The following is a 57671-nucleotide window of genomic DNA, read 5'->3' on the forward strand; positions in this document are numbered from 1 at the left end:
CAGGGCGCTTTTATAGAGCCCTATCACTCCGTTCAATTGTCCATGTTCCTGATAAAATCTTGCTTTCAAAACAGGATTATTGATTGTTCTAAGCTCTTTTTCAGCTAATGAGAGATAGGACAGGCCCCGTTTGTAATTTCCGATGGTGGCAGATATGTTTGAAATATTAATATAACAAAGAATGATACCTTCTTTGTATTTTTTTTCTTCAGCTACATTTAAATAATCTTTATTAAGACGGACAAGGCTTTCGTAATCTCCCTGAATACGTAATGATTCCGTTTTTTTTAAGCAATATGCTGTCAAAACGTTTTTGGAGAGAAAGCCCCTTCCTGTCCATAGACCAGTCCTGTGCTTAAGATGGCACAGCACAGCCATGGTAATAGAAAAATAGTATATAATTTGAATACTCTGTTTAATTTATTTGAGGGAGGGAACATGTTTAATTCGTTTTAAATAAGGTAATTATTGTTAAATTTTTAATCATTTGCTAATTATTAATCAATTTTTGGTTGTGAGTAATCCGATCATTTGAAATTTCAGTATTGCATTACAAATAGTATTCCAATCCCACTATATCTCTTTTTTTTAAAACAAAATTCTATATCATGACTGTTAAAATACAGAATTAAGCTGATTGACGTTATAGCAAAAGAAAAGATTACCCCTGTGGATAATCTCTTTATATACTGAAGTTTCTAACAGTTATTTTATTTTCCTGAATTCAAGGTTAGAAAAATTGGCTCCGGAAAGTTTAAAGCCCATAATCTGTTTATTTTTATCATATTGAAAATCAAGTTGCCCAAAAATGGATTTTGAAGAATAGAACGTTGTTGGATTCAATGGATATAATGGTATTTTTGGATTAATCGGGTGCATTGCTACCAATTTATTATCTTCAATAACAAGCTGATAGATGGTATTAAATTCTTCGTTCCGGTAAAAGCCTGTAAATTGGTGTAAATCTATTTTATCTGTATTTTCAGGATTTAAATCCACCTTTTTTCCTTTGAACTCGAAATCCCCAATGCCCAATATGGCTGTATTTTTCTGAAAAGTAATACGCCCTGTAGGGATAAAGGGGATAGTAAATTGATTATCTCCAACAATGGTTAAAGGAGTGGCATCATTTTCCAGATATAGCTTATTTTCTTTCGTAAATATTTTAAGGTAATTGCCGGGATTTATTTCATATGTTCCTTCAAAAGTTTTTAATTCTGCCTGGGTATAGGTCTTTTTCTTAGGGGAAGGTGGAAGAGTCTGTTTATCTCCAAAAAACAGATCAACTAGTTTGTAGGTGATGGATAACCCGTCTAAGACACTCCTGTTTCCTGCCAGTACAATAGAAAAACGGCATGCCGGAATGTGTAGGATGTAAGATCTGTAACCGGCTGTACCTCCTCCATGGAATACAATATCAAGTCCTTTATATTTTGCCGTTTGCAATCCTAGCCCATACTCTACTCTTTCTCCGGTATTCAATATTGTATTTTTCTGCATTTCGTTATATAACTCGCGGCTGCCAACTAATGGCTTTTGAAAATTACGGGCCCACTTGCATAGATCATCCAGTGTAGTAAAAATATTGGAAGAGCCATATTCCATCTGACCTAGGGGAGATTTGGAAAAGACAGTTCCGTTTTCCTTGTAGGATTCTGCCTTATTGGGAACGATTTTTTCAGGATCATTTACCGCCATACTATGGTTCATTTGTAACGGAATGAAAATATACTCCCTAAGTATTTCATTGAAGTCTTTTTTATAAATACGCTGAAGAATTTCTGCCAAAAGCATAAAACCTGTATTATTATACCAATACCGGTCCCCGGGACGGAAAGCAAAGTTTTTAATATTCAACATCGTTTTTACCGCTTCATTATGGGTAACCCGGAATTCATCTCCAAATCCCTGAATTCTCTTGATCACTGAAAAATCCGGCAATCCATGAGTATGGCTGGCCAGCTGTCTGATAGTAATTTTATAAGGCAGGCTCTTTAATTCCGGCAAATACGTTCTTACATCATCATCCAGGGAAAGTTTTCCTTCCTTTTCAGCCAGCAAAATAATAAATGCGGTAAATTGTTTGGATACGGAAGCGATATCAAATGCTGTGGAATCCGTTACCGGAATTTTGTATTCGAGATTGGCTAATCCATACGTTTTTTTGTAAATTATTTTTTCATCTTTAATGATTCCTATTGCCATTCCCGGAGCATCTGCCCTTGCATAGCTATCGATTAATGAGTCGGCCTTTTTAAGGAGTTCCTTTTGACGGTCCTGCCCTGAATATAATGCTGAACTCAGCAGCCAGAAAATACATACTATCCGTTTGATTTGTGGTTTCATCTGTTTAATTTTAATGAGGTACAAATCTGGAATTTTAAAACGATTTAAACATCCGACTACAGAAAGTCGGACCCTTTTTTAGCTTATAAATCAGTTCGACTTAAAGTCGGACCTTATTTAACCTATTGATTTTCTGTAATCTGTAGGAGTCATTTGAGTTTCTTTTTTAAAGGCGGTATAAAATGATGATTTGGAATTAAATCCTACCTGATAGAGCACTTCAAGTACTGTTAACTGTGGCTGGGTTCCAAGAAGTTCTTTGGCTTCGTTGACTCTAAACTCATTGATAAAGTCAAAAAAATGCCTGCCTGTATGTTGATTTATTAATGAAGACAATTGTTTTTCAGGCATATTCATCTGGTATGCCAGCTTCTGCAAAGTAAGTTTATCATCAAGGTAAGGCTTCTCAGCCTCCATAAACTGCACTAGGGTTTTCAGCTGTGCCGGCTCTTCCTTAGGCTTATCCCCGGGCTGTACAGGAACAAGTTCCTTATTGATTCCCGTCAGAAGGTTAGGACGATATAAAGCATTCAATACAAACCAGCTGATGATAAACAAAACAAACAGAGAACTGAATGTATATAAATAAAGAAAAACCCTTTCATTATCCTTTACCATTCCCCTTATCAGTACAAAGAAGTTCCCGATCAAAAAAAGGATAGTAGTCTGCATCAGCCATCTGTAGGTAAGATTATAATCACCGGAATAGTTTTCCTGATACTGTTTCCGGAAAGTTCTCAGTGTTACAAATACCGCAATGATATAATAATAGTATTGAATGATCGAAATTATGTCAAATACCCGGTCATTTTGTTCTGTAATCCCATTGCCGGCAAACCAGCAAAAAAAGAATACAAAAGGAACTGCATGTAAAAGATGCTTTTTGCTGAGGGTAAAATTATAGTAGCATGCCGCATTAACATATAAATAATATAAAGGCATTTGCAACAAAATACTGGCCAGCTTGAATGCCTTAATCATTCTGTTATCCGGTGGCGTAAGAAAAAAACCTGAAAGATCTATAACAGAAACCAGCAAAAAGGCAGCAAACAAATAATCAGGCAGTTTTCTTCCTGACTTTGCCGTAATCAGAAAAACACTTAAAAGCAAAAACAGGAAGAATATAATTTTGCCTACGTCATGGATGAGGGTCATATCTTCTAATTTCATATCGCAAAAAACAACAAATAATAGGGGCTGATTGGTTCAATATACTCACTTATAAAGTTACTGTTTTCCTGCATTAAAAATCGACCGGTTACTATTTATTTTTAATGTGCCCTATGGTCTCTCCTCATTTCGTCGTATCAGGCAAATTATTATACAAATCGGCTTTGGGAAAGGCACGATCAATTATAAAGTATTGTTTTTGGCTCATTTAATATGCTCATAACCTGTTATTCAGCAGGCTGCTGACCGGTGTTTTCAAGTTTCTTCCTGTAATTTTTGGGTGTTAACCCTGCTTTTACCCTAAATAGATATGAAAAGTGGGAAAAATTTTGAAAGCCTAATTCAAAAGCAATCTCTTTAATGGATTTATCTGAACTATGTAATAAATTTTTGGCTTCGAGAATAATTCTTTCTTTGATGAACTCAAGAGGAGAAATCTGGTATTGTTTTCTGCAGATAACGCCAAGATAATTAGGGGTAATGCATAGCTCTTCAGCATAAAAAGATACATTTTTCTGGGTTTTATAGTATTTGTCTACCAGCATATGAAAGCGAAATGCCAAATTATCCGGTGTACTGAGTGCCTTATGCCCGTAAGCATGCTCTACCCAGAGATTAATAATAAGGGCCAGAAGACGTACCCTTGCATTAATAAGTTCCGGGAAAACAACATCGGCAGCAATTTCTTTCCTGATTGCATTAAACTCCAGGCTGAACCGATGATAGGTTTCATCATCCGGCTGAATCATTTCATACTTGCTATAGGAAGAAAATGTAAATTTAAGTGTAGGAGAGAATGTCTTCAGTATTGCATCATTAATGATGAGCCTTCTTCCAACAGTATCCGGAGACAGGTTCCATTTATATTCTCTCTTAGGAAGATGTATGAATAATTGCCGGGCCTTCAGGTCATATTGATTCAGTCCCGTAATACATTTTCCGCCATCACATTGATCCAGCAAGATAATGGTAAAGCAGTTCTCCGGGAAAAAATTTAATGATGCGGCATTGATTTCATCCTGAAAAACAACATCTATTCCCTTATTAAAGACCTCTTCTACCGAATTTTTATTAATCAGTTCTTTATCTATTATCATTTTATTCTTTTTTCAACACAAGGCGGATTATCATATACTAATTTATGAAAATACACCATATCTTGTTTTCTTCTGTCTGGCAATATATTTTTATAACCCGCCAGCAGCGTGCAAAGATACACCCTCTTCCCGATTCTGAAATATCAGGAATTGTGACAGAATTATCATCTTTTCACACAATTGGATCCGTTATTTTATATTTTAAGGCTTATATAAATTCTATCTAATCTCTTTTATTCCTGACTTTTAAGGTGTATAGCTCAGTTTTTAAGACTTATTTTTCATTATTGGGTTTTTTGGCGTTTCGGGAAAACAATAAGTATATTTGTATAAGGTTCTTTTTTTCTTATTACCATGTTGACAGACAAATTCGGAAGGCAAATTAATTATCTCAGGCTGGCTATTGTAGACCGCTGTAATCTCCGCTGTACGTATTGTATGCCGGAAGAGGGTCTTACATGGATTAAACAGAATGAGTTAATGACCGATGAGGAAATGGTGCGCCTATGCTCTGTTTTCACATCACTGGGCATTGATAAAATAAGAATAACGGGAGGTGAACCTTTTGTAAGGAAAAACAGCATTGAACTTATTGAAAAAATATCACAACTGGAAGGGCTTACCGATATCAGTCTAACAACAAACGGCCTCCTTACGGAACCATATATTCCGCAGCTTAAAAAATGCGGAATACGATCTGTCAACCTTAGCCTTGATACACTAGATGAAGAAAGGTTCTTTACAATAACCCGCAGGAAAGGCTTTGATAAAGTAATGAAAACACTGGACTCTTTACTAAGGCATGGTATCAGGGTTAAAATCAATGCGGTAGTGATGGAAAAACAGAATATTGAAGATATTATCCCATTGGTATTGCTGACTCGGGAACTTCCTGTAGATGTCCGTTTTATAGAAGAAATGCCTTTTAATGGAAACAAGGATATGGCAGCTTCTCTAAGCTGGAATCATCAGAAAATTTACACCTATATCATAGAACATTTTCCTGATCTTATAAAAACGGAAGATCCTAAAAGTTCCACATCATATCATTATAAAAGTTCCGGGGTTTACAGGTGAAGTTGGAATTATTGCGGCCTACACCCGTTCATTCTGTGGAGACTGTAACAGGATCAGAATTACTCCTACCGGGCTGCTCAGAAACTGTTTATACGAGGGAGGAGGTATTAATCTGAAAGATGAACTGCGATTGGGGAAAACCGATGAAGAACTTAAGAATATTATTATCAGCAGCATACAACAAAAACCCAGGGACGGATGGGAAGCGGAAAAACAAACGATGAACGCTTCTCAAATTCATCAGTCTATGGCGACAATAGGAGGATAACTATGGAAATGATTACCGTACAACAGGCAGAAGATATTGTACTTTCCCAGGTTCAGGATTTTGGAAAGGAAAATATTTCCTATGACCGTGCATCAGGAAGGGTACTTGCAGAAGATATTCTTGCAGACAGAGACCTTCCTCCTTTTGACAGACCCACTGTAGATGGCATTGCCATCCACTATGATTCTTATGAAAAAGGAAACCGCTCTTTTATTGTACACGCAATACAATCTGCAGGAGAGCCTTCAATATCAATCCAATCAAAAGATGAATGTATAGAAATAATGACGGGTGCAGCGCTGGATCCTTCGGTAGATACAGTGATCCGCTATGAAGATATTTCCATTATTGACGGGGTCGCTTATCTTGATGTTGATATTAAAAAGGGGCAGAATGTCCATTTGAAAGCAAAAGATAAAAAGATGGGCGAAACTCTTGTCAGGTCCGGTCAGTTGATTACTCCTTCCATTATCGGAATTGCTGCTTCTGCCGGGAAGACGGTTTTATCCGTAAAAAGGCTTCCGAAAGTAGTTATTATTACAACAGGAGATGAGATGGTGTCCCCGGAATCTGATCCCAGCTCTTTTCAGCTGAGACGCTCCAACGGAATCACCATGCAGTCTGTTTTAGAAAAATATAAGATTAAAGCAGATATGATCCATCTTAATGATGATTATGAACAAATTAAAAGAGAACTTTCCCGCTGTCTGGATGAATATGATGTGTTACTCATGAGCGGTGGCGTTTCAATGGGGAAATTTGATTATTTACCTGAAATTTGCGATGAATTGGGAGTACAAAAACTCTTTCACAAAATCAAACAGAGACCCGGAAAACCCTTCTGGTTTGGTAAAAATAAAAATCGGAAGCTTGTTTTCGCATTCCCGGGCAATCCGGTTTCTGTATTTATGTGCCTTCACCGGTATTTTATTCCCTGGCTGGAAAAAACGCTGAATATTTCCGGAAGCTCTCCACAATTTGCCATTTTACAAGACGATATTGATTTTCCTGTTCCGCTTCAATATTTTGCACAGGTAAAGCTTAATGTGAATGAATCGGGACAGCTAACTGCTGAACCTGTCAGTACAAATGGTTCCGGAGACTTTTCCAACCTTGCCATCACCCATGCTTTTATGGAGCTTCCTTTGGAACAAAGTACCTTCAGAAAAGGCGAAGTGTACAAAATATGGAAGTATAATTTTTGAAAAGCTTTAATTGTACACTATAGATTTAAAAGAAAAATATGTCAGACTTTACCCATCTTAATAAAAGCGGACAACCTGCCATTGTAGATGTAGGCAATAAAACTGTGACCAACAGAAAGGCAGTAGCCCGGGCAATTATTGCATTACCTGAAAATGTCCTAAAGGCTTTGCAGCAAGACAATTTCAAAACCAAAAAAGGATCTGTTTTCCAGATTGCAATTATTGCCGGAATTATGGGCGCTAAAAAAACGAGTGAACTGATCCCTCTTTGCCACCCCATCGGACTTGATAACTGCAATCTACAAATAGAGCTGAATGATAACAACGAAATTGTGATCGAATGTACAGCAAGTATTGAGGCCAAGACCGGCGTGGAAATGGAGGCCCTTACCGGAGTCTCAGTAGCAGCATTAACCATTTATGACATGTGTAAGGCATTGAGCCATGACATCGTGATCAAAGAAATTACCCTAATAGAAAAATCCGGCGGAAAAAATGATTTCAAAAGAATATAATATCGTCCCTCCTGTAAAAGGGCTTGTTTTAGCCGGGGGAAAAAGTACAAGAATGGGACAGGCTATGGACCTGCTTACCTGGCATGGAAAAGAGCAGCGCTATTTCGCAGCAGACTTACTGGCTCCGTTTTGTGATGAGGTATTTATTTCATGCAGGCAAGATCAACTTGAAAATTTCGATCCGGATTACCAGCCGCTTACAGATACTTTCCTGAATATAGGGCCTTTTGGCGGAATTCTTTCTGCACTTCGTGCCCATCGGGATACCGCATGGCTGGTGGTAGCCTGTGACCTGCCTTTGTTAGATCAAAAATCATTAGAATTGCTGGTAAAATCCCGGGATCCGGAGAAAGTTGCCACTACCTATCAAAGTCCTTTTGACGGATTACCGGAACCACTAATTACCATCTGGGAACCTAAAAGCTACCCTCTCCTGTTAAATTTTCTGGGGATGGGAAATACCTGCCCAAGAAAGGTATTAATAAACAGTGATACTCATATTTTGCAACCTATCAATCCGGAAACATTGATGAATGTGAATACTCCTGAAGAAGCAGAGAAAGCGCATGAAATCTTAAAAAATAATACCTGAAAAATATTTATACCGTACAATTGAAGTTTCCTGAAATATGCATGTGTCACGGCTAAAATAAAAAGTTATGAATAATTCATTTGATCGCTATCAATGTCAGATTGCCTTACCGGGATTTGGTATATCATCCCAGGAGTTGCTTAGTAATGCCAAAGTCCTGATCGTAGGAATGGGTGGTCTTGGCTGTCCGGCCGCTCAATACCTTACGTCTTGTGGTGTGGGAACTATAGGTATTGCGGATAATGATATTGTATCTGTAAGTAATTTACACCGCCAGATATTGTATACTCAGGATGATATAGGATTGCCTAAGGTGGATGTAGCTGCAAAGAGACTGCAATTGCAGAATCCTTCCGTTTCTGTTATCTCTTACCGGCTGAGGGTTTCTTCTTCCAATATTATGGAACTGATCTCAGCCTATGATCTGGTGATTGAAGGAACCGATAATTTTGAAACAAAATGCCTTCTCAGCGACGCCTGTGTACTGGCCGGAAAACCTTTGGTATATGGAGCTATCTACCAACACGAAGGACAGGTAAGCATCTGGAACGTATTGCAAAAAGACGGCACCTATTCCCCTCATTACCGTGATGTTTTTCCTGAGGCCGAGCAATCGCAGGTTCCTAATTGCAGAGAAGCCGGGGTAATTCCTACCCTGGCAGGAATAGTAGGCTGTATGCAGGCCAACGAAGCAATAAAGTACTTAACCCGGTCAGAAGATATATTAGCAGGAAAATTATGGATGATCAATCTGTTAAGTGGCAAAACACAAATTATTAAACTCAGAAACAAAACTACTGAAATCACCAGTTTACCGCAATCGGTTCCCTGCATTACCTTCGAAGATTTGATGGAGCATCAGACCCGTTTTGAGGTTATCGATGTTCGTACCGGAAATGAACACCGGGAATTTAATATCGGAGGGGAGAATATTCTTTTGGATGAATTACAGGATCATTTTCAGCGGCTTTCCCATATTTCCCTGCCTATTGTTTTCTATTGCCAATCAGGGAAACGAAGTGCTGAAGCTGTTCAGCTTATTCAGAAGAATTTTCCTGAAAAGGAAGTGTTTTCCCTACAAGGCGGTTTAAACAAGATCCGAAAATAAAAACGAAATTATGTTGGAGCTGTCAGTCAATAATATTCTGATTAACTTTTTGTGAAACTGCAATATGTTCTCCTGCAATTTCACGGATGGTTTCATCAATCATTATACACATACTGTTAAGAGCAAGATCATTAGCCTCTGTTCCGAACGGCTCCTCAATTTCATCTGCAATTGCTTCAAAGGCTACAAATGTATAGGCTACAAAAACAACAATAAGCGGTGTAAACCACGCTAATGAATCTACCAGGCCAAAGGGTAACAAAAAACAGTAAATATAAACGGTGCGATGCAATAAAACCCTGTAGCTATAAGGAATCGGAGTAGAAACAATACGCTCGCAGCCTCCTACAATATCTGAAAGTTTATCAAAGTTTTCATCCAACCGTGCCTGCTGAATAGAGTCTATAATTCCTTCATCTTTCCTCTTTTGTACCCACTCCGCCATTAGCCTCATGATAACGGCAGGTTTATATTTTGATTCCATCACTATTGCCAATTGATCTTCTTTAAGATTATGCTGCAGATCATCGTAAGGATCTGTTCCTCTGAGCTGATGTTTCAATGCAAAGATAAAGGCACTTAACAGCTCTACAAAGTCATGAACAGCAAGATTATTTTCATTCTGCTTTTTCAATGTAAGGGCCTGGCGTGTCAATGATCGTGCTGTATTCAGTAGGGCTCCCCATAGCTTACGTCCTTCCCAGAACCTTTCATAGCTTGCATTATTCCGGAATCCGAGGAACAGGGCAAGCACAAAACCGAATAGTGTTAATGGTGCAGGATTAAGAGGAATTTTAAAAGAAAAAATGATCCCGTGAAAGTAAACCACTACCAGGGACAAAATAAAAAGTATAAAAAGACGGGGCAGTAATCCCGGTAAAACGGAACCATGCCAGACAAAAAGCATTTTAAACCAATGTTCTTTTTTCCTGATAATCATACAGTATCTGTAAAGCCTTTGTTTAGAATTAATTTTTAATATGTCCTACACTCAATGATGCCAGCTGGTAGGAACTTCTTGCAGGCTTTTTTTCTCCCTCAGTAATGAGCCTGAGTGGGCCTTTTGATTCCGGTAACGGGTTTCCGTCCATCTTATAGGCAATAATGACATTTTTATCTGCAATGGAAGCATCCAGTTCGGCCAATGAAAATAATACCTGGTACCCGTCTGTACATTTTGCAAGCACATATTTTGCAAGGTTTTCACCATGCAGCTCCTTTCCTGAAGGAACTCCGGCCTTTGCCAGTATATCCTGTAACGAAACCCCTGCATATGTATGAGTTTTTCCTTCTTTATCCCGTAATGAGGCTTCTTTCTCCGGCATTTTTGATAAATCGGATACTGTAAGTTCTAAAGGTTGAGATACCTCTCCGCCCACTTTGAGTTTAAATCCTGACTGGCACCACATCCATCCTGAAACCAACAGGAATGCCACAGGTAACATTTTCTTCATATTATTATCTATATCGGATTATCAAGTGTTATGGTCTTTGAACCGCTCCCCGGTAGAGCATTTCATCTACTTTTTTATACACTTCAGGGTCGTGTTTCTTTATTTTGATTTTTACGTATTTAGAGGCCGGCATATTGCTTTCTTTCACAACATTGTTCACGGATACCAATACATTTGTCTCCGGGAAATAGGTTACGGTACTTTTTTCAGGGATCTGATAGGAAACAATAATAAACAAAGGCGCTACTCTTTCAATACCGTCATCGTAATTATAAAGGTCTACCCTGTCTCCAGCCTTAAAGCCTGCTTTATCAATATCATTCTGGTTCATAAATATAACGCGGCGTTCATTTTTAATTCCCCGATACCGGTCATCCAGTCCGTAAATAGTTGTATTAAACTGGTCGTGGGTACGTGTGGTAGCCATCATATATTCATCGGGGGCGAGAGTATTATGCGGTATTTCCGTTAATGTAAACGGGGCCCGCCCTCCCAGGTTTTTTGCAAAGCTTTGTTCATCCCTTGCCGCATTGGGAAGGTAGAATCCTCCTTTTTTCCTTGCCCGGATATTGTAATCTTCAAATCCCGGAATGCATTGTTCAATATCATCTCTCACTGCATCATAGCTGTCATGATACCGTTGCCAGTTTACTACAGATCTTTCTCCCAATGTTGCCATAGCCATACGGCATACAATCTGGGTTTCATTGATCAGATTGTCTGAAACGGCGTCCAGCATGCCTCTTGAGCTCTGAACAACTCCCATTGAGTTTTCAGTGGTGATAATCTGTAATTCTCCATTGACAATATCTTTATCACTTCGTCCGTAGGTAGGGAGAATCAATGCCTCTTTACCATGGACGAGGTGTCCTCTGTTCAGCTTGGTGGATACACAAATCAACAGGTTTAGCTTTCTCATAGCATTGGCGGTATATGTGGTATCGGGAGTTGCTGAGATAAAATTTCCTCCCATACAAAACATTACTTTTATTTTTTCTTCATGGATTGCTTTTATGGCCCGTACTACATCATATCCATGTTTACGGGGCATCTTAAATCCATAGAATTTTTCCAGACGGTCGAGCTGTTCATCAGTAGGTTTTTCGTCGATCATCATTGTTCTGTTTCCCTGTACATTACTGTGTCCCCGTACAGGGCAGACTCCTGCTCCCGGAATACCGATGCTTCCTTTCAGTAAAAGAATATTAAGGATTTCCCGGATCATATCTACTCCGTTAGGCTGCTGAGTAAGCCCCATTCCCCAACTGATAATAATCCGTTTTTTGAACGCCAGTATTTCTGCAGCTTTTACCAGATCTTCCCTGGAGACTCCTGAAAGGGCTGCCAGTTCATCTAATTGGTAATGATCGAATTGCTTCAGGAAGTCTTCATACCCTACTGTTTTTTCCTTGATAAAACCTTCATCGAAGACTTTACCCGGATTATTTTTTTCAAATTCTATGAGTAATAGTTCAAGGGCTTTCAACAATGCCATATCACCATTAATCTTTACAGGCAGGTAAAGGTCTGCAAGCTGCACGCCTCCTCTAAGGACAGCTTTTACACTCTGCGGATTAATAAATCCCATCAAACCGGCTTCCGGTAATGGATTGATGGCAATAATCTTGGCGCCGTTCTTTTTTCCTTTGGCTAAAGCGCTCATCATCCTTGGAGCATTGGTCCCTGGATTTTGTCCAATGATCACGATCACTTCAGCTTCATGAAAGTCTTCAAGAGTTACGGTACCTTTTCCTATTCCTATAGTAGGCCGTAATGCAGATCCGGAAGTTTCGTGGCACATATTGGAACAGTCAGGCATATTGTTCGTTCCAAATTCTTTTGCAAACAGCTGATACACAAATGAAGCTTCATTACTTGTTCGTCCTGAAGTATAGAAAGCGGCTTCATCCGGTGATTCAAGGGCATTTAAATGCTCTGCAATCTTTTTAAAAGCATTCTCCCAGCTGATCGGTTCGTAATGGGTAGCTCCGGGTGCCAGATACATGGGATCGGTTAACCTTCCCATCTTGCCTATCTGATAATCATCCAGTTTGGCAAGGTCGTATACCGAATTTTGTTTAAAAAACTCAGGTGTTACTCTTTTGGTTGTTGCTTCTTCAGCAAGTGCCTTTGCGCCATTCTCACAATATTCTCCAAGCACGGAGCGTTCATCATCGGGATCAGGCCATGCGCAGCTCGGGCAGTCAAAGCCATCCATCTGATTCATTTTGAATAGTGCCCTCATCCCCCTGACCGGAGTTTTTTCTTCAAACAGATCACTAAAAGCGGCCATTACAGCCGGTACTCCTGCTGCAGCTTTTTCCACATGGGTCAGCTTTAGGTCAAGTAAAGTAAAGGGATTTTCAGCGTTGGGTTCCCTTCTGATTGCTTCTTCTATTTCTTTCTTTTTGTTATAGTCTTCCATGCCCTTGGATTTTTATTGTGTGATTAACATGTAAGGTTCGGATTCGGATAGTTGTCACTCTGATCTTCTTCCATGGTATTATCAATACATACGAAGTCTTTTTCTACCAGAAGTTTTACTGATCCGGTTTGCCCGTCGAATCCTACCGTATCTGTAGATACCAATGCATTAACCATAGTCTCAGGTATCTTCATTACGATTTTGTTTTCAATAAATGCAGCGGATAATGCTTCATCCTGTGTCTTTTCAATCATATAGATAAACGGTCTGTCTACAAACTGAGTAAAGCTGGAGACCATGCCTTTTTCACCTAATTCCGAAACTTCAGACTGTGTTAAACGAAACCTGACTGAATTATCTTTTATTCTAATTTTCATCTCTTTATTTTTTTACAGACACACGGTTCATTCGTGGTTCATAAGGTTTTATTTTATAATTTCGTGGCAGTTACTTTTATGATATATATTCACCCGGTTATCCCGAAGAAAGCCCAGTAAGGTTATATCAAATTCTTTTGCAAGGTCAATGGCAAGGCTGGATGGAGCTCCAATAGCTGCTACAAAAGAGATTCCTGCCATAGCAGCCTTCTGAATAAGTTCAAAGCTCGCTCTTCCGCTCAATACTAAAATTTTATCCTGAAGAGGAAGCTGCCCGGTCATCAGGCTATGTCCGATAAGCTTATCCAATGCATTGTGTCTTCCGACATCTTCCCTCAAGGCCAATAAATTACCATGTATATCAAAAATTCCTGATGCATGGATTCCTCCTGTAGCACTGAAATTATTTTGAAAAGACTGCAGCTTTCCTGATAGCTGGTATAAAGTATCCAACGTTACTGCACACGGCTGTTTTTGAAGGTCCTGAAAAGAGCTGACAGTCCTTATGGACTCAATAGAACCTTTTCCACACACCCCGCAGCTGGACGTTGTATAAAAATTGCGATCGGCCTTCATCAGCTGGGGAATAAAATCTTCTGTAAGATGTACGACCATTATATTTTCACGGTTTCTGGAACATTCTGCCTCCGGATGTTCTGCTTTTTGAATCTGATGATAGCCGGAAATTATTCCTTCAGTAAACAGAAAACCTATTGCCAGTTCAGTATCATTACCCGGTGTCCTCATGGTTACAGATATGTTTTTACTTTCTTTTTGTTCCTTACAGCCATAAGAAATCCGTATTTCGAGGGGCTCTTCTATTGAAATATCATCCGTACAGGCATAACTGTCATGATCTTTCGCCCTGATAATATCTATCCGGCGTACAGATGTAGTTTCTGATGTGTTGGTTTTCATATCTGAGAACTGGTATAGTAAATATACAAAAATTACTTCTTCAAATTAAGGATGTGCAGAAACCCATTCTTCGCCATCTTCAAAAAATTTCTTTTTTCCAGATCGGAACTTTTTTCTTTTATCGTATCAATTACATAATGGCATGCATCAAAAACAGCATCCCTGTGCCCTGCATTCACTACAATAATAACCGCAGCATCGCCAGGAAATAAAATACCAATACGATGATGAACAACAATATTACGCACAGAAAACAGTGAAATAGCCTGCTGTATTATTTTCCGGATCTCTTTTACCGCCATTGGCCGGTAGCATTCATATTCCAACCGGGTAACCGGCTTATTTCCGGTTATATTACGGACTGTTCCTATAAATGTTGCCACTCCTCCACTTTCCAGGTCCCGGGCGGCAGCAAGGCAATCTGTGATATTTAAGATATCTTCCGTTATTTTTATATCAATCATTTTCTATTTTTTACTAAGAGATGTAAACCATTCTGTTACCCACCACTTACGGGAGGAATTATAGCTATTTCGTCCGTTTCTGTGATCATCTGATCTTCTTCCGCATATTCTTCATTCACTGCTATAAAATAAGATCTAAGCTTTTTGAGTTCCGGGAATTCTTCTTCCAGGATACTTTTTTAATTGTTGTACGGTTATAGCATCTTTTATTGTTATTTCTTGTTGTGATGTGCCGAAGATGTCCTTCGTTATTCCAAACGCTAATATTTTAAGTTTCATTTCTTTAACGGGTCTACCAATATTTAATTAAAACATTAATTCCTGCCACCAGAACCAGGACAGCAGTCATTCTCTTGATAATCACAGGATTCCATTTCAGGGACATTCTGGAGCCAATCTGCCCGCCGATGAAAACAGCCAGACATAAGCTTAAAATCCTGAAATAGTCTATATCTACAGACAACTTTGATAATTGCCCTGCAATTCCGGATATTGAATTGACGAGAATAAAAACACTGGAAGTTGCTGCAACCTTCCGTGCTGTATCCCACTTCAGCAAATTGAGCAAAGGAGAAAGAAAAAATTCCCCCTCCGATTCCTACCAGTCCTGATAAAAATCCAATTCCTCCCCCTAAAAAACTGTTTCTAAAAAGAGATGAAGGACCAGAATCCTTTACGGAATAATCTTCATTTGCTGTTTCTGTTTTTATCCATAGCAACAGAGCTGCTATCACCAGGGTAATTCCCAGAACCAGGAAAAAAGTTTCCTGGCTTATTTTCAATATCGCTCCCAGATAAGCCATTGGCACACTTACAAGGGTAATAGGAATGACTTTCTTCCAGCCTATCTGTTTATTTTTAATATAAATATAAACTCCTCCTATCACTACAATTATATTACAGATAAGTGCCGTAAGGCGTATTTCCTGATAGGGAAGATTATACATAGCCAGTACGGCAAGGTAACTGGAACCTCCTCCAAAACCTACCGATGAATAAACAAAAGCTATTATTAAAAAGAACAAAAAGATCTCCCAATGCATGCTGTCTCTATTGAAGATTAATTTTATACAATAATACTTCATTTTACCAGATTTTTGATAAGATATATGTAAAAGTAATTAATATGATTTGTGAAAAAAATGTCTTAAATTGTTTATCTGAAGAATAAGACAATGCAGAGGTATGATCATTTACTAAATTTGACTCACCGGAAATAATCAACATGGCAACAAACAATACTGAAAAAAACATGAATTCTCAAAATGTTACGGATTATCCGAACAATAATACTTACTTCCTGGTCTGGAATTTCAGACAAAATGCAGCTCCTGATACGGTTAAATCTGTTTTTCAGAGGATCTGTGCATTAGTGGCTAATCTGAATAACTCTGCCCTTGACCGGTTTCCCGATTCCAAAGCCAGCTGTGTATTGGGTATAGGTTATGAGGCATGGTTACAGCTTGAGCTTCCTGTTCCACTTCCTAAAGAATTTAAACGATTTGAGGAAATAAAAGGTAGTAAACATACTGCGGTAAGCACACGGGGCGACCTGCATTTCCATATCCGTGCAGATGTGAAAAGCCTTGCATATGATATGGCATCTGCTATTTCCGGCCTCATAAAAGAAGTTGCGGATTGTGTTATTGAAGTTCAGGGATTCCGGTATTGGGATAGCCGGTCTATTCTGGGGTTTGTAGACGGAACGGAAAATCCACACGGAAAAGACCGTGATTATTTTGCCATTATCGGAGATTCTGATCCTCAATACCAGGGTGGAAGTTATCTTTTTGTTCAAAAATATATTCATAACCTGGACGCCTGGAAAGCATTGCCTGTTGAGGAACAGGAAAAAGTAATCGGCAGATCCAAGGAGCAGGATATAGAAATGAGTGATGATGTAAAACCCTCCAATTCCCATATTGCTCTGGCCAATGTAGGGGATGACTTTAAGGTCGTAAGGGACAATATGCCTTTCGGAAGTGTTTCTTCTAATGAAATGGGAACTTATTTTATTTGTTATGCAAGCACTTTCAGTACGGTAGAAAAGATGCTGACCAATATGTTTATCGGAAGCCCACCGGGAAATTATGACCGCATCCTCGATTTCAGTACGGCCCGGACAGGAACCTTATTCTTTGTTCCTTCTGCAGATATGCTGGATGCTTTTTCATCATAACAGGTGTAACTTAAATGATAAAATACTTATTCATCTTCGAACAGATCTAGACTCTATGGGTTAGCTGATTGAAAAAACAGTATTTTAAATAAAAAACAGCCTTCAGATGCTGAAGGCTGTTTTTTATGATTCAGATTTTACGGTTCTATCCGGTATAATAAAAAACCAATATCAATATCAGGAATGCCACCGTTATACTAATAGCTTTTATGATAAAATCCTTACGGCGGATTTCCGGATCAAAACGTAGTGACTTCTCGTCCAGGTAAAAATCCCTGTATACTCTGGGGTCAATATTCAACTCAGGACGGAACAGTCGTACTCCTTTAAGAAAATGTCCCATTAAAGCATATTTATTTTTAAGAGGAATGCTATTAAAATTAACAAATCTCTTTCTGATTTTCTGATCTTTACCTTTAATGAAAACACATAGATTCATTTTAAAAGAACTGGACTTTCCGATACCGGAAGACACCGACAGTATATCCTGCTTATATCCTTCCGCATTAAATGCCAGATCTTCATATTTAATTTCAAAAATGGTAGTATCCTCTCTGTTAAGAAAAGAAATTCCCTTGTCATTGACGAGGATATTATAGATTCGCTGATCTTTCAACCCCACGGTTTCATAGATTAAAAAGCCGGTTAATGATCCTGTAATGATAAAAAGAAAAAAGAATATAATAATGGAAGAAACAGGTCCGGTAATCATCGCAGTGATCAAACCAACCAGCAGACCCACTCCTGCACCGGTCAGTATAATAATAATTATCCACCGCAGCAGGGGGAATAATCTGTCACCATATATTTCGGACTTCATTTCAGGAAAAGTCTCATTCATATTTTGAGCTATTATAACATTTTCAGGAAATACCGCTTCTAATTTATTATTAAAAATTCATATTGCATACATTCATTGCTTAAAATCCCTGTTTCATTTCTCATTTCCTCAGTTCATCACTTTCTTATTGATGAGATCAGCGGTTACAATAGTTTTGTTTCATCCGAAAACAAAAAGTATACTTTATGTTTATGAACAGAAAAAATGTTTTTTTCAAAGCGTTTGCAACGGTAATCCTATACAATGATGCGGAGGTATCTTCAACTGTAAGCCTATTTTTTATATAAATCTTATTCTGAATGCATTAAACCCCATATTTTATTCATACGGTATAAAATTTGTATTTAAAAACCTAACAACAAAGGTATGGATGAAGTAAAAACTGAACTATTAAATCCGATCACAGATAAATATTTGATCGATGAGTATTTCAATTTAATTGTAAAGAAAGAATTGGATACGGATATTGATTTTGCCTTTGAATATATTATCACCCAAAATATTGTTTCAAAAAAATTAATCCTTGTCAAAACATTTTCGGATTTTATATTGGATAATCCACAGCTTTATATTTTATTAAGTTCTTTAATCTATAAAATCAACACCCGTTCTTTATCAAAAAATCAGATTATAACCGAGCTGGAAAACCTCAGGAAAAATCATTAAGCTTACCATATAAACTAAATCTCTCAAAATTTTGAGAGATTTAGTTTATTTTAAAGATCCAAAGGTGAATCCGAAAATGTTTACACCTGCTCTTTAATATGTTTTGCTACTATTTCTTCAAGATCATCCAGGTTAAAAGGCTTTGACACATAATCATCCGCCTGGGCTTCTGCTGCCAAAGCAACGATATCATTATTGGCCGTTACATAAATTACCGGAATATGTCTGAATTCTGCACTGCTTTTAAGAAGTTTTGTGGCTTCCACCCCTCCGATTTTCGGAATCCAGTTATCCATTAAGATAACATCAGGATTATATTCTGCCACTTTCTCCAGAATATCATGTGATGTTTCTGAGATTTTAACATCATATCCATTTTCCTCAAATATGATGGTAACTACTTCTAAAATAGCCGCATCATCGTCAAAAATTAAAATTTTCTTTTTGCTCATATTATTTAGATTACTTTATTCAGATAATAATTGATTGATATAACCCGCCAAATTACCGGGTTTTATAATGAGGTCATAATCAATTTCTTCTATAGCATGTTTAGGCATATACTCCACTTCAGCTGTTTCAGGATCCTGAATCCATACATAGCCATTATATTTCTTAACGTAGCCAAGTCCTTCCACCCCATCAGCATTGGCTCCCGATAAAAGGATTCCAAGCATATTTTCCTTATAAACCTCCGCTGCAGACCTGAAAGTGACATCTATTGAAGGACGGGAATAATTCATTTTTTCTGAACTGTCCAATGACATATTTCTTTTATTCTCAAACAGCAAATGATAATCTGCAGGAACAATATAAATGGCATGCTCCCGGACTTCGGTTTTATCTTCCACTTCTACCACAGGAATTTGGGTAAACTGCTGCAGTAAAGCCCGCAACACATCACCTGACTGGGCTTTGCGGTGAATAACCAGCACAATCGGGATATGTACAGTATCATTTAAATTTTTGATCATCTCAATGATAACCTGCAGACTTCCTGCAGATCCTCCGATAACGATTAATTCTATGTCCTTTAATAACCTCATAGTGTATCTTATTAATGATGATCAACCTTTTTCCAGATTTTCTGACCGTCAACCTGATGATAATTTTTATCAATCGTAGAAAACCTGAGTGTTTCCTTGGCTCCCAAGGCGAGAAATCCCAAATTTTCCAGACTGTTGTCAAAAAGGCGAAATACTCTTTCCTGCAATTCTCTGTCAAAATAAATCAGAACATTCCTGCAGATAATCAGTTGAAAACTGTTAAAAGAACTGTCTGATACCAGGTTATGAGTGGATAAAATAAGTTTTTCTTGTAAGCTCTTGTCAAATTTTACGCTATCATAATTAGCTGTATAATAATCCGAGAAATCTTTTATTCCTCCTGACAGTCTATAATTTTCAGAATACAATTTCATCTGCTGTAGTGGAAAAACACCGGATCTGGCGGCTTCCAGTACAGAAGGGTTCAAGTCAGTACCATAAATAAGGGATTTATGATAAAGCCCGGCCTCTTTCAGCAGAATGGCTATGGAATAGGCTTCTTCGCCTGTTGAGCAACCTGCCACCCAAACCCTGATCAGAGGATAGGTACCAAGCTGTGGTAAAATTTTCTCTCTCAAAGCTTTAAAAAAAGAGGGATCCCTGAACATTTCTGTAACATTCACCGTAACTTCTTCCACAAAAACGTTTTTAAATATTCGGGATCATTCATGATGGTATATCTGAGTTCCGCGAAACTGGTAAATCTGTCTAACAGGCATATCCGGTTTACCCTTCTTTTAAACGAGGCCCTGCTATAGCCAGAAAAATCATAGCCATACATCTCATAGACATCACTGATCAGATATTCTACTTCCTGATCTTTTATGATACTTGGTTCCAGCATCTATGAAAATTTTTCTATTGTCGTTATTAAAAGATCCACATCAATTGGCTTGGAGACATACTCATCAGCGCCTACCTCCATACATTTCTGACGGTCTTCCGGCATAGCCTGGGCAGTAACAGCAATAACCGGAATATTCGTTATTTCCGGCGTATTCCGTATTATCCTGACTGCTTCATAACCATCTATTCCCGGCATCATCATATCCATCAGAACAACGGAAAAGTGATGACCGGAACCCAGGATATCAAATGCTTCCTGGGCCGTTGTACAGGTTTCAACTGCATATCCACGGGCTTTCAGGGTGAGTTTCAATGCAAATATATTACGTGGATCATCGTCCACAATTAAAATTTTCTTCTTCATCAGAACTTTATCTGTTTAACTTTCATATAACCAAACGCGAAGCAAGGATAATAACTGATCAATATCTACAGGTTTTGAAATGTAATCTGAAGCTCCCGCCGTAATACATTTTTCACGTTCTCCGATCATCGATTTGGCGGTAATGGCTATAATCGGCAACCTTTTGAATTGCGGCATTTTCCGGATTTCCTTTATAGTTTCATAGCCATCCATTTCCGGCATCATCATATCCATTAAAATGACATCCACATCAGGATTCTGCTGAATCTGTTCCAGAGCATGCTTTCCATCCATTGCAACAATCACTTCCACTTTATACTTTTCAAGGGCTTTTGTTAATGAAAAAATATTTCGGACATCATCGTCGGTTATAAGTACTTTTTTCCCGCTCAAAACCTCCGTTAAGGACCCCAGGACTTTGCCTGTAGTATTTTCAGAAGCATTATTTTTTTCTTCCACCAAATGTAAGAATAAACCTACTTCATCTAAAATTCTTTGATACGAATGTGCTGTTTTTACAACAATAGAATCTGCATACTGTTTTATTTTCAGTTCTTCTTCCCTCGATAGATTATTTTCTGTAAAGATAATGATCGGAAGATTTTCCAGCCCGTCATAGCTTTTTTATTGATTCTATCACATGATATTCATCTCCTTTTGAGCTTCCGATATCAAGAATAACACAGTCGATAATATCGGAAGTAAGTGCCTTTACACTGTCTTCTACATTATGCTCTACAGATAAGGAAATATTAAAATTGCTCAGGAAATAGGATAATGCGCTGGCATGTTTGGCATTTTCTTCAACAATCAGGACTTTCTGAGGACCTTTCTTCAGTGCTTCTTCAATTTTCCCGAATACATCCGTCATTTTATCCAGGGCAACCGGCTTATTGATAAAATCTACAGCACCTTTCATAAGACTTTCTTTTTTAAGGTGCAGAACAGACATCATGTGTACCGGGATAGCCTTGGTATCAGGATCCGATTTCAATTCGTCCATTACTTCCCAGCCATCCTTTACAGGCAGCTGAACATCTAACAAGATCGCATGCGGACGATATTTCCGGGCTGCTGACAATGCATGGTCCCCTCTTACAACAACAATTCCTTTATAATTCTGTAAATGGGCATATTTTAACAAGGCTTTTGCGAAATTGACATCATCTTCTATAATCAGAATGATCTTGTCTCCGTCCCTGATCTTGTCTCTGTCATCTGCTACATCCTCCGGAATTTCCAATGTATTCAATGGAAGTGATCCGGTTTCGCCCTCATCCAGAATATGCTGAATTTCTTCAACGTCTTCCCGTATTATTTCCACCAGGTTCTGATCTGTTTCAGGCTGAACCACTTCGGCAACCGCATGTACAGGAATGATGAAACTGAACTCACTCCCTTTGTTCAGTTCACTTTTCAGAACGAGCTCACCCCCGAGAAGTCTTGCTATTTCACGGCTAATAGAGAGCCCCAAACCGGTACCTCCGAATTTTCTTTTGGTAGACCCGTCAGCCTGCTGGAATGCCTCAAAGATAATCTGTTGCTTATCTTCTGCAATTCCCACCCCGGTGTCTTTTACTGAAAATACAATAAAATCAGGTTTTTCTGAATGCTTCCTGATGTGTAACCCAATGCTTCCCTGCGTGGTAAATTTTAAGGCATTGGACAATAAATTCCTTAATACCTGATCAATGCGAAGACGGTCGCTTTCAATAACTTTCTGAACATCCTGGTCGATCTGGATATTAAACTGAAGAGCTTTCTCCTGAAATACCGGATTGAAAAGGCTCTTCAGATCTTTTACTATTTCTTCAATAACCACATCCTGGTATTCCAGGGTCATTTTACCGGATTCTATTTTTGCCAGATCAAGAATTTCATCAATCAATGTTAATAAACTTGTTCCGGAGCTTTGGATTACCCTTGCAGATTCCACCTGATCTTCGTTGAGATTCTCATCAGGGTTTTCTACCATCAGCCGTGATAAAAGAAGAATTGAATTCAAAGGAGTACGCAATTCATGGGACATATTGGCCAGGAATTCAGATTTGTATTTTGTACTTAAGGCCAGTTCTTCTACTTTTTTCTGAATTTCATTGTTGCGTTCTGCAATCAAATGATTTTTTTCTTCCAATAGTCTTGAACGCTCTTCCAGTTCAGCATTAGCCTGCATCAGTTCTTCCTGCTGCACTTTTAATTCTTCTTCAGAAGCCTGAAGTTTTTGCGTTTGTGCTTCCAATTCCGTATTCAGGTTTTCGAGTTCAGAATGCTGTACCTGCAGTTCTTCAGACTGAGCCTGGGTTTCTTCCAATAATTGCTGTTCTTTTTCTCTTCCTTTGGCAGCACTTAAAGCAATTCCTATATTGATGCAGCATTCTTCAAAATAGTTGACCCTGTCCTCATCAAAGTTAGATGTTGAACCCAGTTCCAGAACTCCGATCACTTGTCCGTCCGCAAAAACAGGAATTAATATTATCCCGTAAATCTTAATAGTGCTGCTGGCGAAGGTGACTACAAAATCATCTTCATGAAGGTTATTGTAAACCTGGGTTTTAGCATTAATGAAGGCCTGTCCTACCATTCCTTCTCCCGGCTCAAAGGCTTTTTTCATATTAGCTTCCAGCCCGAATGCCTTATTAAGCTTTAATATTCCTTCATCATACAGGTATAGTGAGCCATTGATACAATTTCCGTATTCTATTAATTGTCTTAAAGCTTTATCTGAAACCTCCTTTACAGATTTATTTCCTACAAGCGATTCATTCAGTAGGGCAAGACCTTTCTGACGCCAGTCACTTTTATTAATTCTATCAAAAGAGATCTTGAGAGATTCTGTCATATGGTTCAGGGATTCTACAAGGCCTCCGAGATCATCCTGTTCATTATCCACTGCCCTTTCACTGTAATCACCATTAGCTACCCTGTTTGCAATTTTTTGAATAGCACTTACCCTGCGGGTCATTTCCTGATCTTTTTCCTTGAGCATTTTCTCCAGCTTATCTCTGCGGATAAGGTCTGCCCGCATTTTGATATAAAAGAAAACAGTCACTACTATTGCTGCCAACGCTGAAAAAATTATAAAAAGAACAGTAGTGTTGGAAGAACGGTTCAGTTCTCTGTTTTTAATTTCAACCTGGTTTTCTTCGTATTGTACAAAATCACTTACAATTTTCCGGCACTGATCCATGTAGCTCTTACCAATAACGATTTGCTGCTGGGTCATTACAATTCCTTTACGTCTGTTCTCAACCAGATATTTCAGATTTTCCATCACCTGATTAACTGCTGTTTTTAAGCCTGCAAGCCTTTCCAGTTGATTCCGGTCTTCCAGACCTAATGATTCTGCACGCACCAGTGCCCTGGGATATTCTCTTAAACCGCGTTTGTATGGCTCAAGGAAGTCTTCCCTACCGGTCAGCTGATATCCCCGGTTGCCTGTTTCCGCATCCAGTAAGGCGACCAATACATCTTTAACGGCTATTACGGAACGCCTGCTTTTAGAAAGACTGTCCCGGTGATTTATCTGGTTCCGGATACTCCAATAGGAAGCTATTGAGCTGGTTATTAAAATCAAAAGTGAAAGTCCTACTCCAAATTGAAGGTTTCTTATAATTTTTTTCGGCATAAAAATTAATTTAAAGGTAATGTGAAATAGAAGGAGGAACCTTCATTTACTTTACTGGAAACTCCTACACTTCCATGATGCTGCTTGATAATTTCAGAACAGATAAATAGTCCAATCCCCATTCCCTGAAACTGCAGCGAAGATTCTTCCACACGATAGAATTTTTTGAACACGGCTTCCTGCTTAAAATCAGGAATCCCAATTCCAAAATCAGTTACATTGACTCTTACTTCCTGAGCTTCATCATCTACAAAGGTGGTAACAATTACCTGGTTGTTATTGGGAGAGTATTTAATAGCATTTGTCAGAAAGTTAATCAACACCTGCTCTATACGGATCTCATCCAAAGGAATTACAATATCCGGCCTGGTCCCGTGGCGTTCAATTTTTACTTTCTGTTCGTCATGGGTCTGAAGGATTGTTTCAATGGCATTACTGATAACATTTTCCAGATTAACAGGTTTCTTATTAATCTTCAGCTTTCCGTTTTCAATTTTTGATACATCCAGCAAATCTGTAATCAGCGTATTCAGCTTCTCAATCTGTCCCTGAACTTTCATTACAAATCCAGCTTCCGGGCTTTCTTTATCCAGTTTTAGTTTTCTTTCCAATAACTGAACATATGCTTTAATGCTGGTTAAAGGAGTTTTTAATTCATGGCTTGCAATGCTTAAAAACTCATCTTTTTCTTTTTCTACTTTTTTCTGGTCATCAATATCGGTAAAAGTTCCTACCCAGTTTTTGATACGCTCTTCATCATATACAGGAGTTACCCTAAGCAAATGATAGCGGTAATCACCTGAAATGACATTCTTAATCCTGATCTCCAATTCTAATGCTTTTCCTTTTCTCCTGCATCTCTCAAACTCCTCACTGATGACAGGGTCGTCCGGATGGGCTTCCGGAAAATGCTGTTCAGAGTCTGAATATTGGTACCACTTACCGTTAACAAAATCAACGGTTCCGGTTTCATTCAATGTAAATGCAATCTGAGGAAGGGATTCCAGCATTAAATGAAAATGATCTATCTGAGACTTCATCGTCACTTGCGATTCGCGCCTTCCCTTCACTTCCAGCTCAAGATTCTGCTGGGTCTTTTTCATAGCCATGTTTTGCTCCTGAAGGCTATAGAAAGTCTTCACCTTAAGTAAAAGAATTTCAGGATCTACAGGTTTGGTTACATAATCTTTTGCTCCGGAGGCATACCCCCGTGTTTATGAATTTTTTATCTGTATTGACAGCGGATAAAAATATGATGGGAACTTCTTTCGTTTTACTGTAGTCTGCCAGGGTTTCAGCAACTTCAAAACCATCCATATCCGGCATCTGAACATCTAGAATAATTAAGGCATAGTCATTTTTCAAGGCTTTACCAAGAGCTTCTTCCCCGGAACTGGCTGTTTCTACCTGAAAATCTTTAGATTCAAGTAATTTTTGCAATGAATAAAGATTACTTTGATTGTCATCAACAATTAAAATCATAGAAGTTAAAATCAATAATTAATTATAGGTACTTTAGCTCCAAAAATACTCACAATATTTCAAAAAATAGCATTTTTTAAATGTTTATCCTATATATTCCACATCATATTTATGATTAAAAATATCCATAGCGGAAAGATTGAATTATTTATTATTTTTTTTGAAAGCTTATTCCTACTTTTCATGAAAAATTAGTCTATGAAAAAAACGGTAAGTTGTATGAATATCGATGAGAGTATTCTTCATTCATTTGGAGGCGAAAATGTTATCTATAGTGCTAAAGATCTTATTTTCAGGGAAGGTGAATACCCACAATATTATTTCCAGATTATCAGCGGGAGGGTAAAACTAAATATCTATAATGAAAACGGAAAAGAGTTTATCCAGAATATTTTAGGAAAAAATCAAAGTTTTGGGGATCCGTTACTTTTTATCGAAAAGCTCTCTCCTATCAATGCCATAAGTTTACAGACAACAGAAGTAGTGAGAATGTCTAAAAATAATTTTATGGATATGCTAAAGAAAAAACCCGATCTTTCACTGGAAATGAATATGTGCCTGTCACAAAGATTATATTACAATATTTTAATGGTGAACAATATGGCGTCATCTGATGCAGCTCAACGTCTGAAAGGGTTACTGGATTATCTCAAGAGTTATCATGATGATGACTGCCGGCATTCTTTTCCGATAGAACTTACCCGCCAGCAAATTGCTGACCTTACCGGGTTAAGGGTAGAGACTGTTATCAGGACCGTAAGAAAAATGGCCAATAGTGAGATTATAAAACTTGACGGCCACAGAATCTTATACTAGTAAAATTTTTTCAACAATTTGAACAAATAGAATAATAACGTAATAAACCAACCTGTTAAAGGCAGTTTTACAAGATTTATACATAACTAAAATTAAAATATTTGTTAATGGGAGATCAAGGATCAAGCGCAAAAGTTGGATATAGGGAAAATCTTAAAAAGTAAAAACCTACTGCCATCAGTAGGTTTTCATTTTATTATTGCGGAGAGTGAGGGATTCGAACCCCCGGACCTGTTACAGTCAACAGTTTTCAAGACTGCCGCAATCGACCACTCTGCCAACTCTCCTGAAGTGCGACTATATCGTCGTTTTCAGTGGTGCAAATATAGAAAGTTTTTTTATTACTGACAAAATATTTTATCAAGAAAAAATGTTCCTTTTATTTTCTTTTTATAATATGAACATCTGTTCCGGATGAAGTTCTAAACATCAATTGTTTAGAAAACAATTCATTATTATTAAAAATATTCTGTTAATCTTATTTCTTTATCCATAGTAATACTCTGTGCTAACATCACCTTTAAATTCCGGTTTTTCTTCGTGTCTCTGCATATGGAGTTCAAAGAGTCTTTCCCCGTCTTTGTTTCCGGCAAGTATTTGTAAAGAGAACCAGCCATTTTCTAAAGGCAAGGTGATGCTATTTTCTTCATTAATGGAAGATATATCTTTAAGGTAGCCGATTCCTACAATTTTCACCTCATGACTGGCACTTTGAAAAATCCAGCCTTCTGACTGGGTAGCTATCTCATGATCATTTAAAATATGTTCTCCTTGAGTTGAGATCCGGAAGGAGTAATAGTCTTCTTCCACTCCTATAACGGGGATAGCAATCCCTGCTTTGGTAATTTCGTCTCCATGTTCGTTCTCTACAAAATATTTCAGGATATTATTGCCCGGAAGATGATGTTCCTGTAAATATTGCGTTAAAAGCTCCGGACTATAGATAACAAAGCCTTTAAGTTCAGAAAATATTTTTTTCATATTCAATGAAGGGTATTTAATTCTAAGCCAATAATTGATTCCAATCAAATGATCACTTTAAGTCCTATAGGATTGGATTTCAAATCTGCTTATTGATGATTAATACTATTTTGTAATTATATGATGGTAACACAAATATAGAGTGGACAATTAGATTCTGAAAATTTTTCAATCCTAATCTGAAATTTTGTAGTAATTCTACGACTTTATATAGTAGCGTTCAAGTATTCTGAAGTCATTGATTAAAATGATTCCTTCCACTATAATACTGCTAAAATTGACAGGGATCTCACCGCAAACAGCAAGACCCCGTTATCTTATTCTTTTACTTTTTCATAAGTTCAGAAACTTTCTTCAGATAGACATCTGTTTGTTCTAAAAATTCCTGATCAGACTGATAAACTTCAATATGGGGAATAATCCCCTGCCCTTTTTTCTGATCCGGAAGACTTTGGACATCCTGGATAACATGAACAATGGAAAAACCGGTCTGAATCCCGGTATTAGGGAGCCCATATACAAGGGGAAGATGCCCGTTGTGCTCATAATACCCTCCTACAGTTTCTTTCCCAATAACAATGGCATTCGTGTAGGATTTGATCAATGAGGCAAGGTGTGATGCTGCCGAGGCTACACGTTGATCTGTTAACAGGTAAATCCGGCCTTTAAAAGTTTTTTCCGCAGGTAAAATTGAGGGATTCTTATCATTCGCCCAATAATATTTTCCCTGAACAGCTTTCGGATACAGCTGCTTCAGATAAGCATTTAATCCTTGTTTATCATGTACTCCATTAGACAGAAAAAGAGGAGTGATCACCAGTTTTTCCTCCATGGGTACTTCATTAAATTTTGTATAGGCATATTGACTGTCCCGGAATGGCCTTGCAGTAAGGTAAGAAAAAACTTTCTCATACAAGGCTCCTGTGCCGCCTGTATTTCCTCTTAAATCAATAATCAGGTTTTCGATGTTTTCCTTTTCAAGTGTATCCATCATCTGATCAAGAAAAATACTGAATTTTTTATAGGCCGGATCTTCTTTACCGACCGCAAAATCAAAGCTTCTTAAAGATAAGCGGTATATCCCCTGCCCTTCTTTAGTAAAACTGTATTTTTCAGAGAGCAATTTCTTATCAAATGCCAATGAATGACGTGAATCCTGAAGTTTTTTGAAATTTTCAAAAGATATTCCCGGTAAAGAAACTTCATGATCCTGCCCTTTCCATCGATAATTGATCACATAATTTTTGTGTGTTCCGAATTCTATATAAAATTTATCAAGCATTCCTCTTTCAAAGCCGGTAGTTTCTTTATAGGGTGTGGAAAATCCATCAGAAAAATAATATTGGGCAAAACGGCTGATTATTTCTTTTGCGGGAATCCCGTTGATGGAAAGTATTTCCGCACCAAGAGGCAATGCCACATCTTTTGAATCCTGCAACAAGCGGCCGTCAATGTTCTTTAAAGTAACGGGCAGGTATTCCGGTTTCCGCGTCAGATAATAAGAAGCATGGTTAGGCAGATCAGTATAATTATGACAGCTGCCTTCAAATCCGGTAAGCCTGGCAATCACTTTATAAAAGTCAAAGATGGTTTTACTGTTTCTGATTTCTGTTTCGGCCTGCTGATACATGCTGTCAATTTGTTTTTTGCTTCTGTATACATATAACCCCGAATTCACCTGCTCTCTGATAGAACGGAAGATGTGAAGGTCTTCTATCAGTTGATCCGGACTAAAATATGTTTCCAGCCTCTCTGCATTTTTGGATTCATTGATAGAAACTTTTGCCGGTTTGCTTTTTTGAATATAGGATTTGGCCCAAATTTTAAACTCGTATTTCCGGCCTTTTTCCGGTTTATAATGCAATCGTTCAACACTTTTTATTCCTCTGGAATCATCCTGTTCTTTTACTTTTTTACCGTCAACAAACAGTGCTACAGCCATATTAGCTTCGGCAGACTGAACTGATATCCAGATAGGTTTTGCAGATCGGGGAGAATATTTCAGGGTATCTCCCGGTTTCACTTCGAAACTGGTTTGAGCATAAGCGAAATTGACCCACAGTAACAACGGAATAATGAAAGGTTTGGTCATTATTATTTTTTAGCGGCTAATATACGAATAACCTTAGCCTGAATAGCCACAAAAGCAGAGCTGCATCAATAATCAGGATCAAAATTTGGAATCTTATCAAATAACTGATAATTTAGATAAAAATTAATAATGATGAAAATCAGACTTTTCCTGCTTATCGCCCTGATCAGCTTTTTAAACATGACCGCCCAGTCTGCAAAAAATTGATTCTGAAAAGCTTCTGGAGTATTATGAAACTCAACGCTATGCTGATGCAGCCCGTTATCTGCAAAGTATATACACCGAAGACACACAAGATATAAAGGGACTAAGCCAGATCGCCTATTGTCAACTGATGGCCGGTAAATTATCTGATGCAGAAAAAAGCTATCTGAAAATTAATACCCTGCAACCTGATAACTTATCCACGTTATTTAGCCTGGCCGGCATCAATTCCAAACGGGGAAATGCGTTCAAAGCAAAATCATACCTTCAGCAAATCATTCAGCTGGATACTAATAACTTCAGCGCCTACAAACAACTTGCTGCTTATGAAGATACCTCTGAAGCCAAACTTAAGCTCCTTACAAAAGCCAATACCCTGAATGCCACTGATCCTGATGTGGCTTATGACCTGTCTATGGTTTACCGTGAACTCAGACAATACCAGCAGGCTTATGATGTATTAAAGACAGCTATTTCTGCTGATATGGAAAACTTCAGCCTGCAACAGGCCCAGTTACCATTGGCTAACCAATTGGGTAAATACTCCGAAGTTGTTGAAACAGGGGAAAGATTATTAAAAATCAATGCTGATCCCAATATCATCAATGAGCTGGGTCAGGCTTATTTCTATCTGAAAGACTATCAGAAATGCATTAATCTGTATACAACGCTGGAAGAACAGGGAGTACAAAATGAAGGAACTTTATATTATATGGCTTTAAGCTACCGCGAACTGAAAGATTATAATAAAGCTGCTCTCTATGCTCAAAAAACTATAGATGAAGCCATCTCTGATCACACTACGCTTTATTACGCAGCACTTGCAGGTATATATGAAGCTGAAAATAAATATAATGATGCGATAACAGCTTATAAAAGAGGTCTTACTTTTGGTCCAAGCAATATCATTTATTACCGTTTAGGACTTCTTTATGATATTAACCTCAAACAGCCTAAAAATGCGGTAAGCTATTATCAGCTCTACCTCAAAAACAAACCTGACCAGGAAAAAGAAAATGAACAGATTTCTTATGCCAAAAGCAGAATCACCTTTTTAACAGGAGTGAAATAGAATTACCATAAAGATTGATTTAATCCGTATATTAATCATTTTATAGTTCACTATGCTTTCATATTAAATATATGAGGCTAGCTATTGTCATTATCAATTGTGACAATGATAACTTCTAAGACATTTTATGACGGGCGTCACAAACAAAACCGGAAAAAACTTGTTAGCTTTACAAAAAAATAGTTATGAATAATACAGTTAACATAGCAGAAAAAATTTATTCAATACCTGAATGAAGAGAATTTTGAAAAGGCAGAAAGCTGTCTTGCTCCTGATTTTAAATTCAACGGGGTATTAGGCAGCAGAGAAGGTGCTTCCGTTTATATCAGTGATATGAAAAAAATGAAATTCAAATATGAAATTCTTCAGACCTTTACTTCGGGGGAAGACGTGTGCTTCTGGTATAATATCAATATGGGCGAAAAGATAATATTAACCTCAGGATGGTATGAAATTACTGATGGGAAAATTCATTCTTTAAAAGTTGTATTTGACCCAAGACCATTATTGAATGATTAGCCATCAAAATAGCAGTTTGCTTTGAAGGAACCTGGATATGCTCTTTTCAGGTACAATAATTATTGATCCAAAGCTCCGGGATTCAGCATCTTGTTTTAATAATATCAAGAATAAACCTGGCTCGTTGTTCGAGTTTAAGCCTGGGTACTTCAATGGTATTATAACCATATTCCTGATAGATCGCCAGCATACATTCAAACGTAGACATTGCTACTTCGAAGGTTTGCTTTCTTTCCGGATCATTTTCATAAATTTCTTTCCAGGGAGGGAGAATAAAAACATCATTATGATAGGCCATTCTGCGGGCTTTGAGTTCCATCACTTCAGGAACAGGGATTTTTTCCAGCCTCATATATCCTATCGTATCCAGTATCCCACGATCAAAAAAAATTGTTTTTCCATCTGGCATTTCACTCATTTTCTTGTAAGTCTCTACAGACGCTTCGAACATCAGTGCTGCAAATTTTTCTTTGTTCATCCATGGTAAAGCGTTTCCATCGATGCTCATTTGCTCTTTGATAATTCTCCGTCCTTCTTCAGGCACCGTGATAAAACCTTTTTTTTCAAGTTCAGTCAACAGGGTTGTTTTTCCTGCACCGGGGCCTCCGGTCATGATATATAATTCTGACATATTTTGTTTTATTATCTGCTAATTCTATTTGTTTTATCGAGAGCAATATTTTACATCGTGATACCTGTATGCCTCAGATTCTGAAAACCCGTCCTGCTGACAAGACAAGCTAGTATTGTCTGTTAAAGCTGATACAGCACTTTTCCCATCGTAACCGAGGCCTAATCCTGTACCCTGATTTTTAGCTTCGACCCCTTTTGAGAAAGGTTTATAAAAATAAAGATATAAAAAATTTAAATGTTCAAAACAGTATCAATACAAGTAAAGTTTATCAGGTATACTATTTTTTAATTTCCAAACCATCAGCACATTTACGTTTTATTGAGTATCTTGTTATGAAGTTTAACCAACATAAAAATATGAAAAGAATACATCATCTTAACTGTGTAAAGATTTCAATACCTATGAACAATGACGTTATCGGCCACTGTTTGCTGATTGAAGAAGATGATAACCTGCTGCTGATTGATACCGGAATTGGTGTCCAGGATGTAGAACATCCTAATGAAAGGCTTGGCGTTGAATTGATAGAAGCTGTAGGTTTTCAGCTGGATATGGAGCGGACAGCTTTCCATCAAATTCAGAAACTAGGACTAGATCCAGCCCACGTAAAAGATTGTGTTTTGAGCCATCTGGATCCTGATCATACAGGTGGATTGATCGATTTTCCTAATGCGACGGTACATGTTTCCACGGAAGAATTGATCAATTTTTACAGTGAAAATCCCCGCTATCTGCAAGGTCATCTTGCCCATCATCCTCTTGTTAAAGAGTATCCGGCTTCAGATCAGCATTGGTTTGGGCTGGAAGCAAGGAAAGTTGATGCTTCCTCAGAAACTGAAATCTTTTTAATTCCTTTATTCGGCCACACTTTAGGTCATTGTGGAGTTGCTATCCGATGGGAAGAAAAATGGATTTTATATGTAGGAGATGCCTATTATCTGAGAGCAGAACTAGAAGATGAACAACATCCTGCCGGAGAACTCGCAGCTTCCAGAGCAGATGACAACACAAGACGTCTGGAATCTCTGGTAAAAATAAAAAAACTCATTAATGAACATCCAGAGATAGAAGTTTTCGGATATCATGACCGGGAAGAGTTTTCAAAATATACTGTGAAAAGCCAGCTAGTATAGCTTAAAAATATAGGCTGTCTAACGTTTGAGACAGCCTATATTTTTTTTATTTAATCACATCATTTTTTTATTCCTGCATGATTTTTTTAACTTCATCAAATTCATTTTCGATGATTATATCAGGCTTATAGGTTGATAATGAAACAATAATGTTGGTCAGTAAAGATAAAACGAATCCCGGTATTATTTCATACCATTCTTTCAACGGATGCTGAAGGTAAACCCAGGCCAGTACCGTAATCCCACCTACCAGCATTCCGGCAAGGCCTCCCTGCCATGTTGTTTTTTTCCACAATAGGGATAGCAGGATCAATGGCCCGAATGCAGAACCGAAACCAGCCCAGGCATTCCCAACCAGATTAAGGATGCTATCTTTAGGATTCAATGATAAAAGGACAGCAATCACGGCAACCAATAAAACGGAGAGTCTGCTGGCAATCAATAGTTGCTTTGGAGTGGCTTTTTTGTTTAAAAAGGCTTTATAAATATCTTCCGTTAATGAGCTGGACGTTACCAGTAGTTGGGAAGAAATAGTACTCATTACAGCAGCTAAAATAGCAGTGAGCAGGAATCCCGCAATAAACGGATGAAATAAGATACGGGAGAAATAAATAAAGATAGTTTCTGCTTCCGTCTTCGATCCATCAAATTTCATCATGGTTTCCAGGTCAAATTTTTGCAGATAAGCAATTCCTACCAAACCAATAGCCAAAGCTCCGGCAACCGTAAAGATCATCCAAGTAATCCCGATTCTTCTTGCTTTCACAAGATCTTTTGGCTTATCAATCGCCATAAAACGCACCAAAATATGAGGCTGCCCACAGTACCCTAAGCCCCAGGCTAATAAAGACACAATACTCACAGTAGTGGTTCCCCGGAATAAATCCAGGTATTTAGGATCTTTTGCCTGGATTAATGAGAATGTTTCTCCAAAACCTCCAATCTGGGAAATGGCTACAAGCGGTACAATCACCAATGCCAGAACCATAATGGTTCCCTGTACAAAATCTGTAAGACTTACTGCCAGGAATCCTCCTAAAAAAGTATATAAAACTACCACTAAACTGGTTAGCAGCAACCCTACCGTATAATCCATTCCAAAAGCAGATTCAAACAGCTTTCCTCCGGATACCATACCAGCTGAAGTATAAAGGGTGAAAAACACCAGAATAAAAATAGAAGAAGTGATCTTCAGGAGATGATTTTTATTTTTAAATCTGTTTTCAAAAAACACGGGTAAGGTAATGGCATTCTGAGCAACTTCTGTATAAATTCTGAGCCTTGGTGCTACAATGATATAGTTGAGAAAAGCCCCTATCGTTAAGCCAATTGCAATCCACGAACTTGAAATCCCGGATAAATACATGGCTCCCGGAACTCCCATCAGCAACCATCCGCTCATATCAGCAGCACCTGCAGACAATGCCGTAACAGCAGCGCCCATCTTTCGTCCCCCTATTAAAAATTCTTCTGAATTACTTGTTGATTTTCTATAAGAATATATGCCTATACCTATCATTAGCAATAGATACAACCCCACAGAAATCCCTTCATATACTTGCATATCATTTTTTTTATGAAGCCGAAGATAGTTATTTTTTTAAAAATGGAAGAATGATGCACAGAAAGACTGTTATACGGCAAATACAACCTGTACTTCAAGGATGAATTTTCAGATTTTAGAAAACAAACACAATCGAAGATTTGATGAAGTCAAAGTTACAAAAGCCTTTGAACACTAAGTTTTTATTATCCGTAAACATCTGTGAAAATCATTGTCATCTGTGGTTAAAATTAAAACCACAAAAAGTTTTTTGAACAGTTTAGTATTTTAAGTTAAAAGCATTGAGTTGAAAAGAGCGCATAAGTTTAAAATCAGAATTTTTTTTATACTGCGAACAGAAATATTTCTGATCAGCTATGTTTATAAAACCTGCGGGAAATATTCTATTTCACCAAGTTTTGTGCTCTTCTCAGATTATCTGTAGCCTGCAAAATTTTATTCTTCAGAACGGCATTATAATCCGGATTCTGTGAAAGAAACTGATTCACAATATCAAGTGCTTTTGGGGTCTGATAGCTGCTAAACGTAGAACGAAGCCAATTATCCGGAAAGAAAATATCTCCTGTTTTTTGAATTTCCTGTAATACATCTAAAGTCTTCGGAAGATAATTAACAGAGGTCTGTTGCCTTAAAGGATGATGTAAATACCCCAATGCCGCCCCCACAGCAGATTCATTCACTCTGTTTTGTTTTTGCATAAGCCCATAAAAAAACTCGTCACGAACTTTTTGATCCGATGAAGCCGCCTGCATAATAATTTTAAAACGATTTACCCGGTCCGGATTTTTAATTCTGGTCAGTTGTTCTTGCAACAAATCATTATTATTGGTACTTCGTAGAGATAAAGAAAGCGCAAGGCTTGTAAAGTCCTCATCATTAAGAAATACATCTTGTGGCGGGGTTTGGGATTTCCAAATGGTAAACAGATTATCATATGCCTTTTGAGACTGGAAAATGTTTTGATAGCTATCAAATAAAATTTTCTTATTGTTCTTAGCTTTCTGTACCTGTAATGCTTCCCATAGCTTATTTTCTATATTTTCGGATTCTCTCAATCGCATATTTTCCGGTAAAAATTCCCAGTAAATAGTAGAAATATATCCGGTGATCAAACGAAGATTCAGCTCTGTATTTTCTTTTTGCAATTCTCCTGCAAAAAACTGAAATAATTCTAATGGGGAAACACCTGACCCCGCCAGCATATTTTCATACAACGAAATATAAGCACTTGCCCGGTTTACCGGATCTTTTATTACAGAAAAGTTGAGCATCATTGCTTTATCAATTCCAAACACTCCATACCCTGTTCCTGATGAGTTTTGCAGGATAAAAAGAGGTTTTGTTTTTCCTTTAAATGCTGATATTTCCTGGTGCTTTCCTGATAGCTTCACCTTCACTTTTTCTACTTTATCTGTGTAAAATAAGCTTATCTGAAACTCCTGTGGCCATACTTTCTGTTCTTTTCCGTACTCCGGATGTTGAGAGATGGTGAAACGGTCTATTGTATTGCCTTTATATTGTATATCGTAATCAATCACGGGTCTTCCGGGATCATTCACCCATACTTTATTCCAGCTTTGTAGGTCTTCCGGAGTATGTTGATCAAGGATTGTGATCAGGTCCGGCCACGTTGCATTGCTGTAAGCATATCTTTTAAGGTATTCACTTACTCCTTTTTTGAAATTTTCTTCTCCAATCAATAATTCCAGCTGACGCATCATAATCGGTGCCTTGTTGTAAATAATCGGACCGTACATCATTCCTGCATTTTTCAGGTTATCTAAAACCTGCCGGATAGGATTTGCACCTAATGTCCGGTCTACTCCATAAGCCGCCGGAAAGTGCGTCGTTAGAAACTTCAGGTCATATACGCTTTTATCTGCAGAAGCTCCGGTACTTTTATCTGCCATAAAATTGGCAAATACCTCTTTCATCCAGACATCGTTGAACCAATCCATGGTCACCATATCTCCAAACCAGAGATGGGCAACTTCGTGGGCAATAAGATTGGAACGGTTATTCAATTGATTTTGGGTAGCATTCTGGTCTAAAAACAAGGTAGAATTTTGAAATAAAATGGCTCCGGGATGTTCCATTCCACCGAATTGAAAATCGGGAATGACCACCATTCCATGTTTTTGAAAAGGATGCTTAATACCTGTCCATTTTTCATAATAATCAAGAGAATTCCGGTACAGGGTGTAAATGGAATCCATACTGCTTTTAATTTTCACAGAATCGGTTTCACGGTATAACATTCTGGAATCCTGTTCACTGATTTTCTCTGTAAAGTTTTTAAAATCCCCGGCAGCAAAAGAAAACAGATAGGTAGGAATAAGATCTGATTGGTTAAACTGCAGCGTTTTTTCCCCCTGTTGTACAGTAGTTTCTTTCAGTTTTCCATTGGCTATAGCGCTCCATTTTTCAGGAATAGTTAAGGTTAAAGAATACTTCGCTTTCAGGTTAGGCTGATCAAAACATGGGAACATAGTTCGTGCACGATCCGGCACAAATAAGGCATACAGGTATCCGTCACGTCTGTTAAGAGCACCGTTTCCGGCAAGAAAGGTAAAATGAATTTGATTGGCTCCTGATTTCAGGTATTTTGCATCAATAATCACATGTTCATTTTCCATAACAGGTTGTATGGACTGTCCGTTTACAGATACAGCCATTAAAGAAGAGGGTTCTTCTTTAAAATCGATCTGTAACGGGGCATCATTTTGCTTTTTATAGTTGAAGGATAACATCTCTGTTCCTGCAATCCTTTCCGATTTGTTTTCCGGAATTTTCAGGTTGAGCTCATATATAATTTCACTTAATGTATTCTTTCGAAACTGGGCCAGATCATAAGAAACTCCGGCTTCCAGTTTTGGTAAAGATTTCATTTGTGCATGATACCCTGTATTGAAAACAACTAAAAATAATGTGAGTATACCTGTTTTTTTCATAGATCAAATATAAGGATTGAAATTATATAAACAGTGTAGAAATATCCCTTCGTATCGAAGAAAAATTCGATATATTCCATCTTTTCTCGCAGATTTTCAGATTCAGCAGATTTTTTTTACGTAATCCCCACTGATTGTATATAATTAATTGTAATGCTCATCCTTCAAAGACTTTTTTAATCCTGATTTTGCAGTTCTCTGATTTCTGCATAACCATCAAACTCGTAAATAGGACAGGTTTTCATTATTTCTACCGCTTCATCAAAACCAGTACACTTCAGCAGCAAATACCCTCCAACGATTTCATTATGATTCTTATAAATTTCATTTGACACTGTATTTCCATCTTTTATAATTCTTCCTTCTAAGGTCAATCCACTCCCTCCTTCCAGCTTTCCCTTTTGTCCCCAGGTTGAAAACCAGTTCTTCCAATTTTCCTGATGAACTTTAATGTCATCTTCAGAATGCTGTATTGACCTACCATCAGGTTCTCTGAATAATACGATAAACTTTTTCATTGTTTTATATTTTAAATTTGGATTAATATGCCGCGGCAAAGCTTGTAAAAGCTTCTTTTTTCATGAAACTTGTATTTTCTGCACATATTATAAAATTAAAAGAATTAGATTAAATAACAAAAACCTTACTGTTGCAAGGATTTTATTCTTATTCTGAGCACTAGCAAGATACTCGACATATAAGACAAGCTTATACTAAAAACCACCGCCAAAAGCAGTGGTTTTTTCTTTTATCTGGCACACGAGCTAGAAGCTCGCGGCAGCGGAGGTTATATTACTTATTAAAAAAAACATTATTATTAAACATAACCACTACAAATTATAGTGGCTATGTTTTTGTTATTGCTCAAAGTCAAAGACTTTGGGCAGCGGGAATTATCACTTAATTATTTCTAAAAAATTCTAGCATTGTTGTTATCAGTATAAACCCAAGCGTTGCAAGATATCCCATAAATGCTACATAAGTACTTTTCTTGTAAAGATTAAAATATTTAATATTAATAATAAAACCAATGATATTTAAAATAACCAAAACAGAAAGTAATATTTTTTTTTCCGAAAAAGTCATTTCCTAATATCCAATAATAAAAGAAAATACCTAATAAAATAATTAAGCCTGAGAATAATTCAATTTTATTTTTTTTCATCATTATTATTTGATTTAGCCTGTTCTAAAACTTTTTCCATAGCTGCCGCCCATACTTTAAATTGCTTTTCAGCCTTACTATTTTTAATTTTCCCTAGTATACCTGCCATTTTATCAACACCTATTTCTTTTACCCAATCCATTCCTATTTCTTTTAATTTACTAGAATCATTAACCTGATAGGCCTCATATGCATATAATAAACTATTTGCAGCTTTAAAACTTTTAGCAATCGTACCTAAAGTAGCCGATACTTTAGTTTTATTAAGCATTTCTAAAAATAGAGAAGAGTCTCCTCCAAATGATGCAACGTTATTCATACTATCATATGCATTATAATGAGCCTGCAAAGCATCATAATCATAATTATTAGAATAATTTTTTTTGTAAATCAGCTGTTGAATTTTGTCCTGCTAATTTAACAGCAGACTTACCTCCTTTTGGAAAAACCGTATACTCATATTCAATTGCTCCTGTAAAGTTTCGTTCACTTCTAGATGTTTCATACTCATTCGTTTTTTGTATTCTATATCTATTAGCTTGCCCTTCCCATAACACAGTTTTTTGAACAATTAATACTTTATGATATCTTACCCCATCTACAACCGTCACTTGTTTTCCATCAGGATCTATGTAAATAATTGGATTTTGATATGTGTAAATATATGGATTATTATTTCCAGAATTATATACTCCTCCATTATGCTGCCCATCAATATAAGCCTGATCATTCATAAACGGATTATATTCCGCCAACGGATCTACATTCAGCCACAAGCTAACTCTCGGATTATAATACCTCGCTCCATAATAGTAATATCCTGTTTCATCATCTTGCTCCTTACCATTAAACTTGTAAGGCGTGTTGTAAGAATTCTTATGGTTTTCTACAAATACCTCTCCGCTTGGGAAATACTCGATATTTTGGGTTACTTCTCCATCTAAACCGGTAATAAATGAACTGCTGCCTAAGTGATCAGGGTGATACCAATAAGTATCTTTCTCTTCCACTCCTGTATACGAAGGTACACAATTTTCTGTATATCCTGCATTTTGTCCGTAATTAGGGGGTGGTGTAATGCCGTTCGCTGCCATAATGGCTAAACTTGCTGCAGTATTGGCTTCCAGTTTTTCTTTGGCTACTACTTTTTCATTGATGGAAGACGCTCCAGTTCCGTAAGGAATGATTAACCATGCACAGTTAAATAATCCTACATCTTTTCCTTTCCCTAGCTTGCTGTTAATACGCTGGCTACCCGCATAATAATGCTTGGTATAAGAAAGTTCATATTTCTGGGTCTGGGTGTTGAAGATTAGTCTTGCGACAGCCATTCCGTTAGGGTACAAGCTATAATCATTTTTGGTGATCGTTTGAGAAGTTCCGTTAGATCCTGTGATCACTGCTGTAGAAAGAACATTTTTAATAATTCTTTCCCCTCCCGCATCATACGTATAGATCGCTGAACCGTCTACTTCCGGAGTGGAAGGATTGGTATCTACAAAACGCATACGGTTTTCCTCATCCCATAAGTACTTGGTTTTTGGTTCTGTTACGGTACAGGTTTGTTGTGCAATTGCCGTAGGGTTTCCTTTTTTATCATACGTATAGTTCTGGAACTTCACTTGTGGATTGTTAACGTCACAACATAGTGCCCCCGGTACATTAGGCTCATCTACAATTGTTGTCGGAGCATGTGGTTTTGTTCCTTCATACCGGTAATTTAAACGATAAGAAGTAGCTTCAATGTTATTCCAGACTGTTCCGGTACTGCCCATGGCTCTTTCATGCTTCTGGGTTTTACTCATCACATTATGCATATTATCGTAGGCCATTGTAACCGTATAACGCTGACGCTCTTCCTGGCCTTGTGGATTCATACCACGCCAGTTACCACTTGCAGAGGTTAATCTGTATAAATCATCATACCCATAGGCATGGTTGGTACCTCCTCCTAATAATCCGGCCTGTGCCACAGGAGCATTATTATGGATTTGTAATACATTGCTCACTACATCATATTGATAGAGGTTTTTCATGAAGTAACGATTCGTAGGAGTCTGGGCATTCAGCTTCAGTAGCCTTCTTCTCTTCGTTTCGTATTCATAGCTGGTTGTGGTTCCGTTTCCGTATTTCAGGAATACCCTCTGGTCAAATTTATCATAGCCTAATTCATTGATGATATTTCTGGCAAATCCATCTTTTATGGAAGCCATACTCTTAAGGTTTCCGGCCAGGTTATAATTGTACGTTACTTTTTCTCCATCCGGATAGGTAATCGTTTTCACACGGTTCCATGTATCGTATTCCCATTCGGTACCGAACCAGTATACTCCTGCTCCCGGAGCTGCTATAGAACGACGCTGATGGGTCAATTCACCTAATCTTCCGTATTTCAGGTATTGGGTACCGGTAGCATCAGTCTGATACCATAGTCTACCCACCGCATTATTATCCATTGCTGAGGCATCCATCGCCTGACCATAATAATATTTCACATTATTTTCAGGATATTTTGGATAATTAATTGCTTTTAAACGTTTGTAATCATACTCATAGGTAGCTGTTTCATTTTCCGCGTTGGTTCTGGAAGTCATATTGCTTGCAGGGTCATAGGCGAAAGTTGAAGTACCGTTGTCCGGATGGGTCATGGAAGTCCTTCTTCCGAGATCATCATAAATACTGGTGGTCAGGTTATTCTGTACATCTCTTACTTTCAATAATTCTCCAATGGCATCATGGGTAAAGCTGGTAAAGATATCCCCGGTATTGGATGGCTCATGTACTGTTGTTGTACGGCCTTTAATGTCCGTATACGTAGTTTTGATGGTTCCTAATTCATCTGTCATCATGGTACGGAACATCTTTCTTCCTTCACGGTCATTTCCAAAGCCATACTCTACTTCAGAAATCAGGTCTTCATCCGGTAGTTTAGTCGTAAGTACCCTATCCAATACGTCGTATGTATTAATTGTAGGAACAACTGTATCTACGGTAGGATCATAAACATATGGTGCTCCCGTTGTTTCTGTCGGGTAATAAGTTTTCAATGCTCTGCCAAATGCATCCTGCTCTACTTTTCCGGATACTACATATCGAAGCCCTTTTTGGTAAATTTCTGCTGATTTCTTCACTTGTATTGGATTCCCCAAACCATCTGACAGGCTTACTGTATTGATCGTGTTGTTGGCATTATCCGGGTCATAATGACGGGTACTCGCATAAGATACTACGGCATTATTACTTGGCGCAAAGGTTACAGGCTGATAATCAAACTGTATCGTCCACGGAATGTCATTAAACAATTCATAAGGCCCTGTAATTTCAGTAGTTCTTCCCGCTGCATCATATGCATATTGCGTTGGCTGTAAATTCATGTCTTCAGTAAAGACAGGCACTCCGAACCGGAAATCATATTCCGATTTGCTGCTGTACCCGAAAGCATCTTTTACCACTGTCGGATATGTTGCTACATTGGTATCATAAGTATATTCATGGAAGAAACGTTGTCCCTGATAATTGGCAGGACCAGTTGCTTTTTTTAATATTTCCATAGATATCATACTCATAACTGTTGACAGGATTTCCAGGTCCTATCATTGTAATGGCTGTAACATTACCTTTACCGTCATACTGAGCCGTTCTTTCTCTTACTACCCCTGTGGCGGTTGATTTCACCTTAGTAGGTAGTATAAGGTAGTTGGAGGCATTATCAGTAATCTGGTATTGAATTTCTGTTGTTAATTCGTCTGTGCTTCCAATCTTCTCATCTCCTTTATCAAAATATCCTGTTAAATTCGCATAGTTATCGAATGTGACATTTTGAGTGAAGGTGGATTTACCTGCTGTGCTTTGTCCTTCGTAAAAGTTGGACATCGTTTTAACCGAAGCTATAAAGTAGGCATAATTTTGCAAACTTTTTTCTGCATCGCCTTTGAAAAGATTAGTTTCCGGTGTATTGGTGTTATTGATGAAGCGTACAGAATAGTCATTAATCTTCTCCGTCCATTTATTTCCCGCAGCATCATACAATACCTCAGACAATAAAGCTCCTTTTAAAAAGTATGAATTATTGTTAAAAGTCTGTAATGTATAACGGTATATTTCAGTAGCCGCAGCTCCTCCGTTTCCTGTATTGATTTGGTTGGTTCTTACTTTCTCAAATCCATAAAAGGCTCTTTCCCTTCTGCTGTGGTAAGGGTTTTCATAAGTAACTGTAATTTTAGAAAAATCAGGTTTAAACTGACTATCCCCAGTAAATCCGTCATAAGAAACTACAGAAGACATTACCCATTTATTTTGAGGAAGCTCGTAGGTATTTCCTGCCCTTTCATAGGAAACTTCCCAAGATCCTCCCATTGGAGTCGTTACTTTCTTAAGGAGATTCGTAGTCCCTATTGTGGAATATTGTACCAGTGCGCTCGTATTGCTAAAGTTACCGTCTCCATCCGCCTGTGATTTTAATAAATCCGGGAAACCATCTCCATTTAAATCTAATATTTGCTGCTTAACGTTACTATCTCCTTCTCCAAAGCTTGTACTAGGGTTTATAGAAATTTTTTAGTGAATTTCCGGTAGTTCCAAGAGGAATGAGGATAGATGCTGTAAATCCGACATTCATATTAAATCCACGGGAAACATCCTGTTGAATATTGGATGAGGCGTTCCATGGTATGGAAACAAATTTATTTCCTGTATTAATCTGTACACTCAGGTTTCCGCCTGAATTGGTTACCAAATCTGCCAAACCATCATTATTGATATCGATCAGGGATGTTTTCTGATCAGTAAACGTTTCAGATTTTCCTGCTCCAAAAGCAATACTTCCGTTAAACATATTGACACCCTTCGGTAAACCACTTGTTACCGTACCTCCAATAGATGCTCCCGCACCAAGATTCGTTGAAGTGGTGGTTCCATTTCTGAAATTACCATATGAAAGGCTTTCAGCCGGAGCATAAGAATACCCTAAGTTCAGCTGAACCTGCCCGTCATTCGCTACTTTATCCAATAACCCGTCTCCATTAATGTCAATATAACTGTAATTAGAGAAATCTGTTCCATCAGATGTTCCCGCTGAAAAATTAAATCCTGGCTCAACGGCTTTCAAGGCATTTTTATTACTGGATTCATTAGATTTTCCAGACAAAGGATAGCTTTGACCAACTCCTACCCCTGTATTTTTATGATTGGTTCTATGTGGATTATCGTTTGCTCCCGGCAAAGTATTTCCGGAAAGCATACCAATCATGTTGGTATATTGAATATTATTTCCACTTAAGACATCGGGATACCCATCGCCATTCATATCAAAATAATCAAGAGTGTTGATCGTTTCACCTGAAGACGTTGTTTTATTCAATGAGAAAACAGAGAAACCTCCCGAAATCCCGCCATTCTTATTAGTGGTTTTCGATTGCTTCACAGGAGCATTAAAAACTCCCGGAGTATTCGCAGATGTACCTTGTGAAAGCACGCTCATATCATTCATTCCCATTCGTGATGAAGAAATCTCTGATCCTTGTACGTAAGTCGTTTTACTCATTCCAATATACCTCTGAACATAGTCGGTATTACTTGGAGTATTGAAATCTCTTCCGTTATAAGCATTCATCATGATGAAAAGCCTGGAATTCAAAGGTGTAGAATCGTTCTCATCACTAGGAGGAACTAATTTACCAGGATCTATAGGCTGACTTCCATAATCTGGTAGCTGATCCTGTAGTTGGCTACAAGCAGTAGGTAATGTACCATATCCTCCATGGTAAATAAATTGCCCCCAGCTTCTGTACATTGCTCCAAATCTTCCATTATCAGTGGACAAATCTGTACTGGAACCTTCTTTGTATATTTTATCAGTATCTTTTCCATAGACATTGATACCATGGGTTTCAAATACGGTAGGAGCAGCAGGATTCACATTCACAGATTCACGAATTTCCACCTCCATATTAGGAATTGCTCCATCCAATCCGGCGTCAGAAGCTAAGTCCGTATAACATTCAACATAATAATCATTCCAACGTATGATCGGCTGAGAAATAGAAAGCTCCTGCATAGAATTCACACTGCCTGTCCAATTGATCGTAGTAATAATTGGATCTACAAAGTTTCCACGCTGCATTACCCTATTTCTTACGATATAAGTATATCTTCCGGCTGGTTTACCTGTTAACTTTGCATAGAGTGAATAATTTCCGTCACGACCACGCATGTCAATCCATGGCTTAAATGTAGCCGTTGTATTGTTTCTTAAATTATAAAACTGGAAATCCGGAATGATAGGAAGCTCTATATCACTTCCTTCATAATTGATGGTCAATTTTAAATTATTAAATTTTAAATTCTCCCATTTCTCATTCAAATTAGATTGTACCTGGAAATATACAATATCATTCTCCGTCAAAGCCCCGGTATTCAATTGAAGGGTTTGATTTCCTGTAGTTGTATATGGATACTGCTGGCTTCCTATTGTTGTTACCGTACCATCTGATTGTTTTTTTACAATTTTAACGGTAATATCTTGTACTGTCAGAGGTTTATTAAAAGTTCCCGTAATAGTACCGGAAGCAACATTCACAGGAACACCTGTACCATTTTTACTGCTTACCAAGCTCACATTATCTAATTGTCCCAAAGGAGTTTCTGATGAATCTCTGTACCAGTCTGAAAGAGCTCCCGGATAGGGATATGAGATAGGAGTTGAAAGATAAGAAATCCCAGCAACCATTTCAACAAGATCGCCGACACCATTATCCCTTGAGTTTACTCTGAAATAAATATAATCCCCTTGTTTTACCTGTAATGAAGTTGTAGTGATATTAGCCCTTGCTGTACCCGTAAGGACCGTGAATGGTGTAAGGAAGCTTGAAGTGTTAGTCTCCGGCTTAAAGTGTTGTACACTTACTTTTACACCATCCGGACTTGATGAAGGATTTTTTAGCTGCATCCAACCGGATATTCCAATCATTCCGTCAAACGGTGCCCTCCAGACTTTAACAACATCATGCAATGGAGAGTTTTTATAATCTTCCAATACCTCATTACAATCTACAGCAGGTGTACTTATTGCTGCACCTTTCGTAATGGGATTGGGAGTTAATGAAACATCTGTACTGTACTTTAAAACTCCATTTTCTACTCTTCCGAAGTAAACCTGCCCGTTACTTACAATATCCTGAATCCCATCACTGTTGGCATCTGTAAAGTAATTATAAGTCAGATCTTTTGTTTTGGATGTTCCACCTGAAGCTCCTGCCTGAAAAAGGATTGAAGCTGTTGCTTGTAAACCGAAACTATTCGTATAACTTTTTGAATAAGAAAACGATTTTGAATTTTCCGGAGTTAATAAATTACTACCAAATGCACCTGTATCCGGACCTTTTTTTCTGTATTTAAAAGTAGTATCCGGAGAATTCCATTCATTTTTCAGAATCTTATCAGGCAGTCCGTCACCATCCACATCTGTGATAGTCAATCTTCCTCCACCTTCTCCTTCAGTATACTGATAATCTCCTCCAAGAGTTGCACTTTTAGTAATTGGATTATACGCTTGAGTATCTCCTACTTTTGCAAGACCAAATGTAAGAGCTCCACCAACCGTACTATTTTTTGAATCACCATGTCCCAATAATGAAGAACTCTTGATTCCTGCATCGTTAGCCACACCGTCTATGGTGGTTTCCGGTGCATACTGGGATGTTTCAATGTTGTTAAAATACTCTATTCTATTCGTATAAAACTCAGCGCCTTCTGCATTTTTTTCGGTAATACTTTCAAGCAATGTTTTATAGAAAGCTCCTTCTTTATATATAAAATCATAACTTCTTATTGGCTCTCCTCCATAAGTTATTTCAATTTTATTTAATTTTTTAGAAGTTACCTGAAGAAAACCCAGACGGCCATTAATCTGTACATCAGATCTTCCTGCAACTGTTTCAAATACTATTTTATAATTTTTAGGTGGATTTTGTGTATTATGTAAAGTATAATTGATTTCTTTAATATACATTTCCTGCCCTCCATTACCCGGACTTCCCTGATAAACTCTGTCATCCGTATTATAGTGATAGTCTACATAATTCCCATTGGTATCAATAGTTCTGAAAAGTGCCCAATGTCCAATATTACGGGTATCTTTCTGTCTTAACACTGCATTTTCCACTATTGCAGTGCCATCACCTCCAAAAAGGTTTCTGGTACCGTCTTTACTAATTACTTCCCACCAATAATTGGATGGGTTGCTTCCATGTCTGATGATTTTGTTATAAGCCCCTTCTATTCTTGGGTAGAATTGTCGTTCTGCCGTCCTGTCTTTATCAAAACCTTCTGTACGATTGGGTAATACAAATTTATCTCCGTCCTTAAAGGTCAACTGTTCCCCTCCAAAAGAATAGATTTCAGTTTCCTTGGCACTATCATATCTTGGTACCCCCCATCTGGTATCAATGCTAATGGCAGGAATAGAGAGGTCCCAGCCTAATCCCATCCATCCATTACCTCCTTCACTGTTATAACTGACAGATAATGAGGGCTGCATTCCTTGTCTACCGGCAGGAAGCTTAATAGGGAAGCTCGTATTTACCGTTCCCATACTGTTAGGAGAAGGTGCTCCTATACTTACAATTCCTGTAGATGGATCGGCAGCTTTAATATCTTTTATGGAATTAGGCGCATAGTTCCCGGTTTCCGGAGATTCCGGAACCTTGATGATTCCTGCAACCATATCTGTAAAATGCGTTGTTTTGGAAACCAAAATCTGCTTTTCAGTCATTAAAGAATCCTTTTCTAACGCCATCCATTTTTTCTGAATATCATCAAAATAAAAAGCTTTGATATCCTGTTCTGTATATCCTGTAGGAATTTTAGACTTATCATACGCCATTGTTACTTTCGCAGGAATACTGAAATGCTCTCCATGCGGAAGAAAACGATAAGCAAAATGTTCTTTGGTTACATTCACGAACTCTGGCGTTGTAGCCGGAATATCAATATCCCTCAAAGGTGTTACCGAAAAATTCTGTGAAGTTTTCAGAATTCCTTTATTGACTTCAAGGCCTGCTCCTTCCCAATGCAATTCTCCGGCTTCCCCGGCTGCTATATTTTTGATCAATGCAGAAACTACCGTTTTCTCCGGTTTGTAGGATGAAGGAATTGCCTTATCAACTCTGATACGGACATTACGGACTTTGTAGGTATAATCTGCTTCAGAAGGAATGGTAAAAGTAATTTTGTTTTTACCTTGAAGAATTGCAGAAGTTGATAATGCTTCCGAATGGAAAGTCCATTGGTTGTTTTTTTCGACAGCATTACCTCCGGTAGCCAATTCATCATTGATGTATTTGCTTACTCCGGAGGAATGAGTCACTCCATACAATTCATATTCCAGCCAGGCGGAAGAATTTGATTTTACTGCATTATCAACGATTACGGTAAAGATATTATCATACACCTGGTCTATAGGATGGGCTTCATCTTTACCAATAACACCTTGTTTTATATCTGAAATATAATATCTGGAGCTGTTTGTATGGCTGGTATTAAATGTTGTTCTCTCAATGTTAATACTTTTTGAAACTCCTTCAGATTGAGATGCAACTTTCTCTTTATTATCTGACACTTCTGGTGAAGGTTCTGATGCATCGGCTAAATTCTTTTCAACTGAAGAAAAGGTAAATTTAGAATCTTTTGCGGCTATACTTTTATACTCCTTACCTTCCGGTTGCCTCTCTTCTTTCGTCAGGAAAAGATGATTGGCCTGGGCATGTATCTGCGACCATGAGATAAGAAAGATAAAAGAATTAACCAGCTTCTTCTGTTTTCTGATTATGTTAAATAAAGATGTCTTCATAGTCGTTACTAATTAATGATTAGTTTAAAAGTTTTTTTCTGGGTAGTGGTTTCCACGATTACGATATATGTTCCTCCCACAAGAAGCGAATCCTTAATTTCATAGAATGATTTGCCGGATTCTTTTCTTTCTTTAGCCAGTCTTCCGGACATATCCAGGATTTTGACATAAATATCTTCTGCTTTTGACAGACGGGCACGAATCGTAAAACTTTCTCCGGCACGTGTAGGATTAGGGAAAATAGTAATACCGTTCTCTGATGATTGGGTTACGGTCACTTTACTTATTCTCACACAGCCATCAGAAGTGGTTGCCTTAATGGTATATTCTCCCGGTTCATAGAGCTTAACATCAGGACGCGTGCTTGTAAATCCGTTATCTGAAGTCCATTGATAATGAGTTCCCCTGTTATCAATATTTTTGGAAGCATCGAGTTCAATATATCCATTTTGAGGAAGTACATAACTTTCAGCTAAACTATTATGAACGGAGCCAAAGTTGTTGATCTCAAAACTAAAGCGCGAAGAAGTATTGGCTTTATCCAAAATTTCCATTGTATAACTTCCTGTTGCAAGATTATTGAAATCTACCTTTGAGCTTTGAGAAGTCTGATTCTGTACCAGTACATTATCTTTGGTAAGATTAATTTTATAAGGTCCCGTGCCCCCTTGAATATTAAGTTTTAAAGCACCAAAATTATTATTACAACTGGCTTGTATGATTTCTTTTGAGAACAATAATTTTGAACCTAAAGCAAAAGTAAACACATCCGTTCCCGAAAAATCTTTATCAAATACAATATCTTTGAAATGAGCAAATCCTTTATCATCTATCGACCCTACCGGATAAGTTTCAAGATCTGTACTATTGAAATCTCCCTTTCCGGATCTGTCGATCACTAGTGATAGTTTTTTTCCTTCAGGAATCAAAGGAATAATATCCTTGATGTAGAAAACAACTTCTGTGGGAAAAGCCTCTTCTTTCTTTTCAGCGGATAAACGGATTTTCCATTTCCTTTTTAAAAGCTGCTGTCCTAATACTTCCTGATCAAGCACTAAACCATCCCGGCTGTTTCCCCAAATCAGAAATGTCTGATCAGGCAACTGTGCCGTATTGGTTTTATTACTCACAGCCAATTCTTTACTGGCGATAATTAAGCGTTTATTTTCAGAAGTACTGGTAGATTGTTTCTGATAAAGCCCCGAATATTGATCTATACCGATCCCCGCTATATTTTCAGGGTAATCTGTATAGTCTTCTTTTTTCCATACTTTTTTACTTTTAGAGCTCAGATATTCAGTCATAGGTATGGTAATTCCGTATTTTATGGCTAAATAAGAATTAACCCTGTCTCTTTCATTCTGAGTTAAAATTTTACGGTAAATAAAGAATTCCGGTAATTTTCCTTTGAAAGCAGCCCAATTTCTTGTTCCTGCATCTTTTCCGATATAAATATTGCTTTTTCCTGAACTTCCCAACACATATCCTATTTTCTGAGAGGGTACATCAAATTTGGAATACATACTTAAAGAAGCTGTGCTATCTAGCTTTCCAGGTTCTATATCATTAATTTGCTCGTTGTTATACCTGAAAACGTTGGCTGTACTGTAGTACATTTCCTTTTCTCCTGAAAAATCCGTAGAAAGCAGAGCACTTTCCCTATTCGTATTTTTATTCTGATAAATCATGAACAGGTTGACCTTGTTCAGGGTTTCCATCACGTAAGGGATTTTCAGAAAATTAGAAGTCCCGTCAAAATCCAGCGCATCATTATAATTCAGTAAGCTGTACCGGGGTTTATTCTTTTCTGCCTCAGCTGATATAGCATGTTGATTACTACTATAATCCGTATACAACAGTGTTGTTGTTCGCCCTGCATCAGATTTCAGCCAGAGGCTTACTTCTCCTACTCCACCGGGACTTTGGGAAAACGCCAGGGAACTGAAAGAAAGAAAGATGATTCTATGCAAATAATTCATGGTCTTTTTTTTTATTTAATGATTAGTTTTTTACCGGTTTTCTGAGTTGCCGTTTCTACATACAGGATATATGCTCCACTTGGCAACCCTCTTACATTTAATGTTTTCATAAACTCTCCGCCAGGGAAATCCTGGGAACTTTCCTGACGCAATACTTCTTTACCTGATACATCATATAAGGTCATCACAACTTTAGAAGTCTTTCCTAGTCTGAATTTCACATTCACTTCTTCATGAGCGGGATTAGGATACAGCATAATCTCATCCTGCTTATCAATCTCCATTTGTTTTGCAGGAACAGATGCTGTGATCTTATTGGCTGTTCTGGCCAATGATTGTGCTTTATAGAGTAAAGGAAGGCTGATATTGCCACAATCCGGATCAATATAAGCTAAGAAGTCTGCTCCCGGTTCTGTTTCAAATCCTACTGTTTTATTACCTCCTGATGCATCAGATAATAATTCTACGGACTTAGCGGCCTTATAAGTAACTTTTGCTGTACTCTTAATAACATTGGACGCTTTAATTTCTTTAGCGGTTCCTACAAAATTAGGGGCATCAATATTGTCTTTTTCTCTTACCAATACATACAAATCATCGGAATAACAAAAAGATACTCCTGAAAGGATCAGAGAAAAGTTCTGATTTCCTTGCTGAAGAGTTCCCTTATGTTTAATGATCACCTGATAGAGTCCGTCAGGATTTTCAATTTCCACTTTCTCAATATTATCTACTGAATTGGCTGAATTTCGCGTTGCTACAGCAGTATAGTTATTAATTCCTCCCAGCTTCCAGGGATAAAAAGTTTGTGCATTCCCGGCATCATCTTTTTTAACGATGGTAATATCCAAGTCATTAATTAATGCTTTAGCTTCATCATCTGTAACTGTATTTCCAAGGTTCCCGGCAGGATCTGTCCATGCTAAAGTAGCTACCAGTGGTTGTTGATCGGCTTTTGTTGCAACAACATATAACCGATACTCCTGGCCATTAGCTAAACTTTCTTCTTTAACTAAAGTACTTTTGTTATTACTATAGATCAATTGTGCTGCTCTCTCCGTATCCATCAGTCCCCAACCATAGATATAATCAGGTCCCAAAGCGCCTTTATCATTCGCTGTATGGGCGAGAATTGCTCTCACGGAAGACGACCACATATAATTAGGATTAAGGGTTTTCCAATATTGTTGGAGTAACGTAATTCCTCCGGTTACAGAAGCAGATGCGGAAGAAGTTCCATTATAATAGCCATAAGCAGAATTATACGTTTCTATAGAAGAATATACATTTTCTCCCTGAGCGGCAATATCCGGTTTAATTCTCCCATCATCGGTTGGCCCATAGCTACTGAAAGAAGAAATACTAAAGTCGGAATCCCCATTAGGATTACTATTTTCATTGACTGAAGTAACGACCAACACATTTTTGGCAATTCCTCCTCCTTCTAACAGGTCGTAGCCTTGTTTTGCAGCGACCTGAGGGGCAATAGCAGGATCAATACTCCGGGCATTTCCCACTGCTTTCACAATCTGAAAATAAGGAGCATTATACATAATATTATCCCATTCCTTTGCTGTTGTATTATACTTTCCGAACTGATATGTTTGTAAGTATATCGGATCAAATCCGTAGCTGTTATTCGCAACGAGCATACCTCCTAAAGCTTCTACTGTCATTTCTGCTGTATCATTCACCCAGTCATAGGCTTTAGAAGTAGCATCATAGGCAATACCGGTAGCATTAGGATTGCTCGTATTATTACCAATCAATGTACCGGCGATATGGGTACTGTGACGGGAAATAGTTTGATTTTGATTGGTATTATAAGTAATCTTTCCTGTCAATAGCTGGTGATTAAGTCTTGGTTTAGAATAATCCCATTGACCAATGATCATTCCCTGTCCGGAAATACTCAACCCCAATCCCTGCCCTGAGTAGAATTTATTGGCTTTAATCCGTTTGGAGGGATTAGCATTTAATGTTGTGTAATACATCGGGCGCCCTTGTTCATCTTCATTAATTAATTGCTTCACATTCTCCCCTTCTACAATAATTTCTTTAAATCCTTTGGATTTCAACCGGCTCACTGCCTGCTCTCTCTGTACAGACTGTCTTTCCTGTGCAGCGAGAATATTTCGCAGAGCAGCTTTCTTTTCAACAGGGAAATCCTTCTCACTTATTTGTGCTGTGACATTTGAATACTGAAAAAACAATATGGCAATGCCCAGGCTATATTTATAGGTTACTGCTGATTTCATATTTTAAAATGTTTGGCGATGATCATTCTCCAGCTTTTCTATACGTTTCTGAAGTGTATCAATGACTTTGTTTTGGTTATTAATCTGGTTATCTAATTCTGAACTTTGCTGGGTAAGGCTCTGATTCCTTTTATTAAGATCTATTGTATAAAGAGTTAGCTCCTCTATTTTAGCCAAAAGCCTTGCTTTCATCTCTCCGAGTTCAATTCCATTCTTTACGACTTCTTCTGCAGATGGAATATTGGGTAGATGCCCTTTCTCCTGAATATGTTGTTCAACTTCTTCCAGTCTTGGAAGTTGATAATCCGACTTGAATACATAGTCTGCCCAGCCATTCTCAGAAGCGATATCTAATTTTATCTTTTCTGCTTTAAGAGCCCCTTTCACAAAAAGCCTATAGCCGGAACAACTTGTACAGGAAAAGTTAGAAACTCCAATGCCCGCTTTACCGGTTATATCCAGCTGCATTGCTTCCGTACCATTTGTTTTGAAAAGTAATTTCTGGGAATCTGTAGTTCCTACAAAATGAGTATCGGGGCTGGTACCGGCGTTTCCCCTTGCGCTCCAATATTTAGGAGTAGTCTGAGAATAGACATATTGGAAGAAGATAATACTTATTAAAAAGCTATATTTATTCATTATTCTTCGAGGTTTTAAAGTCAACAATTTTCTTATTTTCAGTTTCCAAAGCTTCTACTTTTTTCAGAAGAGTTTTAATCATTTTCTCCCTGTTCTTTACACTATCCCCTAATTCAGCATTCTTTTGATGAAGCTCAGTATTTTTTTTATTCAAATCGATGGTATAAAGAGTAAGTTCTTCAATCTTTTCTAATAATCTGGCATCCATTTCTGCAAGGTCAAGTCCTTTTTTTACAACTTCATCAGCAGAAGGAATATTAGGCAAATGGCCTTTTTCATGGATGTGTTTCTCTACATCTTCTAACTTGAGGAGCTTATAATCCGGACGGAATACATAATCTGCCCAGCCATTAGCTGAAGCAACTTCCACTTTTACCTTTTCTGTTTTAATTCCGTCTTTTACAAAAAGTCTGTAATTAGAGCAATCAGTACATGAAAGATTTTTAGTACCTATTCCAATCTTTCCATTAGAATCGATACGCATGCTTTCGACATTGTTGGTTTTGAAAACTAAACTTTGCTTATCGGTGGTTCCAATAAAATTATAAGTCGGATCAGTAGCCGTATTACCGGTAAGTTCCCAATTATTATTACCTCCACAAGCTCCTTCATAACAAAGAGATTGAACAGGATCCAGCAGCATATGGACTGCTGCATTCTTTTGACTGGACGCTTCAATAATAACCTGAACGTCTGTACCTATATTCCCGGAAATTTTATAGCAGTTTCTTCCATTATAATTTTCTGTAGCAGGACTCGCAAAATCCTGTGAACTTATTACATCTCCATTGATATTAAAGAATCTTATCTTTACACTTGTCCCTTTCCACTCAGATACCGGAATATAAATGGTATAATTATTCTTATTTCGATCCACACAAATTCCTCCTGCTTTTGTAGCACAAGTTTTTTGTTTTTCAAAATCATTCCACTGGTCTGAAGGTACAGCATCAAAAGTTTTGGATACTGCCGCATCCTGCGGACTGGAAACTTCATAAGTGAAAGTCTCTACATTTTGAACACCACTAACAGGTCGCCCTTTCAAAAAATAATATTCTTGCCCGTTGGAGGAGATCTTAGTGAGAGAAGTTGTATCGAACGCAACTCCATCAGCTCCATTTATAGCATCTCCATTTTGTCCATAGATTTTCAGAGTAACTTTATCAGATTTCCATTGGTTGACCGGTATGGTAATCTCTGCCCAACCATTGTGTACGCGGTTGAAACAAACGGCAGCCTTAGGAATACATACTGTAGAGGCTCCTGCTATGTTCGCTTGTTCTTTTGATGGCAATGCATCAAAAGTTTTGGATACTGCCGCATCCTGTGGACTGGAGACTTCATAAGTGAAAGTTTCTACATTTTGAACTCCACTTACAGGTCGCCCTTTCAGAAAATAATATTCCTGCCCATTGGAGGAGATCTTAGTGAGAGAAGTTGTATCGAACGCAACTCCATCAGCTCCATTTATAGCATCTCCATTTTGTCCATAGATTTTCAGAGTAACCTTATCCGATTTCCATTGGCTGACCGGTATGGTAATCTCTGTCCAGCCATTGTGTACACGGTTGAAACAAACGGCAGCCTTAGGAATACATACTGTAGAGGCTCCTGCTATGTTCGCTTGTTCTTTTGATGGCAATGCATCAAAAGTTTTGGATACTGCCGCATCCTGTGGACTGGAGACTTCGTAAGTGAAAGTTTCTACATTTTGAACTCCACTTACAGGTCGCCCTTTCAGAAAATAATATTCCTGCCCATTGGAGGAGATCTTAGTGAGAGAAGTTGTATCGAACGCAACTCCATCAGCTCCATTTATAGCATCTCCATTTTGTCCATAGATTTTCAGAGTAACCTTATCCGATTTCCATTGGCTGACCGGTATGGTAATCTCTGTCCAGCCATTGTGTACACGGTTGAAACAAACGGCAGCCTTAGGAATACATACTGTAGAGGCTCCTGCTATGTCCGCTTGTTCTTTTGATGGCAATGCATCAAAAGTTTTGGATATTGCCGCATCCTGTGGACTGGAGACTTCGTAAGTGAAAGTTTCTACATTTTGAACTCCACTTACAGGTCGCCCTTTCAGAAAATAATATTCCTGCCCATTGGAAGAGATCTTAGTAAGAGAAGTCGTATCGAACGCAACTCCATTAGCTCCATTTATAGCATCTCCATTTTGTCCATAGATTTTCAGAGTGACTTTATCCGAGGTCCATTGACTAACTGGTATGATAATTTCTGCCCAACCATTGTGTACACGGTTGAAACAAACGGCAGCCTTAGGAATACATACTGTAGAGGCTCCTGCTATGTTCGCTTGTTCTTTTGATGGCAATGCATCAAAAGTTTTGGATACTGCCGCATCCTGTGGACTGGAGACTTCGTAAGTGAAAGTTTCTACATTTTGGACACCACTCACAGGTCGCCCTTTCAGAAAATAATATTCTTGCCCATTGGTAGAGACCTTGGTAAGAACATTCGTATCGAAAGTAACCCCATTGGTCCCATTTATAAGATTTCCATTTTGTCCATAGATTTTCAGAGTGACTTTATCCGAGGTCCATTGACTAACTGGTATGATAATTTCTGCCCAGCCATTGTGTACACGGTTGAAACAAACATCAGCCAAAGCTTTCGGTGGGTGAGTTATGTTATTTATATCCCTACGGTTAATAATATGAGCTTGAATGAAAACCAAGCAAAAGAAGCTCAGTAAAAAAGTAGTAAATAATTCTTTTCTCATGGTTATATTTTTTTTAAGTGTTATTCTTTTTTCAACACATGTTTTAGCCTTCTATTTTCTTCTTTTAATTCTTTAATATCCTTACTCATTTGGATCTGATACAAAGTCAGTTCTTCTATTTTCTGCAAAAGCTTAGAATTCATATCTCCGAGATCTATTCCATTTTTTACCACTTCATCAGCAGAAGGGATATTAGGAAGATGTCCTTTATTCTGAATATGTTTTTCTACCTCTGATAAAGGCATTAACTGATAATCTTCTTTGAAAACATTATCTGCCCAGTCATTTGCAGAAGCCACTTCAACTTTTATTTTTTCTGTTTTAATTCCCTCTTTTACAAAAAGTTTATATTTACGGCCATCTGCCGATATTCCATTGGCAGGCAGTAAATCAGCAAATTGACCGATTCCGATAATACCATTGTTCCCAACAATCCAATTACCAATATTGAGCTCATTATCAATTATAGACCGAGAAGATTTCACTTCATTTCCTATAAAAATATTATTAGTGCCTTTTATCAAATTGTAACCAGCCTGATAACCTATACCAATATTATTGGAATATTGTGCATTATCTTCGCTGGAAATAGCTTGGGAGGCCAGCCAGAACAAGGACAGAGTACCTATTGCTACATTATATCTTCCGTGTTTTAAAGTCTGTAAAGCCCCGGATCCAAATGCAGAATTACCAGTTACAAAAAAATTTATGTCTGAAACCTGATCTCTGGATAAGGCAAAAGTTCCTACTGCAGTATTTTCTAATAGCCACCCTTTACCTCCTATTGTTTGAGAACCTACCGCTACATTATAGGTGGACTGTTCTACATTTACAAAAGCTTGATATCCTATAGCTGTATTAGTATGCCCAGCAGCAGAATTAAAGCTATCCAGACCAAAAATCGTATTCCTTCCATTTCCTTCTGCTATGCTTTCATTGCCCCCCCCCAAAAAATAGATTTTTGCCCCACGAAGCATCTGTTCCTGACGGAATAAATTTTCCTTTC

50 protein-coding genes, 1 tRNA gene and 1 pseudogene (1 of these 52 running past the window's edge) are annotated in these 57671 nt (G+C 37.9%); 12 read left to right on the top strand and 40 right to left on the bottom strand.

What is annotated here, in order from left to right; all coding sequences use genetic code 11:
- From HX13_RS11530 to HX13_RS11545, 4 genes are all read right to left on the bottom strand, one after another.
- Positions 1 to 306, bottom strand: partial view of a hypothetical protein gene (locus tag HX13_RS11530; RefSeq protein WP_128572370.1) — the 5' portion only. It extends 108 nt beyond the left edge of the window; 306 of the gene's 414 nt are visible here — the first part of the coding sequence; the start codon lies at positions 304 to 306; its stop codon lies beyond the left edge, outside the window.
- A 399-nt stretch (positions 307 to 705) separates the two neighbouring features.
- Positions 706 to 2346 (bottom strand): serine hydrolase domain-containing protein, encoded by a 1641-nt coding sequence (locus HX13_RS11535; RefSeq protein ID WP_050021181.1) that lies wholly within the window; start codon positions 2344 to 2346, stop codon positions 706 to 708.
- Positions 2347 to 2463: 117 nt separating this feature from the next.
- Positions 2464 to 3516 (bottom strand): helix-turn-helix domain-containing protein, encoded by a 1053-nt coding sequence (locus HX13_RS11540; protein ID WP_050021182.1) that lies wholly within the window; start codon positions 3514 to 3516, stop codon positions 2464 to 2466.
- Positions 3517 to 3743: 227 nt separating this feature from the next.
- Positions 3744 to 4613: a helix-turn-helix domain-containing protein gene (locus HX13_RS11545; RefSeq protein WP_050021183.1), complete on the bottom strand. Its 870-nt coding sequence runs from the start codon at positions 4611 to 4613 to the stop codon at positions 3744 to 3746.
- A 354-nt stretch (positions 4614 to 4967) separates the two neighbouring features.
- On the opposite strand from HX13_RS11545, the gene HX13_RS11550 reads away from it, so the two are divergent.
- The 6 genes from HX13_RS11550 to HX13_RS11570 all read left to right on the top strand — a co-directional run bounded on the left by HX13_RS11550 (position 4968) and on the right by HX13_RS11570 (position 9378).
- Complete coding sequence (locus tag HX13_RS11550; RefSeq protein ID WP_238555257.1) at positions 4968 to 5690, top strand: GTP 3',8-cyclase MoaA; 723 nt, start codon at positions 4968 to 4970, stop codon at positions 5688 to 5690.
- A gap of 10 nt (positions 5691 to 5700) precedes the next feature.
- Complete coding sequence (locus HX13_RS24140) at positions 5701 to 5958, top strand: hypothetical protein (RefSeq protein WP_238555300.1); 258 nt, start codon at positions 5701 to 5703, stop codon at positions 5956 to 5958.
- Positions 5959 to 5960: 2 nt separating this feature from the next.
- Positions 5961 to 7163, top strand: a complete 1203-nt coding sequence (locus tag HX13_RS11555; protein ID WP_050021184.1) for a molybdopterin molybdotransferase MoeA — start codon at positions 5961 to 5963, stop codon at positions 7161 to 7163.
- Positions 7164 to 7201: 38 nt separating this feature from the next.
- The gene (gene moaC, locus HX13_RS11560) at positions 7202 to 7678 is read left to right on the top strand and encodes a cyclic pyranopterin monophosphate synthase MoaC (protein WP_050021185.1); all 477 of its coding nucleotides are present in this window, start codon (positions 7202 to 7204) and stop codon (positions 7676 to 7678) included.
- Complete coding sequence (locus HX13_RS11565; protein WP_050021186.1) at positions 7659 to 8270, top strand: NTP transferase domain-containing protein; 612 nt, start codon at positions 7659 to 7661, stop codon at positions 8268 to 8270. Before moaC ends, HX13_RS11565 begins: the two co-directional genes overlap by 20 nt.
- 67 nt (positions 8271 to 8337) lie before the next feature.
- Positions 8338 to 9378 (top strand): HesA/MoeB/ThiF family protein, encoded by a 1041-nt coding sequence (locus tag HX13_RS11570; protein ID WP_050021187.1) that lies wholly within the window; start codon positions 8338 to 8340, stop codon positions 9376 to 9378.
- A 22-nt stretch (positions 9379 to 9400) separates the two neighbouring features.
- Here the strand turns inward: HX13_RS11570 and HX13_RS11575 are convergent, their stop codons facing one another.
- The 10 genes and pseudogenes from HX13_RS11575 to HX13_RS24150 form a co-directional block, all read right to left on the bottom strand.
- Positions 9401 to 10318 (bottom strand): bestrophin family protein, encoded by a 918-nt coding sequence (locus HX13_RS11575; RefSeq protein ID WP_050021188.1) that lies wholly within the window; start codon positions 10316 to 10318, stop codon positions 9401 to 9403.
- Between the two features lie 28 nt (positions 10319 to 10346).
- Positions 10347 to 10832: a molybdopterin-dependent oxidoreductase gene (locus tag HX13_RS11580; RefSeq protein WP_050021189.1), complete on the bottom strand. Its 486-nt coding sequence runs from the start codon at positions 10830 to 10832 to the stop codon at positions 10347 to 10349.
- Between the two features lie 28 nt (positions 10833 to 10860).
- Positions 10861 to 13257 carry an FdhF/YdeP family oxidoreductase gene (locus HX13_RS11585; protein WP_050021190.1) on the bottom strand — a complete coding sequence of 799 codons (2397 nt, stop codon included), beginning with the start codon at positions 13255 to 13257 and terminating at the stop codon, positions 10861 to 10863.
- A 23-nt stretch (positions 13258 to 13280) separates the two neighbouring features.
- Positions 13281 to 13634, bottom strand: coding sequence for a DUF7009 family protein (locus tag HX13_RS11590; protein WP_050021191.1), 354 nt, complete (start codon positions 13632 to 13634; stop codon positions 13281 to 13283).
- A 48-nt stretch (positions 13635 to 13682) separates the two neighbouring features.
- Positions 13683 to 14552, bottom strand: coding sequence for a formate dehydrogenase accessory sulfurtransferase FdhD (gene fdhD, locus HX13_RS11595; RefSeq protein WP_050021192.1), 870 nt, complete (start codon positions 14550 to 14552; stop codon positions 13683 to 13685).
- A 32-nt stretch (positions 14553 to 14584) separates the two neighbouring features.
- Positions 14585 to 15016 carry a molybdenum cofactor biosynthesis protein MoaE gene (locus tag HX13_RS11600; protein WP_238555258.1) on the bottom strand — a complete coding sequence of 144 codons (432 nt, stop codon included), beginning with the start codon at positions 15014 to 15016 and terminating at the stop codon, positions 14585 to 14587.
- Between the two features lie 35 nt (positions 15017 to 15051).
- Positions 15052 to 15135, bottom strand: a complete 84-nt coding sequence (locus tag HX13_RS26030; RefSeq protein ID WP_316931301.1) for a MoaD/ThiS family protein — start codon at positions 15133 to 15135, stop codon at positions 15052 to 15054.
- Positions 15136 to 15151: 16 nt separating this feature from the next.
- On the bottom strand, positions 15152 to 15295 hold the full coding sequence (locus tag HX13_RS26035; RefSeq protein ID WP_316931291.1) for a hypothetical protein: 144 nt from the start codon (positions 15293 to 15295) through the stop codon (positions 15152 to 15154).
- Positions 15296 to 15308: 13 nt separating this feature from the next.
- Positions 15309 to 15584 (bottom strand): sulfite exporter TauE/SafE family protein, encoded by a 276-nt coding sequence (locus HX13_RS24145; RefSeq protein ID WP_316931302.1) that lies wholly within the window; start codon positions 15582 to 15584, stop codon positions 15309 to 15311.
- Positions 15585 to 15648: 64 nt separating this feature from the next.
- Positions 15649 to 16101 (bottom strand): annotated as a pseudogene (locus HX13_RS24150) (TSUP family transporter); the annotation flags it as partial.
- A 167-nt stretch (positions 16102 to 16268) separates the two neighbouring features.
- Here HX13_RS24150 and HX13_RS11615 point away from each other — a divergent pair.
- The gene (locus HX13_RS11615) at positions 16269 to 17195 is read left to right on the top strand and encodes a Dyp-type peroxidase (RefSeq protein WP_050021425.1); all 927 of its coding nucleotides are present in this window, start codon (positions 16269 to 16271) and stop codon (positions 17193 to 17195) included.
- Between the two features lie 145 nt (positions 17196 to 17340).
- Here HX13_RS11615 and HX13_RS11620 read toward each other — a convergent pair whose 3' ends face one another.
- Positions 17341 to 18036, bottom strand: a complete 696-nt coding sequence (locus HX13_RS11620; RefSeq protein ID WP_050021193.1) for a hypothetical protein — start codon at positions 18034 to 18036, stop codon at positions 17341 to 17343.
- A 366-nt stretch (positions 18037 to 18402) separates the two neighbouring features.
- Between HX13_RS11620 and HX13_RS11625 the strand changes: the two genes are divergently transcribed.
- Positions 18403 to 18702 carry a hypothetical protein gene (locus HX13_RS11625; protein WP_050021194.1) on the top strand — a complete coding sequence of 100 codons (300 nt, stop codon included), beginning with the start codon at positions 18403 to 18405 and terminating at the stop codon, positions 18700 to 18702.
- 80 nt (positions 18703 to 18782) lie between these two features.
- Here HX13_RS11625 and HX13_RS11630 read toward each other — a convergent pair whose 3' ends face one another.
- The 9 genes from HX13_RS11630 to HX13_RS22970 form a co-directional block, all read right to left on the bottom strand.
- A complete protein-coding gene (locus HX13_RS11630; protein ID WP_050021195.1) occupies positions 18783 to 19154 on the bottom strand; it encodes a response regulator in 372 nt (123 codons plus the stop codon).
- A 15-nt stretch (positions 19155 to 19169) separates the two neighbouring features.
- On the bottom strand, positions 19170 to 19748 hold the full coding sequence (locus HX13_RS11635) for a chemotaxis protein CheB (RefSeq protein ID WP_050021196.1): 579 nt from the start codon (positions 19746 to 19748) through the stop codon (positions 19170 to 19172).
- Positions 19749 to 19759: 11 nt separating this feature from the next.
- On the bottom strand, positions 19760 to 20386 hold the full coding sequence (locus tag HX13_RS11640; protein WP_238555259.1) for a CheR family methyltransferase: 627 nt from the start codon (positions 20384 to 20386) through the stop codon (positions 19760 to 19762).
- Positions 20368 to 20592 (bottom strand): hypothetical protein, encoded by a 225-nt coding sequence (locus HX13_RS24155; protein WP_238555260.1) that lies wholly within the window; start codon positions 20590 to 20592, stop codon positions 20368 to 20370. The genes HX13_RS11640 and HX13_RS24155 overlap by 19 nt, the downstream gene beginning before the upstream one ends.
- Positions 20593 to 20958 carry a response regulator gene (locus HX13_RS11645; protein WP_050021197.1) on the bottom strand — a complete coding sequence of 122 codons (366 nt, stop codon included), beginning with the start codon at positions 20956 to 20958 and terminating at the stop codon, positions 20593 to 20595.
- Positions 20959 to 20973: 15 nt separating this feature from the next.
- Positions 20974 to 21417, bottom strand: a complete 444-nt coding sequence (locus HX13_RS24160) for a response regulator (RefSeq protein ID WP_238555302.1) — start codon at positions 21415 to 21417, stop codon at positions 20974 to 20976.
- Positions 21418 to 21571: 154 nt separating this feature from the next.
- Positions 21572 to 24583: an ATP-binding protein gene (locus HX13_RS11650; protein WP_238555261.1), complete on the bottom strand. Its 3012-nt coding sequence runs from the start codon at positions 24581 to 24583 to the stop codon at positions 21572 to 21574.
- Between the two features lie 5 nt (positions 24584 to 24588).
- Positions 24589 to 25686: a PAS domain-containing sensor histidine kinase gene (locus HX13_RS11655; protein ID WP_238555262.1), complete on the bottom strand. Its 1098-nt coding sequence runs from the start codon at positions 25684 to 25686 to the stop codon at positions 24589 to 24591.
- A 55-nt stretch (positions 25687 to 25741) separates the two neighbouring features.
- Positions 25742 to 26023: a PleD family two-component system response regulator gene (locus HX13_RS22970; RefSeq protein WP_202962920.1), complete on the bottom strand. Its 282-nt coding sequence runs from the start codon at positions 26021 to 26023 to the stop codon at positions 25742 to 25744.
- A 240-nt stretch (positions 26024 to 26263) separates the two neighbouring features.
- Here HX13_RS22970 and HX13_RS11660 point away from each other — a divergent pair, with 240 nt between their 5' ends.
- Positions 26264 to 26881: a Crp/Fnr family transcriptional regulator gene (locus HX13_RS11660; protein WP_050021198.1), complete on the top strand. Its 618-nt coding sequence runs from the start codon at positions 26264 to 26266 to the stop codon at positions 26879 to 26881.
- Positions 26882 to 27083: 202 nt separating this feature from the next.
- Here HX13_RS11660 and HX13_RS11665 read toward each other — a convergent pair.
- From HX13_RS11665 to HX13_RS11675, 3 genes are all read right to left on the bottom strand, one after another.
- Positions 27084 to 27168, bottom strand: a tRNA-Ser gene (locus HX13_RS11665).
- 199 nt (positions 27169 to 27367) lie between these two features.
- Positions 27368 to 27862 carry a hypothetical protein gene (locus HX13_RS11670; RefSeq protein WP_053328688.1) on the bottom strand — a complete coding sequence of 165 codons (495 nt, stop codon included), beginning with the start codon at positions 27860 to 27862 and terminating at the stop codon, positions 27368 to 27370.
- Positions 27863 to 28187: 325 nt separating this feature from the next.
- Complete coding sequence (locus HX13_RS11675) at positions 28188 to 29954, bottom strand: S41 family peptidase (RefSeq protein WP_050021200.1); 1767 nt, start codon at positions 29952 to 29954, stop codon at positions 28188 to 28190.
- A gap of 334 nt (positions 29955 to 30288) precedes the next feature.
- On the opposite strand from HX13_RS11675, the gene HX13_RS11680 reads away from it, so the two are divergent.
- Positions 30289 to 31230: a tetratricopeptide repeat protein gene (locus HX13_RS11680; protein WP_050021201.1), complete on the top strand. Its 942-nt coding sequence runs from the start codon at positions 30289 to 30291 to the stop codon at positions 31228 to 31230.
- Positions 31231 to 31572: 342 nt separating this feature from the next.
- Entirely contained in the window at positions 31573 to 31749 is a 177-nt protein-coding gene (locus HX13_RS26365; protein ID WP_410493123.1) for a hypothetical protein, read from the top strand.
- Positions 31750 to 31831: 82 nt separating this feature from the next.
- On the opposite strand, the gene HX13_RS11690 is transcribed toward HX13_RS26365, so the two are convergent.
- Positions 31832 to 32380 (bottom strand): AAA family ATPase, encoded by a 549-nt coding sequence (locus tag HX13_RS11690; RefSeq protein WP_050021203.1) that lies wholly within the window; start codon positions 32378 to 32380, stop codon positions 31832 to 31834.
- 359 nt (positions 32381 to 32739) lie between these two features.
- On the opposite strand from HX13_RS11690, the gene HX13_RS11695 reads away from it, so the two are divergent.
- The gene (locus tag HX13_RS11695) at positions 32740 to 33516 is read left to right on the top strand and encodes an MBL fold metallo-hydrolase (RefSeq protein ID WP_050021426.1); all 777 of its coding nucleotides are present in this window, start codon (positions 32740 to 32742) and stop codon (positions 33514 to 33516) included.
- A 67-nt stretch (positions 33517 to 33583) separates the two neighbouring features.
- Here the strand turns inward: HX13_RS11695 and putP are convergent, their stop codons facing one another.
- The 12 genes from putP to HX13_RS11755 form a co-directional block, all read right to left on the bottom strand.
- Positions 33584 to 35080, bottom strand: a complete 1497-nt coding sequence (gene putP / locus HX13_RS11700; RefSeq protein WP_050021204.1) for a sodium/proline symporter PutP — start codon at positions 35078 to 35080, stop codon at positions 33584 to 33586.
- Positions 35081 to 35463: 383 nt separating this feature from the next.
- Positions 35464 to 38031, bottom strand: a complete 2568-nt coding sequence (locus HX13_RS11705; protein WP_050021205.1) for a M1 family aminopeptidase — start codon at positions 38029 to 38031, stop codon at positions 35464 to 35466.
- A gap of 176 nt (positions 38032 to 38207) precedes the next feature.
- Positions 38208 to 38549: a YciI family protein gene (locus tag HX13_RS11710; protein ID WP_050021206.1), complete on the bottom strand. Its 342-nt coding sequence runs from the start codon at positions 38547 to 38549 to the stop codon at positions 38208 to 38210.
- Positions 38550 to 39182: 633 nt separating this feature from the next.
- Entirely contained in the window at positions 39183 to 39515 is a 333-nt protein-coding gene (locus tag HX13_RS11715) for a hypothetical protein (protein WP_050021207.1), read from the bottom strand.
- A gap of 49 nt (positions 39516 to 39564) precedes the next feature.
- Complete coding sequence (locus HX13_RS11720; RefSeq protein ID WP_050021208.1) at positions 39565 to 42747, bottom strand: RHS repeat domain-containing protein; 3183 nt, start codon at positions 42745 to 42747, stop codon at positions 39565 to 39567.
- Entirely contained in the window at positions 42686 to 43750 is a 1065-nt protein-coding gene (locus tag HX13_RS11725; RefSeq protein WP_128572372.1) for a toxin TcdB middle/N-terminal domain-containing protein, read from the bottom strand. The genes HX13_RS11720 and HX13_RS11725 overlap by 62 nt, the downstream gene beginning before the upstream one ends.
- The gene (locus HX13_RS11730) at positions 43734 to 49043 is read right to left on the bottom strand and encodes a SpvB/TcaC N-terminal domain-containing protein (protein ID WP_050021210.1); all 5310 of its coding nucleotides are present in this window, start codon (positions 49041 to 49043) and stop codon (positions 43734 to 43736) included. The genes HX13_RS11725 and HX13_RS11730 overlap by 17 nt, the downstream gene beginning before the upstream one ends.
- Before the next feature lie 8 nt (positions 49044 to 49051).
- Positions 49052 to 51022: a T9SS type A sorting domain-containing protein gene (locus tag HX13_RS11735; RefSeq protein WP_050021211.1), complete on the bottom strand. Its 1971-nt coding sequence runs from the start codon at positions 51020 to 51022 to the stop codon at positions 49052 to 49054.
- An 11-nt stretch (positions 51023 to 51033) separates the two neighbouring features.
- Entirely contained in the window at positions 51034 to 53280 is a 2247-nt protein-coding gene (locus HX13_RS11740) for a S8/S53 family peptidase (protein ID WP_050021212.1), read from the bottom strand.
- A 3-nt stretch (positions 53281 to 53283) separates the two neighbouring features.
- Positions 53284 to 53919 (bottom strand): hypothetical protein, encoded by a 636-nt coding sequence (locus HX13_RS11745; RefSeq protein WP_050021213.1) that lies wholly within the window; start codon positions 53917 to 53919, stop codon positions 53284 to 53286.
- Positions 53912 to 56665, bottom strand: coding sequence for a hypothetical protein (locus HX13_RS24165; protein WP_238555263.1), 2754 nt, complete (start codon positions 56663 to 56665; stop codon positions 53912 to 53914). The genes HX13_RS11745 and HX13_RS24165 overlap by 8 nt, the downstream gene beginning before the upstream one ends.
- Positions 56666 to 56685: 20 nt before the next feature.
- Positions 56686 to 57615: a hypothetical protein gene (locus HX13_RS11755; RefSeq protein ID WP_128572373.1), complete on the bottom strand. Its 930-nt coding sequence runs from the start codon at positions 57613 to 57615 to the stop codon at positions 56686 to 56688.
- Positions 57616 to 57671: the final 56 nt, after the last annotated feature.

Source organism: Chryseobacterium sp. P1-3, assembly GCF_000738495.1.
In the GTDB taxonomy this organism is placed as follows: Bacteria; Bacteroidota; Bacteroidia; order Flavobacteriales; family Weeksellaceae; genus Chryseobacterium; species Chryseobacterium gallinarum.

What these genes read in the sequence shown, in the direction of transcription:
- fdhD (WP_050021192.1), bottom strand. Translation starts at nt 14,552, where the DNA reads ATGAAAACCAACACATCAGAAACTACATCTGTACGCCGGATAGATATT.
- HX13_RS11745 (WP_050021213.1), bottom strand. Translation starts at nt 53,919, where the DNA reads ATGAATAAATATAGCTTTTTAATAAGTATTATCTTCTTCCAATATGTC.
- HX13_RS26035 (WP_316931291.1), bottom strand. Translation starts at nt 15,295, where the DNA reads ATGAAACTTAAAATATTAGCGTTTGGAATAACGAAGGACATCTTCGGC.
- HX13_RS11575 (WP_050021188.1), bottom strand. Translation starts at nt 10,318, where the DNA reads ATGATTATCAGGAAAAAAGAACATTGGTTTAAAATGCTTTTTGTCTGG.
- HX13_RS11730 (WP_050021210.1), bottom strand. Translation starts at nt 49,043, where the DNA reads ATGAAGACATCTTTATTTAACATAATCAGAAAACAGAAGAAGCTGGTT.
- HX13_RS11550 (WP_238555257.1), top strand. Translation starts at nt 4,968, where the DNA reads ATGTTGACAGACAAATTCGGAAGGCAAATTAATTATCTCAGGCTGGCT.
- HX13_RS11545 (WP_050021183.1), bottom strand. Translation starts at nt 4,613, where the DNA reads ATGATAATAGATAAAGAACTGATTAATAAAAATTCGGTAGAAGAGGTC.
- HX13_RS11710 (WP_050021206.1), bottom strand. Translation starts at nt 38,549, where the DNA reads ATGAAAAAGTTTATCGTATTATTCAGAGAACCTGATGGTAGGTCAATA.
- HX13_RS11735 (WP_050021211.1), bottom strand. Translation starts at nt 51,022, where the DNA reads ATGAATTATTTGCATAGAATCATCTTTCTTTCTTTCAGTTCCCTGGCG.
- HX13_RS11540 (WP_050021182.1), bottom strand. Translation starts at nt 3,516, where the DNA reads ATGAAATTAGAAGATATGACCCTCATCCATGACGTAGGCAAAATTATA.
- moaC (WP_050021185.1), top strand. Translation starts at nt 7,202, where the DNA reads ATGTCAGACTTTACCCATCTTAATAAAAGCGGACAACCTGCCATTGTA.
- HX13_RS11690 (WP_050021203.1), bottom strand. Translation starts at nt 32,380, where the DNA reads ATGTCAGAATTATATATCATGACCGGAGGCCCCGGTGCAGGAAAAACA.
- HX13_RS11590 (WP_050021191.1), bottom strand. Translation starts at nt 13,634, where the DNA reads ATGAAAATTAGAATAAAAGATAATTCAGTCAGGTTTCGTTTAACACAG.
- HX13_RS11615 (WP_050021425.1), top strand. Translation starts at nt 16,269, where the DNA reads ATGAATTCTCAAAATGTTACGGATTATCCGAACAATAATACTTACTTC.
- HX13_RS11645 (WP_050021197.1), bottom strand. Translation starts at nt 20,958, where the DNA reads ATGAAGAAGAAAATTTTAATTGTGGACGATGATCCACGTAATATATTT.
- HX13_RS11630 (WP_050021195.1), bottom strand. Translation starts at nt 19,154, where the DNA reads ATGAGCAAAAAGAAAATTTTAATTTTTGACGATGATGCGGCTATTTTA.
- HX13_RS26365 (WP_410493123.1), top strand. Translation starts at nt 31,573, where the DNA reads ATGAAATTCAAATATGAAATTCTTCAGACCTTTACTTCGGGGGAAGAC.
- HX13_RS11600 (WP_238555258.1), bottom strand. Translation starts at nt 15,016, where the DNA reads ATGATTGATATAAAAATAACGGAAGATATCTTAAATATCACAGATTGC.
- HX13_RS11570 (WP_050021187.1), top strand. Translation starts at nt 8,338, where the DNA reads ATGAATAATTCATTTGATCGCTATCAATGTCAGATTGCCTTACCGGGA.
- HX13_RS24165 (WP_238555263.1), bottom strand. Translation starts at nt 56,665, where the DNA reads ATGAGAAAAGAATTATTTACTACTTTTTTACTGAGCTTCTTTTGCTTG.
- HX13_RS11585 (WP_050021190.1), bottom strand. Translation starts at nt 13,257, where the DNA reads ATGGAAGACTATAACAAAAAGAAAGAAATAGAAGAAGCAATCAGAAGG.
- HX13_RS11535 (WP_050021181.1), bottom strand. Translation starts at nt 2,346, where the DNA reads ATGAAACCACAAATCAAACGGATAGTATGTATTTTCTGGCTGCTGAGT.
- HX13_RS11625 (WP_050021194.1), top strand. Translation starts at nt 18,403, where the DNA reads ATGGATGAAGTAAAAACTGAACTATTAAATCCGATCACAGATAAATAT.
- putP (WP_050021204.1), bottom strand. Translation starts at nt 35,080, where the DNA reads ATGCAAGTATATGAAGGGATTTCTGTGGGGTTGTATCTATTGCTAATG.
- HX13_RS11675 (WP_050021200.1), bottom strand. Translation starts at nt 29,954, where the DNA reads ATGACCAAACCTTTCATTATTCCGTTGTTACTGTGGGTCAATTTCGCT.
- HX13_RS11650 (WP_238555261.1), bottom strand. Translation starts at nt 24,583, where the DNA reads ATGCCGAAAAAAATTATAAGAAACCTTCAATTTGGAGTAGGACTTTCA.
- HX13_RS11660 (WP_050021198.1), top strand. Translation starts at nt 26,264, where the DNA reads ATGAAAAAAACGGTAAGTTGTATGAATATCGATGAGAGTATTCTTCAT.
- HX13_RS11655 (WP_238555262.1), bottom strand. Translation starts at nt 25,686, where the DNA reads ATGAAAAAGACCCAGCAGAATCTTGAGCTGGAAGTGAAGGGAAGGCGC.
- HX13_RS11705 (WP_050021205.1), bottom strand. Translation starts at nt 38,031, where the DNA reads ATGAAAAAAACAGGTATACTCACATTATTTTTAGTTGTTTTCAATACA.
- HX13_RS11555 (WP_050021184.1), top strand. Translation starts at nt 5,961, where the DNA reads ATGGAAATGATTACCGTACAACAGGCAGAAGATATTGTACTTTCCCAG.
- HX13_RS11635 (WP_050021196.1), bottom strand. Translation starts at nt 19,748, where the DNA reads ATGAGGTTATTAAAGGACATAGAATTAATCGTTATCGGAGGATCTGCA.
- HX13_RS11580 (WP_050021189.1), bottom strand. Translation starts at nt 10,832, where the DNA reads ATGAAGAAAATGTTACCTGTGGCATTCCTGTTGGTTTCAGGATGGATG.
- HX13_RS11620 (WP_050021193.1), bottom strand. Translation starts at nt 18,036, where the DNA reads ATGAATGAGACTTTTCCTGAAATGAAGTCCGAAATATATGGTGACAGA.
- HX13_RS11740 (WP_050021212.1), bottom strand. Translation starts at nt 53,280, where the DNA reads ATGAAATCAGCAGTAACCTATAAATATAGCCTGGGCATTGCCATATTG.
- HX13_RS11715 (WP_050021207.1), bottom strand. Translation starts at nt 39,515, where the DNA reads ATGAATAACGTTGCATCATTTGGAGGAGACTCTTCTCTATTTTTAGAA.
- HX13_RS11670 (WP_053328688.1), bottom strand. Translation starts at nt 27,862, where the DNA reads ATGAAAAAAATATTTTCTGAACTTAAAGGCTTTGTTATCTATAGTCCG.
- HX13_RS24155 (WP_238555260.1), bottom strand. Translation starts at nt 20,592, where the DNA reads ATGCTGGAACCAAGTATCATAAAAGATCAGGAAGTAGAATATCTGATC.
- HX13_RS11565 (WP_050021186.1), top strand. Translation starts at nt 7,659, where the DNA reads ATGATTTCAAAAGAATATAATATCGTCCCTCCTGTAAAAGGGCTTGTT.
- HX13_RS11695 (WP_050021426.1), top strand. Translation starts at nt 32,740, where the DNA reads ATGAAAAGAATACATCATCTTAACTGTGTAAAGATTTCAATACCTATG.
- HX13_RS11720 (WP_050021208.1), bottom strand. Translation starts at nt 42,747, where the DNA reads ATGGAAATATTAAAAAAAGCAACTGGTCCTGCCAATTATCAGGGACAA.
- HX13_RS11680 (WP_050021201.1), top strand. Translation starts at nt 30,289, where the DNA reads ATGGCCGGTAAATTATCTGATGCAGAAAAAAGCTATCTGAAAATTAAT.